52 protein-coding genes, 1 tRNA gene and 1 pseudogene (1 of these 54 cut by a window edge) are annotated in these 55,735 nt (G+C 67.0%); 27 read left to right on the top strand and 27 right to left on the bottom strand.

What is annotated here, in order from left to right; all coding sequences use genetic code 11:
• The 7 genes from AC1RU4_RS25045 to AC1RU4_RS25015 form a co-directional block, all read right to left on the bottom strand.
• Nucleotides 1–847: the 5' portion of a CoA-transferase gene (locus AC1RU4_RS25045; RefSeq protein ID WP_492894382.1), read on the bottom strand. 722 nt of this gene lie to the left of the window's left edge; 847 of the gene's 1,569 nt are visible here — the first part of the coding sequence; it begins with the start codon at nt 845–847; its stop codon lies off the left edge, out of view.
• Nucleotides 848–870: 23 nt separating this feature from the next.
• The gene (locus tag AC1RU4_RS25040; protein ID WP_492894380.1) at nt 871–1,788 is read right to left on the bottom strand and encodes an enoyl-CoA hydratase-related protein; all 918 of its coding nucleotides are present in this window, start codon (nt 1,786–1,788) and stop codon (nt 871–873) included.
• A complete protein-coding gene (locus AC1RU4_RS25035) occupies nt 1,737–3,341 on the bottom strand; it encodes a M20/M25/M40 family metallo-hydrolase (RefSeq protein ID WP_492894378.1) in 1,605 nt (534 codons plus the stop codon). Before AC1RU4_RS25035 ends, AC1RU4_RS25040 begins: the two co-directional genes overlap by 52 nt.
• Before the next feature lie 60 nt (nt 3,342–3,401).
• Nucleotides 3,402–3,737, bottom strand: a complete 336-nt coding sequence (locus AC1RU4_RS25030) for a hypothetical protein (RefSeq protein WP_492894376.1) — start codon at nt 3,735–3,737, stop codon at nt 3,402–3,404.
• A 9-nt stretch (nt 3,738–3,746) separates the two neighbouring features.
• The gene (locus AC1RU4_RS25025; RefSeq protein WP_492894374.1) at nt 3,747–4,700 is read right to left on the bottom strand and encodes a DMT family transporter; all 954 of its coding nucleotides are present in this window, start codon (nt 4,698–4,700) and stop codon (nt 3,747–3,749) included.
• A 114-nt stretch (nt 4,701–4,814) separates the two neighbouring features.
• Nucleotides 4,815–5,966: an ABC transporter substrate-binding protein gene (locus AC1RU4_RS25020; protein WP_492894372.1), complete on the bottom strand. Its 1,152-nt coding sequence runs from the start codon at nt 5,964–5,966 to the stop codon at nt 4,815–4,817.
• Between the two features lie 197 nt (nt 5,967–6,163).
• A complete protein-coding gene (locus AC1RU4_RS25015; protein WP_492894370.1) occupies nt 6,164–6,898 on the bottom strand; it encodes a class II aldolase/adducin family protein in 735 nt (244 codons plus the stop codon).
• Nucleotides 6,899–7,145: 247 nt separating this feature from the next.
• On the opposite strand from AC1RU4_RS25015, the gene AC1RU4_RS25010 reads away from it, so the two are divergent.
• The 6 genes from AC1RU4_RS25010 to AC1RU4_RS24985 all read left to right on the top strand — a co-directional run bounded on the left by AC1RU4_RS25010 (nt 7,146) and on the right by AC1RU4_RS24985 (nt 12,823).
• Complete coding sequence (locus AC1RU4_RS25010; protein WP_492894368.1) at nt 7,146–8,303, top strand: ABC transporter ATP-binding protein; 1,158 nt, start codon at nt 7,146–7,148, stop codon at nt 8,301–8,303.
• Complete coding sequence (locus tag AC1RU4_RS25005; RefSeq protein ID WP_492894366.1) at nt 8,300–9,190, top strand: ABC transporter permease; 891 nt, start codon at nt 8,300–8,302, stop codon at nt 9,188–9,190. Before AC1RU4_RS25010 ends, AC1RU4_RS25005 begins: the two co-directional genes overlap by 4 nt.
• Nucleotides 9,191–9,199: 9 nt before the next feature.
• A complete protein-coding gene (locus AC1RU4_RS25000) occupies nt 9,200–10,024 on the top strand; it encodes an ABC transporter permease (RefSeq protein WP_492894364.1) in 825 nt (274 codons plus the stop codon).
• 27 nt (nt 10,025–10,051) lie between these two features.
• Complete coding sequence (locus AC1RU4_RS24995; protein WP_492894362.1) at nt 10,052–10,981, top strand: 2-hydroxyacid dehydrogenase; 930 nt, start codon at nt 10,052–10,054, stop codon at nt 10,979–10,981.
• A 156-nt stretch (nt 10,982–11,137) separates the two neighbouring features.
• A complete protein-coding gene (locus tag AC1RU4_RS24990) occupies nt 11,138–12,187 on the top strand; it encodes a LacI family DNA-binding transcriptional regulator (RefSeq protein WP_492894360.1) in 1,050 nt (349 codons plus the stop codon).
• A gap of 402 nt (nt 12,188–12,589) precedes the next feature.
• On the top strand, nt 12,590–12,823 hold the full coding sequence (locus AC1RU4_RS24985; RefSeq protein WP_492894358.1) for a hypothetical protein: 234 nt from the start codon (nt 12,590–12,592) through the stop codon (nt 12,821–12,823).
• Between the two features lie 685 nt (nt 12,824–13,508).
• On the opposite strand, the gene pdxR is transcribed toward AC1RU4_RS24985, so the two are convergent.
• Nucleotides 13,509–14,993: a MocR-like pyridoxine biosynthesis transcription factor PdxR gene (gene pdxR, locus AC1RU4_RS24980; protein WP_492894356.1), complete on the bottom strand. Its 1,485-nt coding sequence runs from the start codon at nt 14,991–14,993 to the stop codon at nt 13,509–13,511.
• A gap of 145 nt (nt 14,994–15,138) precedes the next feature.
• Here pdxR and AC1RU4_RS24975 point away from each other — a divergent pair, with 145 nt between their 5' ends.
• A complete protein-coding gene (locus tag AC1RU4_RS24975) occupies nt 15,139–15,651 on the top strand; it encodes an antibiotic biosynthesis monooxygenase family protein (protein ID WP_492894354.1) in 513 nt (170 codons plus the stop codon).
• Nucleotides 15,652–15,753: 102 nt separating this feature from the next.
• Entirely contained in the window at nt 15,754–17,208 is a 1,455-nt protein-coding gene (locus tag AC1RU4_RS24970; RefSeq protein WP_492894352.1) for an amidase, read from the top strand.
• Between the two features lie 93 nt (nt 17,209–17,301).
• Here the strand turns inward: AC1RU4_RS24970 and AC1RU4_RS24965 are convergent.
• Nucleotides 17,302–18,488, bottom strand: a pseudogene (locus AC1RU4_RS24965) (IS3 family transposase).
• A 292-nt stretch (nt 18,489–18,780) separates the two neighbouring features.
• Nucleotides 18,781–18,857: transfer RNA gene (locus tag AC1RU4_RS24960), tRNA-Arg, on the bottom strand.
• A 148-nt stretch (nt 18,858–19,005) separates the two neighbouring features.
• On the opposite strand from AC1RU4_RS24960, the gene AC1RU4_RS24955 reads away from it, so the two are divergent.
• Entirely contained in the window at nt 19,006–19,848 is an 843-nt protein-coding gene (locus AC1RU4_RS24955) for a HesA/MoeB/ThiF family protein (RefSeq protein ID WP_492894351.1), read from the top strand.
• A gap of 39 nt (nt 19,849–19,887) precedes the next feature.
• Here the strand turns inward: AC1RU4_RS24955 and AC1RU4_RS24950 are convergent, their stop codons facing one another.
• Complete coding sequence (locus AC1RU4_RS24950; protein WP_492894349.1) at nt 19,888–20,889, bottom strand: 2-hydroxyacid dehydrogenase; 1,002 nt, start codon at nt 20,887–20,889, stop codon at nt 19,888–19,890.
• A gap of 324 nt (nt 20,890–21,213) precedes the next feature.
• On the opposite strand from AC1RU4_RS24950, the gene AC1RU4_RS24945 reads away from it, so the two are divergent.
• Nucleotides 21,214–21,699, top strand: coding sequence for an SH3 domain-containing protein (locus AC1RU4_RS24945; RefSeq protein ID WP_492894404.1), 486 nt, complete (start codon nt 21,214–21,216; stop codon nt 21,697–21,699).
• A 111-nt stretch (nt 21,700–21,810) separates the two neighbouring features.
• Here AC1RU4_RS24945 and AC1RU4_RS24940 read toward each other — a convergent pair whose 3' ends face one another.
• Complete coding sequence (locus tag AC1RU4_RS24940; protein WP_492894402.1) at nt 21,811–22,224, bottom strand: tautomerase family protein; 414 nt, start codon at nt 22,222–22,224, stop codon at nt 21,811–21,813.
• A 103-nt stretch (nt 22,225–22,327) separates the two neighbouring features.
• Here AC1RU4_RS24940 and AC1RU4_RS24935 point away from each other — a divergent pair, with 103 nt between their 5' ends.
• Nucleotides 22,328–23,170: a LysR family transcriptional regulator gene (locus tag AC1RU4_RS24935; protein WP_492894347.1), complete on the top strand. Its 843-nt coding sequence runs from the start codon at nt 22,328–22,330 to the stop codon at nt 23,168–23,170.
• 127 nt (nt 23,171–23,297) lie between these two features.
• Here the strand turns inward: AC1RU4_RS24935 and irrA are convergent, their stop codons facing one another.
• Complete coding sequence (gene irrA / locus AC1RU4_RS24930) at nt 23,298–23,825, bottom strand: iron response transcriptional regulator IrrA (protein WP_492894345.1); 528 nt, start codon at nt 23,823–23,825, stop codon at nt 23,298–23,300.
• A 477-nt stretch (nt 23,826–24,302) separates the two neighbouring features.
• Here irrA and fabA point away from each other — a divergent pair, with 477 nt between their 5' ends.
• The 3 genes from fabA (at nt 24,303) to fabI (AC1RU4_RS24915) (ending at nt 27,055) form a co-directional block, all read left to right on the top strand.
• Nucleotides 24,303–24,809 carry a 3-hydroxyacyl-[acyl-carrier-protein] dehydratase FabA gene (fabA, locus tag AC1RU4_RS24925; RefSeq protein ID WP_492894343.1) on the top strand — a complete coding sequence of 169 codons (507 nt, stop codon included), beginning with the start codon at nt 24,303–24,305 and terminating at the stop codon, nt 24,807–24,809.
• Between the two features lie 144 nt (nt 24,810–24,953).
• Entirely contained in the window at nt 24,954–26,177 is a 1,224-nt protein-coding gene (gene fabB / locus AC1RU4_RS24920) for a beta-ketoacyl-ACP synthase I (RefSeq protein ID WP_492894341.1), read from the top strand.
• Between the two features lie 41 nt (nt 26,178–26,218).
• Nucleotides 26,219–27,055 carry an enoyl-ACP reductase FabI gene (fabI, locus tag AC1RU4_RS24915; RefSeq protein ID WP_492894400.1) on the top strand — a complete coding sequence of 279 codons (837 nt, stop codon included), beginning with the start codon at nt 26,219–26,221 and terminating at the stop codon, nt 27,053–27,055.
• A gap of 21 nt (nt 27,056–27,076) precedes the next feature.
• Here the strand turns inward: fabI (AC1RU4_RS24915) and AC1RU4_RS24910 are convergent, their stop codons facing one another.
• Nucleotides 27,077–28,603, bottom strand: coding sequence for a metal-dependent hydrolase family protein (locus AC1RU4_RS24910; RefSeq protein ID WP_492894339.1), 1,527 nt, complete (start codon nt 28,601–28,603; stop codon nt 27,077–27,079).
• A gap of 119 nt (nt 28,604–28,722) precedes the next feature.
• Nucleotides 28,723–29,580: a prephenate dehydratase gene (locus AC1RU4_RS24905; protein WP_492894337.1), complete on the bottom strand. Its 858-nt coding sequence runs from the start codon at nt 29,578–29,580 to the stop codon at nt 28,723–28,725.
• 406 nt (nt 29,581–29,986) lie between these two features.
• Here AC1RU4_RS24905 and AC1RU4_RS24900 point away from each other — a divergent pair, with 406 nt between their 5' ends.
• The 10 genes from AC1RU4_RS24900 to AC1RU4_RS24855 all read left to right on the top strand — a co-directional run bounded on the left by AC1RU4_RS24900 (nt 29,987) and on the right by AC1RU4_RS24855 (nt 42,287).
• A complete protein-coding gene (locus AC1RU4_RS24900) occupies nt 29,987–30,526 on the top strand; it encodes a c-type cytochrome (RefSeq protein WP_492894335.1) in 540 nt (179 codons plus the stop codon).
• Nucleotides 30,527–30,763: 237 nt separating this feature from the next.
• Nucleotides 30,764–32,659 (top strand): extracellular solute-binding protein, encoded by a 1,896-nt coding sequence (locus AC1RU4_RS24895; protein WP_492894333.1) that lies wholly within the window; start codon nt 30,764–30,766, stop codon nt 32,657–32,659.
• 33 nt (nt 32,660–32,692) lie between these two features.
• Nucleotides 32,693–34,621, top strand: coding sequence for an extracellular solute-binding protein (locus AC1RU4_RS24890; RefSeq protein ID WP_492894331.1), 1,929 nt, complete (start codon nt 32,693–32,695; stop codon nt 34,619–34,621).
• A gap of 275 nt (nt 34,622–34,896) precedes the next feature.
• The gene (locus AC1RU4_RS24885) at nt 34,897–36,003 is read left to right on the top strand and encodes a microcin C ABC transporter permease YejB (protein WP_492894329.1); all 1,107 of its coding nucleotides are present in this window, start codon (nt 34,897–34,899) and stop codon (nt 36,001–36,003) included.
• Between the two features lies 1 nt (nt 36,004).
• Nucleotides 36,005–37,153, top strand: a complete 1,149-nt coding sequence (locus tag AC1RU4_RS24880) for an ABC transporter permease (protein WP_492894327.1) — start codon at nt 36,005–36,007, stop codon at nt 37,151–37,153.
• 126 nt (nt 37,154–37,279) lie between these two features.
• Nucleotides 37,280–37,573: a hypothetical protein gene (locus AC1RU4_RS24875; protein WP_492894325.1), complete on the top strand. Its 294-nt coding sequence runs from the start codon at nt 37,280–37,282 to the stop codon at nt 37,571–37,573.
• A complete protein-coding gene (locus AC1RU4_RS24870; RefSeq protein WP_492894323.1) occupies nt 37,570–38,028 on the top strand; it encodes a type II toxin-antitoxin system VapC family toxin in 459 nt (152 codons plus the stop codon). The genes AC1RU4_RS24875 and AC1RU4_RS24870 overlap by 4 nt, the downstream gene beginning before the upstream one ends.
• Nucleotides 38,021–39,718 (top strand): ABC transporter ATP-binding protein, encoded by a 1,698-nt coding sequence (locus AC1RU4_RS24865; RefSeq protein ID WP_492894321.1) that lies wholly within the window; start codon nt 38,021–38,023, stop codon nt 39,716–39,718. Before AC1RU4_RS24870 ends, AC1RU4_RS24865 begins: the two co-directional genes overlap by 8 nt.
• Nucleotides 39,715–40,383 (top strand): NUDIX domain-containing protein, encoded by a 669-nt coding sequence (locus AC1RU4_RS24860; protein WP_492894319.1) that lies wholly within the window; start codon nt 39,715–39,717, stop codon nt 40,381–40,383. The genes AC1RU4_RS24865 and AC1RU4_RS24860 overlap by 4 nt, the downstream gene beginning before the upstream one ends.
• 116 nt (nt 40,384–40,499) lie before the next feature.
• Nucleotides 40,500–42,287: an alkaline phosphatase gene (locus AC1RU4_RS24855; RefSeq protein WP_492894317.1), complete on the top strand. Its 1,788-nt coding sequence runs from the start codon at nt 40,500–40,502 to the stop codon at nt 42,285–42,287.
• A gap of 232 nt (nt 42,288–42,519) precedes the next feature.
• Here AC1RU4_RS24855 and AC1RU4_RS24850 read toward each other — a convergent pair whose 3' ends face one another.
• The 8 genes from AC1RU4_RS24850 to AC1RU4_RS24815 all read right to left on the bottom strand — a co-directional run bounded on the left by AC1RU4_RS24850 (nt 42,520) and on the right by AC1RU4_RS24815 (nt 49,299).
• Nucleotides 42,520–43,371 (bottom strand): C40 family peptidase, encoded by an 852-nt coding sequence (locus AC1RU4_RS24850; protein ID WP_492894315.1) that lies wholly within the window; start codon nt 43,369–43,371, stop codon nt 42,520–42,522.
• Nucleotides 43,372–43,471: 100 nt separating this feature from the next.
• On the bottom strand, nt 43,472–43,822 hold the full coding sequence (locus AC1RU4_RS24845; RefSeq protein ID WP_492894313.1) for a MarR family transcriptional regulator: 351 nt from the start codon (nt 43,820–43,822) through the stop codon (nt 43,472–43,474).
• Nucleotides 43,823–43,995: 173 nt separating this feature from the next.
• Entirely contained in the window at nt 43,996–45,387 is a 1,392-nt protein-coding gene (locus AC1RU4_RS24840; protein WP_492894311.1) for a leucyl aminopeptidase family protein, read from the bottom strand.
• 59 nt (nt 45,388–45,446) lie between these two features.
• Entirely contained in the window at nt 45,447–46,037 is a 591-nt protein-coding gene (locus tag AC1RU4_RS24835) for a histidine phosphatase family protein (RefSeq protein WP_492894309.1), read from the bottom strand.
• Nucleotides 46,034–46,654, bottom strand: a complete 621-nt coding sequence (locus tag AC1RU4_RS24830) for a hypothetical protein (RefSeq protein WP_492894307.1) — start codon at nt 46,652–46,654, stop codon at nt 46,034–46,036. Before AC1RU4_RS24830 ends, AC1RU4_RS24835 begins: the two co-directional genes overlap by 4 nt.
• 75 nt (nt 46,655–46,729) lie before the next feature.
• Nucleotides 46,730–47,527: an enoyl-ACP reductase FabI gene (fabI, locus tag AC1RU4_RS24825; protein ID WP_492894398.1), complete on the bottom strand. Its 798-nt coding sequence runs from the start codon at nt 47,525–47,527 to the stop codon at nt 46,730–46,732.
• A gap of 128 nt (nt 47,528–47,655) precedes the next feature.
• On the bottom strand, nt 47,656–48,666 hold the full coding sequence (locus AC1RU4_RS24820) for a DnaJ C-terminal domain-containing protein (RefSeq protein ID WP_492894305.1): 1,011 nt from the start codon (nt 48,664–48,666) through the stop codon (nt 47,656–47,658).
• A gap of 210 nt (nt 48,667–48,876) precedes the next feature.
• Nucleotides 48,877–49,299 carry an RT0821/Lpp0805 family surface protein gene (locus AC1RU4_RS24815; RefSeq protein ID WP_492894303.1) on the bottom strand — a complete coding sequence of 141 codons (423 nt, stop codon included), beginning with the start codon at nt 49,297–49,299 and terminating at the stop codon, nt 48,877–48,879.
• A 132-nt stretch (nt 49,300–49,431) separates the two neighbouring features.
• On the opposite strand from AC1RU4_RS24815, the gene pdxH reads away from it, so the two are divergent.
• On the top strand, nt 49,432–50,055 hold the full coding sequence (gene pdxH, locus AC1RU4_RS24810) for a pyridoxamine 5'-phosphate oxidase (protein WP_492894301.1): 624 nt from the start codon (nt 49,432–49,434) through the stop codon (nt 50,053–50,055).
• Between the two features lie 15 nt (nt 50,056–50,070).
• Nucleotides 50,071–50,865: an SDR family NAD(P)-dependent oxidoreductase gene (locus AC1RU4_RS24805; protein ID WP_492894299.1), complete on the top strand. Its 795-nt coding sequence runs from the start codon at nt 50,071–50,073 to the stop codon at nt 50,863–50,865.
• A gap of 33 nt (nt 50,866–50,898) precedes the next feature.
• Here the strand turns inward: AC1RU4_RS24805 and AC1RU4_RS24800 are convergent, their stop codons facing one another.
• The gene (locus AC1RU4_RS24800; RefSeq protein WP_492894297.1) at nt 50,899–51,870 is read right to left on the bottom strand and encodes a magnesium transporter CorA family protein; all 972 of its coding nucleotides are present in this window, start codon (nt 51,868–51,870) and stop codon (nt 50,899–50,901) included.
• Nucleotides 51,871–52,046: 176 nt separating this feature from the next.
• Nucleotides 52,047–52,286 carry a hypothetical protein gene (locus AC1RU4_RS24795; RefSeq protein WP_492894295.1) on the bottom strand — a complete coding sequence of 80 codons (240 nt, stop codon included), beginning with the start codon at nt 52,284–52,286 and terminating at the stop codon, nt 52,047–52,049.
• 290 nt (nt 52,287–52,576) lie between these two features.
• Between AC1RU4_RS24795 and AC1RU4_RS24790 the strand changes: the two genes are divergently transcribed.
• Complete coding sequence (locus AC1RU4_RS24790; RefSeq protein WP_492894293.1) at nt 52,577–53,179, top strand: L,D-transpeptidase; 603 nt, start codon at nt 52,577–52,579, stop codon at nt 53,177–53,179.
• Nucleotides 53,180–53,299: 120 nt separating this feature from the next.
• Here the strand turns inward: AC1RU4_RS24790 and AC1RU4_RS24785 are convergent, their stop codons facing one another.
• Together AC1RU4_RS24785 and AC1RU4_RS24780 are read right to left on the bottom strand one after the other, a co-directional pair.
• Nucleotides 53,300–54,682: an aspartate aminotransferase family protein gene (locus AC1RU4_RS24785; protein ID WP_492894291.1), complete on the bottom strand. Its 1,383-nt coding sequence runs from the start codon at nt 54,680–54,682 to the stop codon at nt 53,300–53,302.
• 81 nt (nt 54,683–54,763) lie between these two features.
• On the bottom strand, nt 54,764–55,735 hold a 972-nt coding region (locus AC1RU4_RS24780; protein WP_492894289.1), incomplete at its 5' end, for an extensin-like domain-containing protein.

Here is a 55,735-nt window from a genome sequence, read left to right as displayed (position 1 = left end):
TGGAGATGATGATCCGCGCGGAGACGTCCCGAAAATCCGGTTGCGGAACGGGAACCCTGCTTTCGCCAGTGAGGGCTGGATCATAGCAGCCGGTAGCGGAAGGAGGGGCGTCTGGAGCCAGCACCACGCCGTCGACAAGATGGCCGGGCACCACCACGGATTTCGGGTGCAGACTCTTGGCCGCAGCGATCCGTTCGACCTGCGCGAACACCTTGCCGCCATTCGCCTTCGCCGCGATGGCCAACGAGAGCGCACCGAGCGTGAGCGGTTCGCGTTCAAAGCTGAGATTGCCCTTCTCATCGGCCGTCGTCGCCTTGAGAAATACCACGTCAATCGGCTGGGTCCTGTAGAAGAGCAGCTTCTTTCCCGCCAGAGTGATCGGCTCGACGAGATCTTCCGTCGTGCGAGCGTTCATCTTGCCACCCTGCCCGCCGTCGGGATCGACATAGGTCCCTATGCCGACCTCCGTCACAAGGCCGGGCCTCCCCGCTCCCGCCTCGCGCACCAGGCCGTAAAGCACGCCCATCGGGAAGTTGTAGGCTTCCACATCGGCCGCGAGGATCATGCGCGAGAGCGCCGATCCGTCGTGGATCGGAAAGGCCGAGGCGACGTAGCGTTTCAGCAGTCCGGGATGCGCGAAGCGATCGACGCCGGTACCCGGCCCGAGGCCGGCATTGCATGGCAGGAACGCCGTCAGATCCCGTGGAGCGCCCTCGCGCAGGAAGCGTGCTTCCAGCGCGGCGAGCAGATGATCAACGACCATGATGCTCGCATTGCCGGGAATTGAGACGGTCGCGGCGTCGGGGATCGCACGTACCGCCTGGTCCGCCGTCATCAGTTTCTTCATGGCATCCTCTCGACGGTTGGCGGTCAGGCCATGTCCGGCTTGGCCGGCTTCGGCAGGAAGGAAGGACGTTCGGCCTTGTCGACAAAAGCCCGCATGCCGAGCTTCCAGTCCTCCCCTTCGAACACCGTGGCAAGATTGCGCTGCTCGAGGGCGAGACCTTCCTCCATGGACAGGTCCTCGCCATCGATGATGGAACGCTTCGCCATCTGGAGCGCGAGCGGGCTCTTGGATGCGATCGTCGCCGCGACCGCGAGAGCCCGCTCGACGGCATGTTCCGGCGCGACGACCTCGGTGACGAGGCCAAGTTCCCACGCGCGTCGGGCGTTGATCCGCTCGCCGGTGAAGATAAGACGCATCGTGGCGGGCCGGCCGATCCGGCGCGTCAGGCGCTGGGTGGCGCCGTCGCCCGGAAAGACGCCCAGATTGATCTCCGGCGTTCCGAACATGGCGTCTTCGCCGGCAACGGCGAAATCGAGCAGCAGCATGAGTTCGCAACCGCCGCCGAGGGCATAGCCGTTCACCGCGGCGATGGTCGGTTTGGCAACCCGGCCGATGCGCTCCCAGGCGGCGAGCCGCCGCGGCGAGAACACATGGCCCGTGCCTTTCTCGTTCTGGTCGGAGATGTCGGAGCCGGCGCAGAAGGCGAGACGGTCGCCGGTGACGACGATCGCGCCGACAGCCGGATCCGCGTCGGCGGCGGCCAAGGCTTCCGCCAAAGTCTCGACCAATGCGACGGTCAGCGCGTTGCGCTTGCGCGGACGGTTGAGCTGTATCAGCCGAACGCCGGTGTCATAGTCCTTTATGAGAATGAGTGGCTCGTCCTGCACGCAAAGATCCTCCATTCCAACACAGGCTCCCCCGCGCCGGTCCGGCGTGGGGGAGCCAGACATCAGAGCACTTCGCCGCCGCCGGAGCCGACATGCGGGGTCGGAAGGCACCATTCCTCACCGCGGACGGTGGAGACATATTCCGGCCAGCGCAGATCGACCGGTGCGTCGAAATCGGCAGGCAGGAGAGGGGGCACCCATTTCGTGCCGCCGATGCCGCCGCCGGTGCGCTCGCGGAATTCCGCTTGGGCTTCCTCCAGCAGGTCCGGACGTGTCAGCAGATCGATATAAGTCAGGGCGATCGTCTCGGCGGCGACCTGAATGCCGGGATCGTTTGCTGCCGGCAGGCCGCCGAGCGCGTTGTAGACCCAGGCGGGATATTCGTAACCCTCGGTCGGCGGCTGCATTTTCGGGCGCTGGGTAAACAATCGGACCGTGGGCGCGTGCCACGTATATTCCACATAGTCGTCCGAGCCCATATTGAGCTGCCATTCGGGCAGCGAGCTGCGGAACCATGCCTCGTAGTCGTGCGGATCCTGCAGTTCCAGGATCTTCGGCAGGAAGGGCTGCTCCATCACCTCCAGGCCGAGGTTGCGCTGGACGTCCTGTGCGAAGGCCACGGCTTCCGGGCCGAGCACCGGGGCGCCGACTTCCTTGAGGTTGTCATAGGTGATCCGCGCCATGGCATTGTTGGCGAGCCCGATGCGGGTCTTCGTCACCCAGCGTACCGACGCCTGCGTCCCGGTCGCCGCCGCGACATGCTTGGCGTTGTTGGCGAGCACCCGGTAGATGTGTTCCTGGATCTCCAGTCGCGGCGAGCGCCAGGAATACTGGATCTGGCTGAAGCGCGGCGGCAGATTGTCGGAGGTCGCCTCCCCGGCCGTCAGCACGAATTCGTTGCAGGTCCAGCCGCCGGCGTGCGGGAACATCCCGTCGCGGAGGAACTTACTCGTCGTGTACATCAAGCAGAGCGCATCGATGGCGCCGGGACACCGGGCCACGGCCTGCTGCGACGATTTGATCGGAAGCAGGGATTTGTCGATCCAGGTCTCCGGGCTAAGCGTCTCGAAGGTGAAGACGGCGCTCCAGTAGGCACCGGAATGGGTTTCCCAGACCGTCGTATTGGCGGCGAGCGGATGATAGGAGATGAACGCGTCGCATCCGTCGAAATAGCCCTTGGCCGCATGGACGGGCTTCGAGCCGCACATCTTCTCGGCCGGCTCGCCGAAGAACTTGAGTGTCCCCTTGATGTCGTGAGCCTGCATCGCCGCCTTCGCCGCCAGGATGCCGGCCAGCGCGCCGACGCCGAGCGCCGAATGCGGATCAGTGTGGCCGGCCGCCCAAGGATGCAGCCCCTCGCGCGGCGCGCGGTAGGGCACCACCTGCTGCGAGTTGCCCGGCACCGCGTCATACTCGGCATAGCCACCGACGACGGGACCCTCGCCATTGCGCCAGGTCGCGGCGAAGGCCGTCGGCATGCCGCCCGACCCTTCCTCGACCTCGAACCCCTCCTGCCTCAGCAACTGACAGAAGGCCTTCGCGGATTTGTATTCGCGCCAGGACGGCTCGGCATAATTCCAGATCTCGACATGGAAGTCCGACATGCGCTGGTCGTTGTCGTCCATCCACTGCCGGGCGGTACGCTTGGCATCCTCGGTCACGCTCATGATTCACCTATCATCAAGACGAAATAAGTACGTAGGGGACAGCGGTAGGCGGCGGCTGCCTCACCGTTCCCGGGCCCTCCTCCGGTCCGGCAGGTCGACGACCAGTGATCGGGAGGGCATCAGGGCGCCCTGCACGCGGACGAGATTGCGGATATGCGGCGTGAAATCGTCGAAGCCCTTGGTCCGCAGATAAACCTCGGTCTCGTACGCCCAGCTTCCCGCGAGTTCATAAACGGCGATGAACTTCGGCCCGCCATCCGTGGCCACGTAGCGGCGCGCCGACAACCACCCCGGACACGCCAGAATGGCCGGCACGTGGACCTCGTCGTACCAAGTATTGAAGGCGCTCTCGAATTGAGGGTCGATATCCACGCGGATGAGATGCAAAAGCTGCATAGACTTGTCCTAGAACTTGGCGGGAGACGGCGCCGCCGTCGAAACCTGTGCCTGCCCGCGTTCGTATCGCGCGACATAAAGCCCGGTCGCACAGATGATGACGCTGCCGACTATGGTGGCGGTGCCGGGAATGCTGCCGAACGCCAGGACACCGAGCACCGACGCCCAGACGATCTGGCTGTAGGAAAACGGCGCCAGCACCGAGAGCTCGGCTCGCCGATAAGCCTCGACGATGAGCCAGTGACCGCTTGCTCCGGCCATGCCGAGACCGAGCACGGGTGCGATGTCGCCCCAGGAAAGCGGGACCCATACGAAAGGCATGAGGAAGGTCGAGACGATGCAGCCCGTCCAGGCGGTGTAGGCGATCGTGGTCACCGGCCGGTCGCGTCTGATCAGGCGCGTGGCGATCGCGGCGCCGGCCCAGGACAAGGCGGCGAGCATGGGCAGGAGTGATGTCGGCCGGAACGCGTCGGTTCCCGGCTGGACGATGATCAGCACGCCGGCAAAGCCGACGGCCGCGCCGATGCAGCGTTGCCAAACCAAGGGTTCGCGGAGCACCAGGGCCGACAACAGGACGACCAGTATCGGCGACACGAAATAGGTCGCTGTCGCCTCTGCGGTGGACAGGAACTTCAAGGCGAACAGGAAAAAGACGGCAGAGCCGAGGGCGAACAGGGCGCGCAGAACCTGGAGCATCGGCTGCGCCGAACGTATCGAGGCGAGAAACTGGCCGCCCCAGGCGAGACCTGGGATGACCGCGAGCGAGACGGCGAGATAGCGCAGCCATGCCACCTCCAGCGCCGGCAGGCGCTCGCTCAGTATCTTCGCGCACAGATCCGACAGGGAGAACAGGAAGGTGGCCAGGATCAGCATGCCTATGCCGGAGGCCGGGCTGTGCTCAGCCGGCTGTCCGCGCCTTTTCCGTTCATCGGGACGGACGGCGTCGGCTGCATCCATCGTCATTGGAATGAGCATTCTTTCGGCGGGAGGGCGGCAACGCCGCCGAACGGCCGCGGCAGATAGGGCTGCCGCGGTATCGGATCAAAATGCCGGCGAGCCGGTCGCTGCCCGACGAGCTTATTCGAGAACCCAACGGTTCCAGCGCTCCACGACCTTGTCGCGATTGGCGCTCCACCAAGCATAGTCCTGAGGGACGGCCGTCGTCTGGTGTTCCGGTGAGGTGGGCAGCTTCACGAGCATCTCGGCGGGGATATATTGAGCCGCCTTTCGATTGGTGAAGCCGTACGGGATTTGCATGGAGAAGCGCGCCTGCGGGATTGCCATCATGGTGAAGGCGACGAACTTCATCGCATTGGTCAGATTGGGTGCTCCCTTCGGCACAGCGAAGCCATCGCGTTTCTGAAGCGCATTCTTCCAGCCGATGGCGACGGGCACGTTGTTGGCTTGCAGCGAAGCGATGCGCCCGTTCCAGGCGGTGGTCATCACCACCTCGTTGCTGCTGATCAGCTGGACCGGTGCAGCCCCCGTCTCCCACCATTTGGCGATATGCGGCTTGATTTTCGACAGGCTCGCAAACGCCGTGTCGAGATCCAGCGGATAGAGCTTGTCGGCGGGAACACCAGCGGCGATCAGCGCATATTCGAGTTCAGGCAATGCCGAGCCGGCGGCCGAAACCATGGAGCGCGGACCGGGGAATTTCTTCGCATCCCAGAAGTCCACCCAGCCGTCCGGATGCATCCCGGCGAAGGCGTCGGTCCGGTAGGCCATGATCTGCGAGAAAACCATGAACTCGGCGATGTGCGGATTGCGATTGAAGGCCGCAATGTCCGTCGTGTCGATCAGGCTGTAGTCGATCGGCTCCCAATAGGGTTTCTGGAGGTTCATGCCGAGCACCTGCGGCTGTCCGAGCTGCACGCAGTCCCACTCCACGGCCTTGGCATCGACCATGGCGCGGACCTTGTTATGGTCGGCGCCTTCGAGGTCGATCACCTTGATGCCGGACAGGTGCTCGAAGGGCTCGAAGAACGCCTTCCGCTGCGCTGCCTGCGCCGCGCCGCCATAGGCGACGACACGCACTTCGCCCGTGCCTTTGAGCGTCTCCGGAATTGAGGTGATGTCGGGCAGCGCGACGTTCTCGGCGGCGATGCCAAGATCCGCCCAGCTGAGCACGCTGCCGGCGGTAGCGCCTGCAAGCGTAGCGCCGAGCCCGCCGAGCAGGAAGTTGCGTCGTGTCGTTTTCGGCCCGGAAGGACCATGACCTGAAAGCATCCTCGTTCCCCTTTTTGTTGCGCTGTCGCCGGATATCCCCGACACCAGCCGGATCTCGAGCTCCCACCGCATAGGGCGGTGAAAGCCGGCCTTCTAGCGGCGACCGGATGGCCAGTCCGCCTAATTGCAAGGAAGGCGCGCGGCTTCACGAGAGCCGTCATCGGCGCATCAGGATGAGAGCCCGCGGCCGAGCGGCACTAGTTCCTGTAGGAGCTGTCCTGGCTGTCGAGCAGGCGAAGCAGGGCGGGCCAGCCCTTGCTGCCGATGGGCTGCCCGTTACCCTTGGACTGCAAAGCCGTCCGCTGACGCACCGCCTCGGACGGTACGGTGATCGGGACGCCACAGCTCAATGCGGCGATCTGAGCCTGGCAGGCGCGCTCCAGATGGTAGACGCGGTTGAAGGCTTCGGCGACCGTGCGCCCCACCGTCAGCAGGCCGTGATTGCGCAAGATGAGCGCGCTGCTCTGGCCAAGATCCGCGATGATCCGCTCCCGCTCCTCAAGATCGAGGGCGATGCCCTCATAGTCGTGGTAGCCGATATCGCCATAGAACAGCAGAGCATGCTGGGTGATCGGCATCAGCCCGTCCTTGAGGGTCGACACCGCCATGCCCGCGGTCGTGTGGGTATGGATGACGCAGGTGGCATCGTGACGGGCCGAATGGACCGCGCTGTGGATCGTGAACCCGGCCGCGTTCACGTCATGGGTCGTCTCGCCGATGACGCGTCCGTTTATGTCGACCTTGACCAGCGAAGAGGCCGTGATTTCGTGGAACAGCTGGCCATACGGATTGATCAGGAACTGGTCATCCGTCCCCGGTACACGAGCCGAAATATGCGTGTAGATCTGATCGGTCATTCCGTATAGCGCAACAAGACGATAGCAGGCCGCGAGATCGACTCGTGCCAAGTGCTCCTGATCGGAGATATTCATCGTAACGGCCCTGTCATCAACTTGATATGCAAACGTTGCCATAAAAATTTTGGACCTACAAGGGGGCCATTTGGGCCAATTTTTGTGTTATATGGTCGAAAAAATAGACAACATGCATAATATGTATGCATTTTTACGAAAAATTCCCTGCCATCGAAGCGCTTGCGAGGTTGGTTGTTGCAAACGATTGTAAGGCATGTTGCATTGACCCGAACTGGGCTTTGCGCCCGTATAAGGAGGGCCTTCCATGCAGCTGGGTTCGAGCCTGAGGCGCGATGCAGGCGCAATGCATGCCAACGCCGCGGCCCATGCGCCACCTCATCGGAGTGGCGCGGCGATCTCACTCTCTCAGCTCAAGAAGCAATTCGGAGGGCTCGGCGCGGTGAACTCCGTCTCTCTGGAGATCGGGGCCGGCGACTTCGTCTCCTTCGTGGGGCCGAGCGGCTCGGGAAAGACCACCACGCTGATGATGATCGCCGGCTTCATCATGCCGACCGAGGGCGAAATCCTGATCGACGGGCAGCCCATCGTCCGACTGCCGCCTTACAGGCGTAACATCGGCATGGTGTTTCAGTCCTACGCGCTCTTCCCGCACATGACCGTGGCGGAGAACATCGCCTTTCCGCTGCGGCAGCGCCGCCACAGCAAGGCCGACATCGCCCGTGAGGTGGCGGGAGCGCTCGACCTGATCCGGCTGCCGGACTATGGCGACCGCTATCCGCGTCAGCTCTCCGGCGGCCAGCAGCAACGTGTCGCGCTCGCGCGTGCGCTGGTGTTCAAGCCGCCCGTACTGTTGATGGATGAACCTCTCGGAGCTCTCGACAAGCAGCTTCGCGAGGAGATGCAGTTCGAAATCCGCCGACTTCATGCCGATCTCGGCATCACCTGCGTCTACGTTACCCATGACCAGGAAGAAGCGCTGACCATGTCGACCCATGTTGCGGTCATGCGGCAGGGACGCGTGGAGCAGATCGGCACGCCGGAGGAGCTTTATGAGCGTCCCTCCAACGCCTTCGTGGCCTCCTTCCTAGGAGAATCCAGCTTCTTCTCCGGCACGGTGACGCGCACCATCGGCGAGCTTGTCGAAGTTCGGGTCGGGGATTTCGTAATGCGTGCCGTCTCGCAGGCGCCGGTCGCCACGGGCGCTGCCGTCACCCTCGCGACCCGGCCGCAAAAGATGCGGATCGTCCACACCGCCGTCGTGCGGCCGGTGGACCGGATGAACCTGGTGCGCGGCACCGTCCAGGAAGCCGTCTTCACCGGTGAAAGCTGGCGGTTCGTCATCGATACCGGCCTGAGCTCGCCTCTGATTCTCCGACAACTGCAACGCCATGACCTGCGTCCGCCGCTGCCCGGCGAAACCGTCATGATCGAATGGCATCTGGAAGACACGATCCTGCTATGAGCATCGTTCGACTCGCCCCCATCACGCGGCCCGCCCGGGTTTTCTCACGCATGGACCGTCAGCAGCTTTTCGTTCTGTCGACCATCGGGCCGCTCTCTCTCTTCATGCTCGCCTTCTATGCCGTGCCGCTTGCCCTCATGCTGAGCCGCGGCGTGAGCGAGCCGACCTGGACGCTCGCCAATTTCGAGCGGCTGTTCAGCAACCCGATCTATGTGCACTCATTCTGGATCACGACGAAGATCAGTTTCTCCGTGACGCTGATCTGCCTCGTCCTGTCGGTTCCTGTTGCTTATGCGTTTCGCCAGCTTTCGCGCGGGACGGTCAACATCCTTATGATCCTGGTGCTGCTGCCGCTGTGGACCAGCGTGCTCGTCCGATCCTTCGCCTGGGTGGTGATCCTCGGTCGGAACGGACTGATAAACCAAAGCCTGCTTGCGCTCGGCGTGATCGATGCGCCCCTGCGCATGCTCAACACCACCTTCGCAGTCTACCTAGCCATGGCTCACATCATGCTCCCGTACATGATCCTGCCGGTCTACAGCGTGGTGAAGGGGATCGACGAGACCCTGATACGGGCCGCCCTCGGCATGGGGGCTCGGCCTTTCGCGGTTTTTACCCAGGTGGTGCTGCCACTCGCCATGCCCGGCATCATGGCTGGCTGCCTGTTGGTCTTCATCCTCTGCCTCGGGATGTTCATTACGCCCGCGCTTGTCGGAAGCCCCGCCGATCTGGTCGTTTCGATGCTGATCCAGCAGCAGGTCGACTTGTCGAACTGGCCTTTCGCCTCCGCTCTGGCAGGTGCCCTTCTCATCCTGACGCTGCTGATGGTGTTCGTCGGGGCAAGGCTCCTCGGCGCCAACCGCATCGTCGCCGGCTTCACCCGTTGAGGACCCATCATGACCCACCACCCGAAGTCCGGATGCCTCAGCCTCGGTTCCATCCTGCTCTATGGCAGTACGGCCCTGGTGCTGCTGTTCCTCATCGCGCCGATCCTGATTGTGATTCCGGTATCGTTTTCCTCGGCGCCCTATCTGACCTTCCCCCCGCCGGGATATAGCCTCCAATGGTACGCGCAGCTGCTGCATCGCTATGACTGGCTGTCTGCAGCGGGGCTCAGTCTCTATGTGGGCGCGGCCGTGGTGGTGCTCGCGACCACGCTCGGCACGCTCGCCTCGTTCGGACTGGTGCGGGCAAGCTTTCCGGGCAAGTCGCTGGTCATGGCACTGGTGATTTCGCCATTGGTGGTGCCGACCATCATCATCGCCATCGGCATGTACTCGGCCTATGTGCGGATCGGTCTCGGCAGCAGCGTCTTCGGACTGATCATCGCGCAGACATGCCTCGCCATACCGTTCGTGGTCACCAGCGTCAGCGCGACGCTCGTCGGCTATGACCGGCGGCTGGAATGGGCGGCGATGAATCTCGGCGCCAGCGAATGGGCGACATTCTGGCAGGTCACCTTTCCCATCGTGCGTCCGGGTATCCTGTCGGGCGCGCTGTTCGCCTTCATCACCTCGTTCGATGAGCTGATCATAGCCCTGTTCATCTCCAGTTCGACGGCGCTCACCTTGCCGCGCAAGATGTGGGACAGCATCCGTTTCGAGGTTGATCCAACCATCGCCGCGGTGTCCACGACGCTGATCGTGCTCACTTCGCTCCTGCTGCTGGTCTCCGAGCTCCTGCGCGCCCGAACCGAGCGCCTGCGGTCCAGGATCGGCTGAAACCGAACCGACATGTCAGGAAACGGAATGGCCGTGCTCATCAAGACGACGTCCGAACAGACGGCTGCGGAATGGAAGCGGCTTCTGCTTCGGGATCTGGGCGCATGGGATGTGCATATCTGGCCGGACATACCGGCGCCTGCGGACATCCGCTATGCGCTGGTCTGGCGTCCCATGCCCGGATTCTTCGCTTCCTACCCCAACCTCAAGGCAATCGTATCGCTCGCCGCAGGGATCGACCACCTGCGGAACGATCCGTCCCTGCCGCCCGACATACCGGTCATCCGCTCGACCGGCCGCCCGCTTGCCCGGCAGTTGACCGAGTACGTGCTCTATCACGCTCTCCGGTTCCACCGCGGCTTCGACGTGTATCAGCGCCAGCAGCGCGAGCGCGTCTGGAAAGCCCATGCCTGTCCGCTTGCTCCGGAGCGGCGCGTCGGGGTCATGGGCCTCGGGGCGATCGGCGCCGAGATCGCCTCGACCTTCCATGGGATGGGATTCGACGTTGCCGGCTGGTCCCGGTCCGGGAAGACCCTGCCTTTCCCAACCTATGTGGGTTCAGCCCAACTGCACGGCTTCCTGCAGCGCTCCGACGTCGTGATCTGTGTTCTGCCGCTGACGCTGGAAACGACGCGATTGCTCGACGCTGCGGCCTTCGCGGCCATGCCCGTGGGCGGGCTCTTCATCAATATCGGACGTGGTCCGCTTGTCGACGAAGCCGCGCTTCTACACGCGCTCGATACGGAACATCTTGCCGAGGCCGTGCTCGACGTCTTCGAAACCGAGCCCTTGCCGCGCAATTCGCTGTTCTGGACCCATCCGCGCATCACGCTCACCCCGCATATAGCTGGCGATGTACAGCCGAGTTGGGGGGCACCCGCCGCCGCCCAGGCCATTCGTCGAATCGAAGCGGGGGAACCAGTTGCAAATGTCACCAACAGCGACGCCGGCTATTAGAGACTTGTCGGGATAGTTGGGAAATGGAGCCATCAAGGACACCCATGTACTTTGGACCAGTTGAGTTTCGTCTCCCGTTAAATGATACGCCGGTCCACGGATCGTTCCGGCATGGAGTGCGCCAGTGACAGCTGGTGCGAGAGGTGAGTATTTTCGATGGATGAGGGAATCTCCGACGGGACGGCGATCCGAACCGGGACATTGCGCGACGTGGCGCAATTGGCCAAGGTGTCGATAACGACGGCCTCGCGTGCGCTGTCCGGCCGCGGCCCTGTGAACGAGCAAACCGAACAACGCGTCCGTGAAGCGGCTGAGGCGCTCAACTACCGGCCGAACACCCTGGCGCGAGGGCTCAAGACGCAGAGCTCGCGACTTGTCGGCCTTATCGTCCATAATCTGGTCGCCACCTCCTATCGCTTGTTGGCGGAGACGGCGCAGCGCCGTCTCGGAGCGGCGGGATATCAGCTCATTCTGTGCATCACCGAAGACAATGCCGAGCAGGAGGCCCGCTTCCTGGCGACCATCGAGGATTACCGGGCGGAGGGGTTGATCATCGTTCCCACCGGTCAGAACGGACCGCTCCTCGCCCGCATTGAACGCTCGGGTGTGCCGATTGTCGCGGTGATCCGCGCCGCGGGCGAGGCGGAGCTTGAAACCATCCTCCAAGCCGATGTCGACGGCGCCCATGCGGGTACCAAATATCTGCTGGAGCTCGGGCACAAGCGGATCGGCTTCATCGTTGGCAGGAGCAACAGCAATTCCGGTAGAGAGCGTCTCGCCGGCCATCTCAATGCGCTGCGAGAGCACGGAATTAAGCCCGACGAATCCTTGATCGTCGCCGGTTCCTATGTGCCCGAGACCGGCGTCAAAGCTTGTGAGCAGTTGCTAGCGCTCGGCGATCCGCCCACCGCGCTCTTCGTTGCCAATCACGAAGCCTCATTGGGGGTGTTGGGCTATCTGTCCGAGCACGATGTGAAGGTACCTGAGCAGCTGTCGCTGCTGTGCTACGAGGATGTGCCCTGGTTCCGGTGGCAGAAGCCCGCGATCAGCGTCATCGACAACGGAGCCCAGGCTATCGCCGACCTGGCCGTCGACGGACTGATGAAGCGTCTGAACCAGCCGTTGCCGGGCGGAGACGCGGGGCGCGAGCTCCGCGTGGGGGCCCGTCTGCTTATGCGCGATTCTTGCTCTCCTCCGTCACGCTGAATGCGTTCAGTGCCGGTCTGCGCGCAACGCGCTGCATAGATCGGCCCGAGTTCCTGGCATGCCTCTTTTTCCTCGGGACCCAGAAGATCGTCGCAATCTTGCAGCCAATGACCGTACCTGGATTGTTCGGCCTCGGTGGCAGGGTGAGCTTTCTCTTATTGCGGCCTTGTTGGAAGTTCTTCTCGGGGGCGTAGTGGTACGTCGGATTACGCGCGCCCGGTCGACTTGATGATGGCGTTCGAGCGTAGGCGTATCGGCACTGCCTATCGTGGCGGGATAGTTTGCTAGGATTCCGGAGGATGCGGCCGCCTTTGGCGAACGGTTCGGTGCTTTGCCGTTCGATCCGACGAAGCGCGGTCACGGCCGCCATTGGTTGCACTATTATCCGGATGGGAGGAAACGATGAGCGGCCTCAACGTCCATGTGGGCGCCCTTTCGGCATGGCTGTGCGTGGAATGTCGCTGTGGCCGCCGCCGGATGGGCGACCGTAAGATACTGATTGAGATCGGTGCGGATCCCGCCGAGCGCGTTGCAGAATTCGTAGCACGGCTGCGCTGCACGCATCGCGGACGGACGGAGCCAGAAGCATTCCTTGCCTCCGACAAGGATGCCAAGGACTGGAGCAAGCGGCCATGAACCGTGCAGCTAGCTCGCCATTTGCCGACGAAACTCGGGCAATGACCGCAGGGCGAAGTCGATCAAGTCGTCCTTATTGCCGAGGTCGGATTCCGCTCCTTCCATAATTGCTGCGGCAAGTCGCTGCCTCAGGTCCTCGCTCGGCAGGCTCCCTGTCACACGGCAGGCCGCTTCAGTGGCTGTGAATAAGCGTCCAAGCGGGACCCCACCACAGATGGCTTTCAACGCATTGAATTTTCTTCGAGAATCTTATGTCGCCTGGGGTCCCGATCGGCGCCGATCGAGACCCCAGCCATCTCCGGAATTTATGTGCTGAATGAAGGAGTTAGGCCATTTATGGCCGGGGTCCAATCTCCGCGCTTATTCACAAGTTGGGTCCTTCGTTTGGGAGAAGGACCATGCGGCGCAGCCGTTTCAGCGAGGAGCAGATCATCTCGGTGCTGAGGGAGCACGAGGTCAGGTCGAACACAAGCCGGTTCTGCGCGGAGCCGACGATCTTCTGTTCATGATGTCGAACATCCGGCACGACCGGCGGCCTATTCGCTCAAGCGGCGCTGGAGCATCGATCGAAGACATGATCACGTTCATCGATAATCCTCTTGTGCGTACCTCGAGGAGGGAAGCAGCAGGTCCATCTCACTAGGAGGGCATCAGCATTGCCAGTCGCATAATATAGGAACAGGGATCAATGCCGACATAGCTGAGTAGCCAGGCGGCTCATGGCCTCGTCGATCTCCGCGCCCGACAAGGCGGTGTAGCCGACGACGAGGGATCGCTCGGTGAAACGTTTGCGATTACCCTGCTCATAGGCGGCTGCGGCGGAGAGAGGGTAGAGGCCGACGTCACATAGCGCCGCGAACTGCCGGACATCGGCTGGCGGCGGCATTCCGGGCGGCAGGGTCCACATCATATGCATTCCGCCTTCGCCTCCGGACAGAACGCTCTTCGGAAAATGGCGCCCGACCGCTTTGGTCAAGGCGTCCCTGCTCGACATGTAGGAGCGCCGGATACGGCGAAGATGCCGGATAAAAGCACCCTCGTTCAGGAAGTCGGTGATTACCGCCTGCTCAAGCCAGGGCGCGCCGTTATCAAGCAGGGACTTCACGATGCGGGCCTGATCGAGGAGATGGCGCGGAAGAACGGCATAGCCGATCCGGATGCTCGCTCCGATCGATTTGGAGAAGGTCCCGAGGTAGATGACGGCCCCCCTTCGATCCAGACCCGCGAGCGCGGTGAGCGGCGGGCCGTCATAACGGAAGTCGCTGTCGTAATCGTCCTCGATGATATAGGCGCCGGTCCGATAGGCCCAGTCAAGCAAATGCAGCCTACGGTCGAGGCTCATCGTGTAACCAGTTGGAAATTGATGGGACGGCGTCACATAGACCAGGCTGCCGCCGAAATCCTCGAGTTGCGATACTATGAGCCCGAACTCGTCGACCTCAATGGGGCGCAGACGGGCTCCGTAGCTGTTGAAAAGAAAGGCAGCCCCCTGATAGGCGGGGTTCTCGATCGCGACGCTCGAATGTGCGCGGCCACTCAGGAAGACGCGGGCAAGGAGATTGAGCGCTCCCTGGATACCGGAGGTGACAATGATCTGGTCCGCCTGCGCCTTGATCCCGCGTGTCGCCCTGAGATGGTTTGCGATGGCCTCGCGCAGCGCGGGAAGCCCAAGTGGGTCGCCGTATTCCGTCTGCGTGCCGCGTGCATAAGAGAGATGCCTCGCGACGGAACGTTTCCAGAAGCTGGTCGGAAAGCTGTCCGGATGCGGGCGGCCCACGAAGAAATCGAATTTCGGGCGCAGCGCCCGGTCCGTCCATAGCATCGGCGCTCGCCCCGTGAACGAAGGATTGGCGCCGAGCCGGAGGCGCTGCCCCTTTCCGATCGAGGCCGTCTGGCGAGTTCGGACCAGCACAGTCGCATCGGGGAGCCGATCGTTGACGAAGATTCCGGATTTGGGTCGCGCCGCGATGTAGTCCTCGGCTGCCAGCCGGTCGTACGCGAGCGTGACGGTATTGCGTGCGATGTCGAGTTGTTCGGCGAGGTTGCGGCTGGATGGCAGTCTGTCACCCGCCTTGAGCGATCCGGAAAGGATCAGCCGCCGGAGAGTTTCATAGAGCTGCTGCTGTAATGACCTACCATCGGAACGATCCACATCGATTAGCAGTTCCATTCCGTCCCCCGGATGATGTGTGAACAGGTGTCCAGTCTGGCACCATTAGATTCGCAAGTTCTGGCACTATCCAGACGCCAGATGAAGCCTAATCTGGCCATGCTTGTCGATTGGATTGCGCCGGGAAGCGCGAGGGGAGCAAGAAATGTCCATTTATCTCAGCATGCAACGGGTAAGGTTTTCGAGCCCGGACGGTTACGAAAAGTTCAAGGTTATCTTCGCCGACACCCGCAATCACCTCATGAAGATGCCAGGTTTTCTGCACCTCACCTGGTGGGTGCATCCGGAAGATCCGGGTTGGTTCAATGAAGTCAGCTTCTGGATCAGCCGCCAGTCGCTGCGGGATTGGCATATGAACATCTACCACAAATACGCCAAGGAATGGGCCGCGCGCGGCGCCATCATGGAAGACATCATCACTAACTTCGAATTGACCAGTACGCGGCTGTTGCGCGTGTGTCCCTGCTGCGGCCTCGTCGAGGACAAGCCTTATGAGTTGCAGGAGGAGCAGAAGACGCTCGCCGAACCCTGTCCGAAGTGTCAGTTCAACTTCCCCATGATGCCGGCGACGCCGAGCAGCTTCGCCGTCTTCAAGGACATTCCGAAGTGCGAGGCCATTCCCGAGATCCTGCAAGCCGAACACCTGTCCGGAGAATAGGCGGGTCTCCAACATCCTCTCGAAGGAATCCTGACGAGACGGTCGGCGCAGCCGCGCCGACCTTGCGGATGTCTGCACAAGAAACGGAATGAGGGGACACGAATGACTACCCTTGAAGATGACGTCACATATCTGACGGCCAAAGAAGCCATCGCCCTGTTCAAGGCGAAAATGCTTTCGCCGGTCGAGCTTCTGAAGGCACAGATCGACCGGATCGAAGCCTGTGAGCCGGTGCTGAATGCCCTGACCTTTACCTATTTCGACGAAGCACTGGAGCAGGCGCGAGCCGCCGAGCGAAAATATGTGCGCGGAGAGGAGGTGCGCCCCCTGGAGGGCATAACCTGCACGATCAAGGACTGGCATTCCGTTGCCGGCAAGATCACCACATACGGATCGCGGGTATTCAGTGACTTCGTGCCGGATCAGACCGCGCCGACGGTCGAACGCCTTCTCGCCGCCGGCGCCATCATGCACTGCCGGACGACGACGCCGGAATTCGCCCATGCCGGCGTCACCAACTCACCCTTATGGGGGGCGACGCGCAATCCTTGGAATCCGGCCTATTCCTGCGGCGGCTCATCGGGAGGCAACGGTGCGGCGCTGGCGGCAGGCTATACGACGGTGGCGGATGGAACGGATGGCGGCGGCTCGATCCGGCTGCCCGCATCAATGAACGGCCTGTTCGGTTACAAGCCTCCGTGGGGGCGCAACCCAGTCGACCGGGAGCATCCGAACGAATGGCTGCTTCACTACGGTCCGATCACCCGCAGCGTAGGCGACGCAGGGCTGATGCAGAATGTCATGTCCGGCCAGCATCCCGCCGACATGTCGTCCTTACGGGAAAAGGTGGTCATTCCCGAAACCTTTGACGGCATCGAGGGCATGAAGATCGCCCTGTCGGCAAACCTCGGCTATTTCGCCGTAGACGGCGAGGTCCGAAAGAACCTCGAAAATGCCGCTGTCGTGCTGCGTTCGCTGGGCGCCGTCGTCGAAGAGGTGGACATCGGATGGACGCATGAGGTCGAGGAAGCCTGGAACATCCGTTGGCAGGGCGTTTTCAATGCGCTTGCGGGCGACCTGCTTCCGCAGCACCGCGAAGAACTCGATCCTTTTGTGGTCAAGATCCTCGAGGAGGGAAAGAGCCGAGATCTCGTGACATTCTATCGGCTCAATCTCGTCCGACAGAAGATGTACGCCACGCTGGCGGAATTGTTCGAGCGCCATGATGCGTTGATCTGCCCCACCACCGCAACAACGAAGATCGCGGCCGACCGCAGCAGCGAGGAGCCGCTCTTTATCGAGGGAAAGCCGGTCACGCCGTTTCACGGCTGGTTCCTGACCTATCCCTTTAACATGGTCGGCACATGCCCAGCTATGTCGGTGCCGACAGGCTGGGACGGGGAAACCGGCGTGCCGACCGGAATGCAGATCGTCGGTCCGGCCTATGATGACCTGACGGTATTCCGCGTGGCGTCGGCTTTCGAAGCGGCGACCGGGCCATGGAGAGTTCGTCCATCGCTTGCCGATCTTGGCAATGGTGCACAATGGACCACTTAGCCTCGGCCCATGGCCTCAACTGCCGGTTCCTCAGGCTTGTGCGAAGCGATTATCCACCAGCGGAGTTACTCGCCCTGAATCGCCCCGAGTTTTCTAGACGCCTTCGGCTTTCGCTTTGTGCTGCCGTTCGAACTCGATGGGCGACAGCATCCCGTTCCGTGCGTGCTTCCGGGTGGGGTTGTAGAACATCTCGATGTAATCGAACACGTCCCGGCGTGCCTCGTCGCGCGTGCGGTAGACCTTGCGGCGGATACGTTCGCGCTTGAGCAGGTTGAAGAAGCTCTCGGCCACGGCGTGTCATGGCAGTTGCCGCGACGGCTCATCGAGGGCTGCAGATCGTGGTGTTTCAGGAATGAAGCCCACTCCATGCTGGTGAATTGGCTCCCCTGATCCGAATGCACCAGCACACGGCCCTTCGGTTTGCGTCGCCAGACGGCGGCCAGCAACGCCTGAAGCACGACGTTGGTCGTCTGTCGGGCCTGCATGGACCAGCCGACGACGCGGCGGGAGAAGAGGTCGATCACGACCGCCAGATAGGCGAAGCCCTCGTGGGTGCGGATGTAGGTGATGTCGGTCACCCAGGCCTTGTCAGGCGCCTCCGCGTCAAACCGGCGATCGAGCGTGTTGTCGACCGCCAGGGATGGCTTGCCTCCATAGTGGCCGGGGCGGCGCTTGTAGCCTATCTGCGCCCGGATGCCGGCGAGCCGCGTCAGCCGCGCCCCCCGGTTTGGACAGCAGCTCTCGCCCATGTCCGCCAGATCGTCGCGGAGCTTGCGCCTTACGGTGATTGCAAGCGATCACCTGTCGGCCAATGGATAGCCATAGATCTTGCCGCTCTCGCTCCCTGCCGCGCGGATCAGTTCGGTCTGTCGGTGGTCTTCCAGCGCGCGCTTGCTCAGCGGGTCCTTCAGCCAGGCGTAGAAGCCGCTGGGCTGGACACGGAGGCACCGACACATGGCGCGGATCGAAAACAGCAGGCGATGCTCGGCGATGAACGCGTACTTCACTTTGCATCCTTGGCGAAGTACGCGGCCGCTTTTTTTTAGGATGTCGCGCTCCTCCGTCACGCGCTGCAGCTCGCGCTTCAGCCGGCGGACCTCAGCGGCCTGTTCGTCATCGCGGGCCACGGAGGCAGGCTTGCCGTACCGCTTCCTCCACTCGTAGAGCGAGTACTTGCTGATCCCCAGCCGCGCAGCCACCTCCGCAACCGGATAGCCCCGCTCGGTGACTTGAAGGACGGCGTCGCGCTTGAAGTCCTCGGTGAAGTTCGCTTTGCCCATCGGGGCCTCCTTGCCTCAAATTTAGGGAAGAAGGCGTCCAGGAATCTAGGGGCGATTCAGTCAAGCTGTCACGCCCGATATGCTCGACGCATTCGCCGGCGCTGCCCGCGATAGGCTGAGGCTCGAAGGGGGGCGGCTATAGGCGGGATCACTTGCGCGCTTTTGCTCAGCGCATCGAGGTGCGGATGACGAAGTTCGCATTATGGGATCGAAGTCAGAACTGCTGCGAACGCTCGTTGCCGCTTCCAGCGGGAAATCGGCGGTCTTCGGCGTTCATAGTTCTGTACTGAAATGGCGCACCCGGCACGATTCGAACGTGCGACCTCTGCCTTCGGAGGGCAGCGCTCTATCCAGCTGAGCTACGGGTGCCAGCGGCATGGTTCATGCCGGACGTCGCCTTCTTAGTCGAATGCTCGCGCACGGGCAACATGTGCCGGTACCCTATACGCGAAATGCCCGCGACTTCGGCTGCCGACCATATGGCACCGAGCCGTACGGTTGCTATATAGCGGCAGTCATGAGCACCGATGCGCCGATCGCCGCCCCGCGCAAGCCGTTCTTCTCCCCGGAGGAGATCGAACGCTATGCCCGTCATCTCGTGCTCGGCGAAATCGGCGGTCCGGGACAGCAGAAGCTCAAGAAGGCCAGCGTGCTGGTGATCGGCGCCGGGGGGCTTGGCGCGCCGGCCTTGCTCTATCTCGCTGCCGCCGGCATTGGTCGCCTAGTCGTGGTCGATGACGATGTCGTTTCGCTCTCCAATCTGCAGCGGCAGGTCATCCACACCACCGAGGCGGTGGGCCGGCTGAAGACCGACAGCGCCGAAGCCTTCGTCGCGGCGCTGAACCCGCATGTCGTCTTTCGCGGCGAGCCGGTGCGGCTCACCGCCGACAATGCGCTCGGCCTGATCGCCGAGGCCGACGTGGTGATCGACGGCTCCGACAATTTCTCCACCCGCTATCTGGTGTCGGATGCCTGCGTGCTCGCCGGCAAGCCGCTGGTGACGGCGGCGCTCGGGCGCTTCGACGCCACGGTGACGACGCTGCGCGCGCATGAGCGCGGGCCGGACGGCACGCCCTATCCGACCTATCGCTGCCTGTTCCCCGAACCGCCGCCGGCCGGCACGGTGCCGAGCTGCGCCGAGGCGGGAATCCTCGGCGCAGTGGCGGGAATCGCCGGCTCGCTGGTGGCGCTGGAGGCGGTCCGCGCCATTGCCGGTTTCGGCGAGGGCCTGGTGGGGCGCCTGCTGATGATCGACACGATGTCCATGCGCTTCGAGACGCTCAGCTATGGCTGGGACCCGGACAACCCCTTGACCGGCAACGCACCGACCATCACCGACCTGTCGTGCCACCGCCGCTGACCGGCCGCGGCGCGAGCCGGCGGCGGCGATCCGGCCGGCTCACAGCATTGCCGGCAGCACCCGGTCGGGCGGGCGGTGGCCGTCCATGAAGGCGCGGATATTGACGATGACCTTCTCGCCGGTGTCGATGCGGGCCTCGACGGTGGCCGAGCCCATATGCGGCAGCAGCACCACCTTGCCCTGCCGGGCGAGCTTGAGCAGCTTGGGGCTGACCGCCGGCTCGCGCTCGAACACGTCGAGGCCGGCACCGGCGAGTTCGCCGGTCTCGATCATGCGGATGAGCGCATGCTCGTCGATCACCTCGCCGCGGGCGGTGTTGACGATATAGGCGTCGCGCCGCACCAGCTTCAGCCGACGGGCGGAGAGCAGGTGGTAGGTCGCCGGGGTGTGCGGGCAGTTCACCGACAGGATGTCCATGCGCGCCAGCATCTGGTCGAGGCTGTCCCAATAGGTGGCCTCGAGCTCGTCCTCGATGTGGGAGGGCAGGGGATTGCGGTTGTGGTAGTGGATCTGCAGGCCGAAGGCCTTGGCGCGGCGCGCCACCGCCTGGCCGATGCGCCCCATGCCGATGATTCCGAGCCGCTTGCCCCAGATCCGGTGGCCGAGCATCCAGGTCGGCGACCAGCCGGGCCAGACGCCCTCGTCGCGGATGATGAGCGACGCACCCTCGGTAAGTCGCCGTGGCACCGCGAGAATCAGCGCCATGGTCATGTCGGCGGTATCCTCGGTGAGGACGCCCGGAGTATTGGTGATGGTGATGCCGCGCTCGACCGCCGCAATGACGTCGATATGGTCGACGCCATTGCCGAAATTGGCGATCAGCTTGAGATTCGGGCCCGCCTGGGCGATCACCGCGGCATCGATGCGGTCGCCGATGGCGGGAACCAGCACATCGGCCGTGGCGACGGCCTCGGCGAGCTGCGCCTGCGTCATCGGCACGTCCTCGACATTCAGCCGGGCGTCGAACAGCTCGCGCATGCGGGTTTCGATCTTGTCGGGCAGCTTGCGGGTCACTACGACCAGCGGCTTCTTGCGGGCCATTCCAATCCCCGTCGCGATCAAGGTCCCGTTAACGTCAAAGGCGGAAAATGGTGCCCGACCGGAACCGTGTGCCTCATTAGCAGACGGGTCGGCGAAACACAAAAAGCACCCATTCGCGGTGCAGGCGTGCGCGCGCCGTCGGCCGGATTTCCTTCGGCAGGCAACAGGTCGGGCGATCAACAGGTGATAGGAACGATGCGGATTTGCAGGCTTCGAGACGGTGCGAAGCTTCGAGGCGCCAAGGCCCGCTATAAGGCCGGTTATCTGGTCCTCGGACTGGCAGCGGTGGCGCTGCTTGCCGCAGAACCTTTCATTTACAAGACGTTGTCGCATGCGCAGGCGCAGTCGGCTCCCCCGGCGCCGACCGGCCAGGTCGGGCGCGAGAGCGGGTTGCCGGTGCCGCGATTCCTTTCCATCAAGGCCGACAAGGTGAATGTGCGCGCCGGCCCCTCGCGCGACCACTCGGTCGCCTGGGTGTTCACCCGCGCCGGCTTGCCCGTTGAAGTCACGGCGGAATTCGAGACCTGGCGGCGCATCCGCGATTCCGATGGCGCCGAGGGCTGGGTCTACCATTCCATGCTGTCGAGCCGGCGCACCGCGCTGGTCGGGCCGTGGCTGAAGGATGGGGCGACGGCGCTCTACAGCGGCCGCGACGCGCAGGGGCGGGTGGCGGCGCGGGTCGAGCCCGGCGTGCTCGGCCAGGTCGGCGATTGCGACGGCACCTGGTGCCATTTCTACGGCGATGGATTCGACGGCTTCATCGAGCAGGTGAAGCTGTGGGGCGTCTATCCCGGCGAGAAGATCGACTGAGATCGGCGCTATCGGGATACCGCAAGAGCCGGCCCCTCGGGCCGGCTTTTTCGCGCCGGCCCGAGTATGGTGCGGTGTACGATGAGCCCGATTTCGGGCCGGTGAGGCCGATCAGGCCGACAGGGGGCGTGATTCGATGTAGCGGCGCTCCTGGGTGCGCCCGCCATACCCATAGGCATCGCCCCGCGCCTCCACGACATGGACGTAGCTTTCCCGGTGCAGCGGTCCGAGCAGGTCCTCCATCTCGGCGAAGGTCGCGGCGATGAAGGCGGCCTTCTCGTCCCTGCTGTTGGTGCCTTCCGTCACCCGTATGTCGAGCCAGAAGCCGGCGAGCTGCTGCTCGGCCAACGAGAGGCCGCCGCAGAACCAATGCGCGGGGTCGACCGCCTGAATCGCGACGGTGGTCACCGTGGGGTCCTTGCCGAGTTCCAGCTCGGCGAGCCGCGCAACGGTGGCGGCGAGGCGGGCCGCGATATCCGGCGCCGTCGTCGGGCCGGGGGCGAAGGTCATCTGGATCATCGGCATGAAGGTCTCCTCGCGAAAGATCGGGTTCGCGAAGCAGGCTATTGCGGTCGCCATCATAATGAAATCATATTAAAGATGATATCAGTGATATTGGAATGAAATAATGAGCCGCCCGCTCGATCTCGACCTCGTCGAGGCCTTCGTGCATGTCGCCGAGTTCGCCAGCTTCACCCGCGCGGCGGAGCTGATGGGCACTACCCAGTCGGCGGTCAGCCTGAAGCTTCGCAAGCTGGAGGAGCGTCTCGGGCGGGTGCTGCTGGAGCGCTCGCCGCGTCTCGTCCGGTTGACCGGCGACGGCGAAGCCTTCCTGCCGCGCGCCCGCGCCGTGCTCGCCGCCGAAAGCCGGGCGCGGCTATGGGAGGAGCCGGCGCCGCTCCGGCTGCGGCTCGGCGTCAGCGATCATGTGGTCGGCAATGGTTTGCCGGCTCTTATCGAACGGCTGCATGCGGCGGCGCCGGGCACGGTGTTCGAGGTGCGGCTGGGGTTTTCGCGGGCGCTGCTCGATGCCTATGATTCGGGCGGCTTCGACGCCGTGCTGGTGCGCCGCGACGGCGACCGCCGCGACGGCGAGCGGGTGCGGGTGGATGCCTATGGCTGGTTCGCCCGCCCGGACCTGCGGCTGGCCGCGGGGGAACCGGTGCCGCTCGCCCTGCTCGACGCGCCCTGCGGGGTGCGCGCCCATGCGCTGCGGGCGCTGGATGCGGCGGGCATCGGCTGGCGCGAGGCCTTTGTCGGCGGTGGGGTCGCCTCGGTTGCGGCGGCGGTGGCGGCCGGCCTCGCGGTGGCGCCGCTCGCGGTACGGCTGGCGCCGGCCGGCAGCGTGGAGGTCGGCCGCGTCTTCGGCCTGCCGCCGCTGCCCGAGGCGCCGGTCATGCTGATCGCCCGCGCCTTTGAGCCCGCGCAGAAGCGGGCGCTGGCGGCGCTGGCGGCTTTCGCGAGGGGGTGAGGCGAGGGTTCCGGCTGCGCCGCGGCCGGGAGGACGGTGGAAGATGTTCGCCCCCAAAAGAAAAGGCCGGTCGCGGGACCGGCCTCTCACAATCCTTGTCGGCGAGCCCTCCCGCCCGGCGCGCGCCTCAGCCGCGCCGCTTGGGGCGTAGCCGCACCACGACGTCGACGCGGGCGACCTCGTAGCCTTCCGGCGGCTCGGGAATGCGCTCCACCTCGACGGCGGCGCTGGGAATGTCGAGAAGGTGATTCTCGCCTTCCATGAAGAAGTGATGGTGGTCGGACGGGTTGGTGTCGAAATAGGTCTTCGACCCGTCGATGGCGAGCTCGCGCAGCAGGCCCACCTCGGTGAACTGGTGCAGCGTGTTGTAGACGGTGGCCAGCGAGACGGGGAACCGCGCCTTGATGGCTTCCTCGTGCAGGATTTCCGCCGAGACGTGGCGATCGCCCTTGGCGAAGAGCAGCCAGCCGAGCGCCAGGCGCTGGCGGGTCGGGCGAAGGCCGACGTCGCGCAGCATGTGGCGCACGTCATGGAACGGGCAGCCGGTGCGGCTCGAACCGGCGCCGTCGCGCAGCCGGGCCACCGGAAGAACCGGTTCGTCGTCCATCACCATGCGCGATATGGCAATAGGGGCGGGGCGAAGCGTTTCGCTCATCTCAGCTTCCGAACAGACGATCCTACGGCGCCCGGCCCTGCAGCCGACGCCGAAACCATTGCAATGACGATGCCATCCGGCGCCAGAGGTCGGAGGCAGCGCGTTTTTCAGCATGCATTATATTCGCAGCCGCCCTCCAAGGGCAACAACGCGACACATTATCGTAATCATTCCAAACTGTAAGCCAAGTCCCGGCGACGCGCGCGCCCCGAGCGCCGCCCGGCACCTCCCCTGCACCGCCGGCGCGCCGTCCGCCGCATGCCCTGCCGTCATCCCCATGACACACTGAGCGGTAGCGCCGCACGGCGGATGGCTTTGAGCCGGGAGGGTGCTGTGATAGGAAGCCCCAGAAATCGGGTGGCGGACTCCGGGCCGGGCTCTCCGGCGGGGTATTCCCGGCAGGGCATTCTCGGCACGTCACTCCGGGCAGGGTCTCCTCGCCCACAATTGTAGATAGAGCGTGGTGATACGGCGGCGATGGTCGAACGGCAGAACAGCTTCACTTACGAGGAACTGCTCGCATGCGGGCGCGGCGAGCTTTTCGGGCCGGGCAACGCCCAGCTTCCGCTGCCGCCCATGCTGATGTTCGACCGCATCACGGACATTTCCGAGGATGGCGGTCCGCACGGCAAGGGCATGGTGCGCGCGGAGTTCGACGTGAACCCGGACCTGTGGTTCTTCGCCTGCCACTTCCAGGGCGACCCGGTGATGCCGGGCTGCCTCGGCCTCGACGCGATGTGGCAGCTGGTGGGCTTCCATCTCGGCTGGCTCGGCGCGCAGGGGCGCGGGCGGGCGCTCGGCCTCGGCGAACTCAAGTTCTCCGGCCAGGTGCTGCCGACGGTCAGGAAGGTGGTCTACGGCATCGATTTCAAGCGGGTGATGCGCTCCAAGCTGGTGCTCGGCATCGCCGACGGCTGGCTGGAGGCCGACGGCGAGGTGATCTACCGCGCGAGCGACCTGAAGGTCGGCCTGTTCAAAGCCTGAATCTTACCGCCGAGCATCGCCCGACCCACGAGGGGAGGGCATGCGACGGGACGGTTCGCGACGGGACGGCATGCGGCGGGAGGGCTTGCGGCCGGCGCGCCGCGGGGCCATCTCGCCGGTTCCGCACTTGAAGGAAGGGAAGCCATGCGCCGCGTCGTCGTCACCGGGATGGGCATCGTCTCGTCGATCGGCAATTCCACCCAGGAAGTGCTGGCCTCGCTGCGCGAAAGCAAAAGCGGCATCACCCGCGCCGACCGCTATGCCGAACTCGGCTTCCGCAGCCAGGTGCACGGGGCACCGCTTCTCGACGCCAGCGAGATCGTCGACCGCCGCGCCATGCGCTTCCATGGCGGCGGCACCGCCTGGAACCATGTCGCCATGGACCAGGCGATCCGCGATTCCGGCCTCGAGCCGCATGAGATCTCCAACGAGCGCACCGGCCTCGTCATGGGCTCGGGCGGCTCCTCCACCCGCACCATCGTCGAGGCCGCCGACATCACCCGCAAGAACGCCAGCCCCAAGCGCGTCGGCCCGTTCGCGGTGCCCAAGGCGATGAGCTCGACCGCCTCGGCGACGCTGTCCACCTGGTTCAAGATCAAGGGCGCCAGCTATTCGATCTCGGCCGCCTGCGCCACCACCAATATCTGCATCGGCAATGCCGCCGAGATGATCCAGTACGGCAAGCAGGACGTGATGTTCGCCGGCGGCTGCGAGGATCTCGACTGGACGCTGTCCTGCCTGTTCGACGCCATGGGGGCGATGTCCTCCGACTACAACGACCGCCCTTCGGTGGCCTCGCGCCCCTATGACGCCAATCGCGACGGCTTCGTGATCTCCGGCGGCGCCGGCGTGCTGGTGCTGGAGGAGCTGGAGCACGCGAAGGCGCGCGGCGCCCGCATCTATGCCGAGATCGTCGGCTACGGCACCTCCTCCGACGGGGCCGACATGGTCGCCCCCTCCGGCGAGGGCGCCGCCCGCGCCATGAAGCTGGCGCTGGCCGGCGTGAAGGGCCCGATCGACTATATCAACCCGCACGCCACCTCGACGCCGATCGGCGATCTCAAGGAGATCGAGGCGATCCGCGAGGTGTTCGGCGCCTCCTGCCCGCCGATCTCCGCCACCAAGGCACTGACCGGCCATTCGCAGGGCGCCACCGGCGTGCATGAGGCGATCTATTCCATTTTGATGATGCAGAACGGCTTCATCGCCGCCAGCGCGCATATCGATGAGATCGACCCCGCCTTCGCCGACATGCCGATCGCCCGCGAGCGGGTCGACAATGTCCGGCTGGCGCGGGTGCTGTCCAACGGCTTCGGCTTCGGCGGCGCCAATGCGGTGCTGGTGCTGCAGCACCCGGAAGCCGCCTGAACGAACGCCGCGCTGGCCGCGAGGAGACCGAAATGAGCCTGATGCAGGGCAAGCTGATGGACGGCAAGCGCGGCCTTATCATGGGCGTCGCCAACGACCATTCCATCGCGTGGGGCATCGCCAGGACCCTGGCCGGGCAGGGGGCGGAGCTCGCCTTCTCCTATCAGGGCGAGGCGCTGGGCCGCCGGGTGAAGCCGCTCGCCGAGAGCCTCGGCAGCGACACCATGCTCGCCTGCGATGTCGAGGACATCGAATCGGTGGACCGGCTGTTCGCCCAGCTGAAGGAGAAGTGGGGGACGATCGACTTCCTCGTCCACGCCATCGGCTTCTCCGACAAGAACGAGCTCAAGGGCCGCTATGCCGACACCACGCGGGCCAATTTCACCCGCACCATGGTGATTTCCTGCTTCTCCTTCACCGAGCTCGCGAAAAGGGCGGCGGCGCTGATGCCGGAAGGCGGCTCGCTGGTGACGCTCACCTATGGCGGCTCGACGCGGGTGATGCCGAACTACAACGTGATGGGCGTCGCCAAGGCGGCGCTGGAGGCGAGCGTGCGCTATCTCGCCGCCGATTACGGGCCGCAGGGGGTGCGGGTGAACGCCATCTCCGCCGGGCCGATCCGCACGCTGGCCGGCGCCGGCATCGCCGATGCGCGGCTGATGTTCAACTACCAGAAGCGCCACGCGCCGCTGCGCCGCACGGTGACCATCGACGAGGTGGGCGGGGCCGCCCTGTACCTGCTGTCCGAGCTCTCCTCCGGGGTGACCGGCGAGGTGCATTTCGTCGATTCCGGCTACAACATCATCTCCATGCCGCATCCCGAGGCGCTGAAGACCATCGAGGATGCTGTGGAGGCCGGCGAGGCGGCGGCGGAGTAGGCGCGCGGGGATGCCCGGCCGCTAGCGGCCGAGCGTGTCCTTGTGGATCCTGCCGTCCTTCATGATGACGAGGAACTTGCTCTCCGGCTGGGCGATCAGCGACAGGTCCTCCAGGGGATTGCCGTCGACCAGGATCATGTCGGCGAACGCGCCCTCCTGCAGCACGCCGAGCTTGCCGGGATAGGGGTTGCGCGGGCCCGACAGGGCGAGCAGCTCGCCATTGGTGGCGGTCGCCATGCCGAGCGCTTCGGCGCCGGAATACCAGCGGGCGAGGTGGGTCAGCATCACCCCCTGGCGCCGCGCCAGCGCCGGCGAGAACAATAGGTCCGAGCCGAAGGCGGTCTTGATGCCGTGCTTCTTCGCCAGCGCGTAGACGCTGTCGGTGCCGGCGAACACCTGCAGCATCCGCTCGCGGCTGGGGCCGGTCAGCGGCACCGAATCCTCGGCGCTGAGGAAGGGCTGGGTGCTGAGCCAGGTGCCCTTCTCCGCCATCAGCGCCGCGATCTCCTCGTCCATCAGGTGGCCGTGCTCGATGCAGGCGACGCCGGCGTCGAGCGAGCGCCGGATGGTCTGCGGCGCATAGGCGTGGCTGGCGACATAGGTGTTCCAGTCATTCGCGACCTGCACCGCCGCGCGCATCTCGCCTTCCGTGAAGGTGGAGGCGTCGAGCGGGCTGCGCGGCGAGGAGACGCCCCCGCCGCCGACCATCTTCAGCTGCGAGGCGCCCTGCAGCAGCTGCTCGCGCGCGCGCATCAGCACCTCGGGCTCGCCATCGGCGATGATGTTGCCGCCGACCTGCTCGGTCTGGCCCGGCACGCCGGCGGCGCGCGGCAGCTCGGTGAGCGGGCGCAGGTCGCCATGGCCGCCGGAGGCGGTGATCATGGCGCCGCAGGGATAGATGCGCGGGCCGGCGACGAGCCCCTCGTCGATCGCCTGCTTCAGCGCGAAGGCGGGGCCGCCGAGGTCGCGGATGGTGGTGAAGCCGCGCATCAGCGTGCGCTCGGCCTCCGCCGCCGCGGCGAGGAAGATGTAGCCGATCTCGGCCGACAGCATCACCGGGATCGGCAGCGCGGCCAGCATGGCGTGCCAGTGCATGTCGATCAGGCCCGGCATCAGCACCCGGCCGCCGGCGTCGATCACCCGCGCGCCTTCCGGCGGCGCGGGAGTGCCGGGCACGATGGACCCGATCAGGTTGCCGTCGACGAGCAGGGCGACGCCCTCGCGCAGCCGGCTGGAGGTGCCGTCGAACAGCCGGGCATTGATGAACAGCACCCGGCCCGGCCGTTCGACGGCACCTCCGGCGGGCGCCGCCGTCTGTGCCCGCGCCGGCCCGGACCGGCCGAGGACGGCGAGCGAGGCCGCCATGCCGGCGACGAAGCCGCGCCGGGACAGGCCCGCATCGAGCCGCCGCGTCAGCGCGCCCAGCTCGGGCCGGTGGCAGAGGCAGCCGGCATGGCCGGCGGGCCGGTCCGTTTCCGTCTCGCCCGACGTGCAGGAAAAGTCGGGGCGGGAGAAGTCGGGGCGGGAGAACATGGTGCGGGAGAACATGGGGTGCCTCCGAGCCTCGCCGCCGTCCGATTCGCGGCGCGACAACCCTACGAGGACGCGGCGCGCGCGCAACTCATGAGCGCGCGATCACTCCCGGTCCCGCAACCCGTCCCGGCCGCTCACTCCTGCGCGTGCAGCGCGACGCGGAAGGGGTGCGCCGGATAGACGCCGAGGATGCGCAGCTCCTTGGAGAAGAAGGCCAGCTCCTCAAGCGCCAGCCGCAGCGGGCGGTCGTCGGGGTGGCCGTCGACATCGGCATAGAACTGCGTCGCCGAGAACTGGCCGTCGAGCTGGTAGGATTCCAGCTTGGTCATGTTGACGCCGTTGGTGGCGAAGCCGCCCAGCGCCTTGTAGAGCGCGGCCGGCACGTTGCGCACCCGGAACACGAAGGTGGTCATGGTCGGGCCGTTGCCGGCCGGCGCCCATTTCGCCTCGCGCGACAGGATGACGAAGCGGGTGGTGTTGCGGGCGTCGTCCTCGATATTCTCGGCGACGATGTCGAGCCCGTAGATCTCGGCGGCGAGGCGCGGGGCGATGGCGGCGCGGGTCGGGTCGCCGGCCTCGGCGATCTGCCGGGCCGAGCCGGCGGTGTCGGCGCCGACCACCGCCTTCAGCCCGAGCTTGCGAATCATGTTGCGGCACTGGCCGAGCGCCATGACATGGCTCTGCACGCTGGTGACGGTGGCGAGGCTGCCGCCTTTCACCACCATGAGCTGGTGCGACAGCGGCAGGAAATACTCGCCGACGATGTTCAGCCCCGAGGTCGGCATCAGGTGATGGATGTCGGCGACGCGGCCGGCGACCGAGTTCTCGATCGGGATCATGCCGAGATCGGCCTCGCCGGACTGGATGGCGATGAAGGCGTCCTCGAAGGTGGCGCAGGGCATCGCCTGAAGGTCCGGGAACGCCTCGCGGCAGGCGATGTGCGAATTGGCGCCCGGCTCGCCCTGGAAGGCCACGGTGCGGAGGGTCTTCATCGGTTCGGTCCTTCACCTGTGCGCGCACGGCGCACCGTGGCGTGTCGAGACGGCGGCGGTGCGTGCGCCAAAAGCGCGACGGAACGCCGCGCCGGCCGCCCCGGCCTGCCCGTCCGCCCGCGCGGGCGGCGCCGGGCGCGCGCGGCCCGCCTGTGCCGCAGCGGCAGGGCGGGGCACGAAACGCCAGGCTTTCCAAGCCCTTGCGCGCGATGAGCGGCGACCCGGACGGCAGCGGGCGGTGGCGAAACGTAGCACCGACGGCGCGCTTATACGGGTTGCACGGCAACCGTCAAAATGATTAGTTCCGCCCGCCGTTGGCGGCCGTGCAAAGCGGCTGTTACATTACGCGCGGGCATTGATGATCCAGCCGGATGGGTCGCGTTGCCGTCGAGGGAGCAGAACTTAGATGGACAGCTTCGAGCTGAACAAGATCGCCGGCGCCATACTCGGCGTGCTGACCTTCACGCTGGGCCTGAACGTGTTCGCGGGGATCCTGTTCACCAGCCACGCACCGGAAAAGCCGGGCTTCGAGATCGCCGTGCCCGAGGGCGGCGGCGGAGCGGCGGTGGCGGCGGTGCAGCCCGACCTGCCGATCGCCCAGTTGCTGGCCAAGGCCAGCGTCGAGAAGGGCGCCACCGTCGCCAAGAAGTGCGGCGCCTGCCACAATTTCGTCGAGGGCGCCGGCGCCAAGGTCGGCCCGGACCTCTATGCCGTGGTCGGCCGCCCGGTGGCCAGCACCGAGGGCTTCGCCTATTCCGCCGCGCTCAAGGCGCATGGTGGCACCTGGACCTTCGAGGAGCTCAACGCCTTCCTGAAGAATCCGAAGGGCGACATTCCCGGCACCGCCATGGGCTTTGCCGGCCTGCCGAAGGAGACCGACCGCGCCGACCTGCTGGTCTATCTCAACTCGCTGTCGCACAGCCCGCAGCCGCTGCCGGCGCCCTGAGCGCCCGCAGCCGCCGTCCGCGGCGCCCCGAGCGAGAGCCGGCGCCGGTTTCGGCGCCGTCCGGTTCACGATCACGTCAGGCCGGAGGCGCGGTGCGCTTCCGGCCTTATTGTTTTCGGAACGTCGTCCTTCACATACGCATCCCGCACGTTAGTGTTCGCCGGGTGGTAGTCGGTGCCGGAACGCCGGTGCGCCGGCTCGCCCGTCGTGCCCAGCTTGGATAAGGAAGTGCGCCGCATGGTCGATCGCCACGCCGCCCGCGTCACGGCCCGCCGCCGGACGCTCGGGTCCCACCTCGCCGCCGCGCTCGCCGGCGCCGCGCTGGTGCTGGGCACGCTCGGTGCCCCCGGCATCGCCCGCGCCGAACCGGAATGGCACCACGGCCTGTCGCTGATGGGCCAGCCGAAATATCCCGCCGACTTCAAGCGCTTCGACTATGTGAACCCGGACGCGCCCAAGGGCGGGCTGCTGCGGCTCTCCGCCGACGGCACCTTCGACACGCTCAACGACATCGTCCCGCGCGGCAACCCCGCCGCCGGCATGCAGCTGATCTACGATACGCTGATGACCCCGGCCGCCGACGAGGTGGCGAGCGAATACGGCCTGCTCGCCGAATCGGTGCGCTTTCCCGAGGACTTCTCCTCGGTCACCTACCGGCTGCGGCCGGAGGCCAGGTGGCACGACGGCCAGCCGGTGACGCCGGACGACGTGGTGTGGTCCTTCGAGCAGCTGACCAAGAACAATCCGCGCCAGGCCTTCTACTACAGCCACGTCAAATCGGTGGCGAAGACCGGCGAGCGCGAGGTGACCTTCACCTTCGACCAGGCGGGGAACCGCGAACTGCCGCAGATCGTCGGCCAGCTGCGCGTCATGCCCAAGCACTGGTGGACCGCCAGCGATTCCGGGGGAAAGCCGCGCGACATCGGCCAGGGCACGCTGGAAGTGCCGCTCGGCTCCGGCCCCTACAAGGTGAAGCAGGTGGTCCCCGGCCGCTCGATCGCCTTCGAGCGGGTGAAGGACTATTGGGGCCGCGACCTGCCGGTGAATATCGGCACCAACAATTTCGACGAGCAGCGCTACGAATATTTCCGCGACGACACGGTGGAGCTGGAGGCCTTCAAGGGCGACCAGTACGATTTCCGCATCGAGAGCTCGGCCAAGGACTGGGCGACCGCCTATGACTTCCCGGCGGTGAAGGCCGGCAAGGTGGTGCGGGAGGAATTCGCCAACCGCGCCTCCGGCCAGATGCAGGCCTTCATCCCCAACCTGCGCCGGGCCAAGTTCCAGGACCAGCGGGTGCGGCGGGCGCTGAACTACGCGCTCGATTTCGAGGGCATGAACCGCACGCTGTTCTTCGGCCAGTACAAGCGCACGTCGAGCTATTTCCAGAATACCGAGCTCGCCTCCTCCGGCCTGCCGCAGGGCCGCGAGCTGGAGATCCTCGACGGCGTGCGCGACAAGGTGCCGGCGAGCGTGTTCACCACGCCCTACCAGAGCCCGCCGCAGGGCGGCGAGGAGGACCGCCGCGCCAACCTGCGCGAGGCGGCGCGACTGCTGCGCGAGGCCGGCTACACGGTGAAGGACCGCAAGCTGGTCAACGACAGGGGCGAGCCCTTCGTGCTGGAGATCCTGATCGCCAACCCGGCCTTCGAGCGCATCGCGCTGTTCTACAAGCCGGCGCTGGAGCGGCTCGGCATCACCGTGAACGTGCGGCAGGTCGACACCTCGCAATATATCAACCGGCTGCGGGCGCGCGACTACGACATGATCCTCTCCGGCTGGGGCCAGTCGCTGTCGCCGGGCAACGAGCAGCGCGACTTCTGGGGCTCGGCGGCGGCCGACCGCGAGGGCTCCGCCAATTATGCCGGCATCAGGGATCCCGGCATCGATGCGCTGATCGAGAAGGTGATCTACGCCAAGGACCGCGAGGACCTGGTGGCGGCCACCCATGCGCTCGACCGGGTGCTGATGTCCTACGACTTCGTGATCCCGACCTGGAACTACCCGAACACCCGCACCGCCCGCTGGAACCGCTTCGGCCGGCCGGCGGCGCTGCCGGAATATTCCTTCGCTTTCCCGGATATCTGGTGGTGGGATGCGCAGAAGGCGGCCGCCACCGGCGGCACCCAATAGGGCGGGGCGAGACGGGCGATGGGCGAGGCGGGAATGCGCGGCGGGAATCGGATCGCACGGACCGGATGCAACCGGCGAGGGGTGCTGGCGCTCGGCCTCGGGGCCGGCGCGTCGCTGGTACTCGGCGGGTCGGCGCGGGCGACCGAGCCGGCCGCCGGCGCGCCCCCGCCCGGCGCCTCCACCGTGCCGGCGGCCGGCGAGCGGCATGGGCTCTCGGCCTTCGGCGACCTGAAATACAAGGTCGATTTCAAGCATTTCGACTATGTCGACCCCAATATCGCCAAGGGCGGCGCCTTCTCGCAGATCGGCCCGCAGGCGCGGTTCAACCAGTCGCTGCAGACCTTCAACTCCTTCAACGGCTTCATCCTGCGCGGCGACGCGGCGCAGGGCATCGAGCTGACCTTCGACACGCTGATGTCGCGCGCGCTCGACGAGCCGGACGCCGTCTACGGCCTGGTCGCCCGCTCGGTGGCGGTGAACGAGGACGGCACCATCTACCGCTTCCGCCTGCGGCCGCAGGCGCGCTTCCATGACGGCTCGACGCTCGGCGCCGAGGATGTCGCCTTCTCGCTGAACCTCCTGAAGGCCAAGGGCCACCCGATCATCGTCGAGAACCTGCGCGACATGGAAGGCGCCGAGGCCGAGGGCGCCGACGTGGTGGTGGTGCGCTTCGCCAGGCAGCGGGCGCGCGACGTGCCGCTGTTCGCCGCCACGCTGCCGATCTTCTCGCGCGCCTATTACGGGTCAAAGAATTTCGAGGAATCGACGCTGGAGCCGCCGCTCGGCTCCGGCCCCTACAAGGTCGGGCGCTTCGAGCCGGGGCGCTATGTCGAATATGCCCGCGTCGCCGATTATTGGGGCGCCGGCCTGCCGGTGAATGTCGGGACCAACAATTTCGACACCGTGCGCTACGAATTCTTCCGCGACCGGGATGTCGGCTTCGAGGGGTTCAAGGCCAAGGCCTACCTGTTCCGCGAGGAGTTCACCGCCCGCACCTGGGCGACCGGCTACGACTTCCCCGCCTTCAGGGACGGGCGGGTGAAGCGCGAGGAGCTGCAGAACGACACCCCGTCCGGCGCGCAGGGCTGGTTCCTCAACCTGCGCCGGCCGCAATTCGCCGACCCCAGGGTGCGCGAGGCACTGAACTACGCCTTCGACTTCGAATGGACCAACAAGAACCTGATGTTCGACGCCTATCGGCGCACCCACTCCTTCTTCGAGAATTGCAACCTCAAGGCGGAAGGAACGGCGGACCTCGCCGAGGTGAAGCTGATCGACCAGCTCGCCGACATCATCCCGCCGGAGGAGGCCGCCGCGCTGCGCGCCGACCCGTGGTCGCCGCCCGCCTCCAACGCCTCCGGCCAGGACCGCTTCCTGCTGAAGCAGGCCGCCGAGCTGCTGCGCGCCGCCGGCTGGACCATCCGGGACGGCCGGCTCACCGACGGCTCCGGCCGGCACATGACCATCGAGTTCCTCGACGACGAGAGCGGGCTGGAGCGCCACACCGCGCCGTTCATCAAGAACCTCAAGCTACTCGGCATCGAGGCGAATTTCCGCCTGGTCGATCCGCCGCAATATCAGCGCCGGCTCAACGATTTCGACTTCGACGCCACGGTGCGGCGCTATTCCATGACCACCGTGCCGGGGGAATCGCTGCGCAGCTTCTTCGGCTCCAGGGCGGCGGAGATTCCGGGCTCGTCCAACCTGTCGGGCATCGCCGATCCGGCGGTCGACCGGCTGATCGACATGGTGATCGCCGCCAATTCGCGCGTCGACCTCACCACCGCCTGCCAGGTGCTGGACCGGCGGCTGCGCTGGAAGCGCTTCTGGGTGCCGCAATGGTATTCCGGCCTCTATCGCGTCGCCTATTGGGACGAGTTCGGCTGGCCGGCCGCGCCGCGCCCGGCCTATGACCGCGCCATTCCCGCCATCTGGGCGGCCAAGCTGCGCAAGGCGGGGTGAACGCCAGTAGGGAAGTTGCGTCGATGTCCTTGCTTCAAGAGCGCCGTCATCCTGAGGCGCGAGCGCAGCGAGCCTCGAAGGAGGGGCGTTGAATGCACCCGGAGGACCATCCTTCGAGGCCCGGCCGATGGCCGGGCACCTCAGGATGACGTCGCTCGGGATGCGGCTGAAAGCTGAACGCAAGTGGGTCCGTGCATTAACATGACACGACGTTAAGTTGACCGGCGGGTCCCGGCCCGCCACCTTGTGCGCAACGCCGGAGGACATCTCCCCGCATGCTCGCCTACATCATCCGCCGCGTCGCCCTGATGGTGCCGACCCTCATCGGCATCATGCTGATCTCATTCCTAGTGGTGCAGTTCGCGCCCGGCGGGCCGGTGGAGCGGGTGATCGCCGAACTGACCGGCGAGGGGTCCTCCGCCACCCAGCGCATTTCCGGCGGCGGCGGCGATTTCGGCGGCGCCGCGCAGGGGGCGCCGCGCAGCGACCCGTCGAGCTCGAAATATCGCGGCGCGCAGGGGCTGGACCCGGCCTTCATCAAGCAGCTGGAGCAGCAGTTCGGCTTCGACAGGCCGGCGCATGAGCGCTTCGCCAAGATGCTGTGGGACTATGCCCGCTTCGATTTCGGCCGCTCCTATTTCCGCGACATCACCGTGATCGACCTGATCAAGGAGAAGATGCCGGTCTCGATCTCGCTCGGCCTGTGGATGATGCTGATCACCTACGCGATCTCCATCCCGCTCGGCATCGCCAAGGCGGTGCGCGACGGCTCGCGCTTCGACGTGTGGACCTCGGCGGTGATCATCGTCGGCTACGCCATCCCGAGCTTCCTGTTCGCCATCCTCCTGATCATCCTGTTCGCCGGCGGCTCGTTCTTCTCGTGGTTCCCGCTGCGCGGGCTCACCTCGGACAATTGGGAGCAGATGGGCTGGGGCGCGCGCATCCTCGATTATTTCTGGCACCTGGTGCTGCCGATCACCTCCATGGTGCTCGGGGCCTTCGCCACCATGGCGCTGCTCACCAAGAACTCGTTCCTCGACGAGATCCGCAAGCAATACGTGGTCACCGCGCGGATGAAGGGGCTGTCGGAGCGCTCGGTGCTGTACCGCCACGTGTTCCGCAACGCCATGCTGATCATCATCGCCGGCTTCCCGAGCGCCTTTGTCGGGGCGTTCTTCTCCGGTTCGCTGCTGATCGAGACCATCTTCTCGCTGGACGGGCTGGGGCTGCTCGGCTTCGAGAGCGTGCTCAACCGCGACTATCCCGTGGTGTTCGCCAATCTCTACATCTTCTCGCTGGTCGGGCTGGTGGTGAACCTCATCTCCGACCTCACCTATAGCTGGGTCGATCCGCGCATCGACTTCGAGACGCGGGAGGTGTGAGATGGACGCCGCCACGCTCGACACCGCCGCGCCGGCGCCCGCCCGCTCCCGGCTGACGCCGATCAACCAGCGCCGGCTCGCCAATTTCCGCCGCAACAAGCGCGGGTTCTGGAGCTTCGTCATCTTCATGGTGCTGTTCGTCGCCAGCCTCGGCGCCGAGTTCATCGCCAACGACAAGCCGTTCCTGGTGAAATATGACGGCGGCTATTATTTCCCGGCGGTGCACGCCTATCCCGAGACCAGCTTCGGCGGCGATTTCGAGACCGAGGCGGATTACCGCGACCCGTATCTGAAGAAGCTGATCGCCGATTCCGGCGGCTACATGCTGTGGCCGCCGATCCGCTACAGCTTCGACACCCATAATCTCGACCTGCCGACGCCGGCGCCCTCGCCGCCGACCTGGATGCTGACCGAGGCGCAATGCGCGCCGGTGGCCGAGAAGCTCGGCCGCGCCGGCGGCGGCTGCGACGCGCTGGAATGGAACTGGCTCGGCACCGACGACCAGGGCCGCGACGTGCTGGCGCGCCTCATCTACGGCTTCCGGCTCTCGGTGCTGTTCGGGCTGATCCTCACCATCATCTCCTCGGTGATCGGGGTGGCCGCCGGCGCGGTGCAGGGCTATTTCGGCGGCTGGACCGACCTGTTGTTCCAGCGCTTCATCGAGATCTGGACGGCGATCCCGGCGCTGTACCTGCTGCTGATCATCTCCTCGATCCTCGCTCCCGGCTTCTGGGTGCTGCTCGGCATATTGCTGCTGTTCTCCTGGGTGGCGCTGGTCGGGCTGGTGCGGGCGGAATTCCTCCGGGCGCGCAATTTCGAATATGTGCAGGCCGCCCGCGCGCTCGGCGTCTCCAACGGCGTCATCATGTGGCGGCACATGCTGCCCAACGCCATGGTGGCGACGCTGACCATGATGCCGTTCATCGTCTCGTCCTCGGTGATGACGCTGACGGCGCTGGACTTCCTCGGCTTCGGCCTGCCGCCCGGCTCGCCCTCGCTCGGCGAATTGCTGGCGCAGGGCAAGTCGAACGTGCAGGCGCCGTGGCTGGGCCTGACCGGCTTCTTCACCGTCGCCTTCATGCTGAGCCTGTTGATCTTCACCGGCGAGGCGGTGCGCGACGCCTTCGACCCCAGGAAGACGTTTTCGTGAGGGATGGGTCTGATCCATCCGTGATTTGTCGACGGATCATGCAGAACGTATATAACGACTATGCGGAACGTTGCTGAAATTTTCGAGCTGTGGCCGACTGACGCCGATTTGGGGCGGGATATCGGCGTGTCCTATCCGACGGTGTCGGCCTGGAAGCAGCGGGGTTCGATTCCCGTCGGCTACTGGCGCGATCTGGTGCGGGCGGCGCGCCGGCGTGGCATTCATATGACGGCCGATCTATTGGCGGATATCCATGCCCGGCAGACGGTCGAGCTGCCCGGTCCCATGCTCGCGGAGCCCGAGCTTGCGGCGGGTGGCCATTTCAGCCGTTTCGGGCATCTGCGCCGCTCGCGCTTCGCCAATGCCGAAGAGATCGTCGACCATGTCCGCGCCCTGCGCGACGAATGGGACCGTCGATGAACGACATGGTCAGGGTCTATCTCGATTCCAACGTCTTCATCACCGCCTTCGAGAATGCGGGCGCGCGATCCGACCATGCATGGTGGCTGCTTCGCGCCATAGAGGGCGGCGAGATGATGGCGGTGACCAGCGAGATCACGCTAGCGGAAATCCTCGTGAAGCCGATGGAGATCGGCGACGACGAACTGGCCGCCAGCTATCAGGCCATGCTGACGCCGAGCCCGGCAATGGAGGTTCGCCCCGTCGCCCGCGACATCCTTGTCGAGGCGGCGGGTATTCGGGCGCGCCGCCCCTCCGTACGACTCCCCGACGCCGTGCATGTCGCTACCGCGCGCAGAGACGGCTGCGCCTTCTTCATCAGCAACGACGAACGGCTCGCCATGCCGGACGGCATGAAGCGCCTGTCCCTTACCCCCTTCACCCTCGACGACATAAGGGCTGCCCGGCTTGACTGACTCCCCCCTCCTCTCCGTCAACGACCTCTCCGTCGCCTTCGCGCGCGAGGGCGGGGCGCCGGCGCTGGCGGTCGACCGGGTGTCGTTCGCGCTCAAGCGCGGCGAGACGCTGGCGCTGGTTGGCGAGTCCGGCTCCGGCAAGTCGGTGACCGCGCTGTCCATCCTCAAGCTGCTGCAATATCCCGCCGCCTCGCATCCTTCCGGCCAGGTGATGTTCGAGGGGCAGGACCTGCTGGCGATGAGCGAGCGGCAGATCCGCAAGGTGCGCGGCAACGACATCACCATGGTGTTCCAGGAGCCGATGACCTCGCTCAATCCGCTGCACACGGTGGAGCAGCAGATCGCAGAGATCCTGAGCCTGCATCGCGGCATCGCCGGCAGCGCAGCGCGGAAAAGGGTGATCGAACTGCTCACCGAGGTCGGCATTCCCGAGCCGGAGACGCGGCTCGGCTCCTATCCGCACCAGCTCTCCGGCGGGCAGCGCCAGCGGGTGATGATCGCCATGGCGCTCGCCAACGAGCCCAAGCTGCTGATCGCCGACGAGCCGACCACCGCGCTCGACGTCACCGTGCAGGCGCAGATCCTGACGCTGCTCAAGGAATTGCAGGGCCGGCTCGGCATGACCATGCTGTTCATCACCCATGATCTCGGCATCGTGCGGCGCATCGCAACCCGTGTCTGCGTGATGAACAAGGGCCGCATCGTCGAGGAGGGCACGGTGGCAGACGTCTTCGCCGCGCCCAAGCATGCCTATACGCGCCAGCTGATCGCCGCCCAGCCCTCCGGCGCGCCGGCGCCGCCGCATCCCGAGGCCGAGCTGGTGATGGAGGCGAAGGACCTCAAGGTGTGGTTCCCGATCAAGGCCGGGCTGCTGCGCAAGACCGTCGGCCATATCAAGGCGGTGGACGGCGTCTCCATCGCCATCCGCAAGGGCGAGACGCTGGGCGTGGTGGGCGAGAGCGGCTCCGGCAAGACCACGCTCGGGCTGGCGCTGCTGCGGCTGATCTCCTCGCAGGGGCCGATCGTGTTCATGGGCTCGCCTCTCGACACGCTCGGCTTCAAGGCGATGCGGGCGCACCGGCAGGACATGCAGATCGTGTTCCAGGACCCGTTCGGCTCGCTCTCCCCGCGCATGTCGATCGCCGACATCATCGGCGAGGGGCTGCGGGTGCACCGGCCCGAGCTCTCGGCCGAGGCGCGCGACGCGCGGGTGGTGGAGGCGCTCGCCGATGTCAGGCTCGATCCCGAGAGCCGGCACCGCTACCCCCACGAATTCTCCGGCGGCCAGCGCCAGCGCGTCGCCATCGCCCGCGCCATCGTGCTGGAGCCGACCTTCGTGGTGCTGGACGAGCCGACCAGCGCGCTCGACATGATCGTGCAGGCGCAGATCGTCGACCTGCTGCGCGACCTGCAGCAGCGGCGCGGCCTCACCTACCTGTTCATCAGCCACGACCTGAAGGTGGTGGCGGCGCTGGCCTCGCGGCTCGTGGTGATGAAGCAGGGCGTGGTGGTGGAGGAAGGCGCGGCGGCCGAGATGTTCGCCAACCCCAAGAGCGCCTATACGCGGGCGCTGTTCGCCGCCGCCTTCCACCTGGAGGAGGTGCCGCCGGCGGACGAGGCGGCTTTGGGAGTGACTTTGGGGGCGGCCTCGGGGACGACCTCGGGGGCGGCGCCCGAGGCGACGGCGTGAGCGGGGCCGGGCGCGCGGGACCGGGCGGGGGACTGGGCGACCACGCGGTGCCGGTGACGCTCGAAGGCCCGGTGTCGATCGGCGACGGCTTCCGCCCCTATGACCGCTTCACCGTGACGCTGCCGGGCGCGGGCGGGCAACCGCTGACCCAGACGCGCGACATATTGCGTGTCGGGCCGGTGGTGGCGGCGCTGGCCTGGGACCCGGCGGCGGATGTGTTCGTGCTGATCCGCCAGTTCCGCCTCGCCGCGCATCTGGCGACCGGGCGCGGCGAGCTCACCGAGATCGCCGCCGGGCGGATCGAGGAAGGCGAGACGGCCCAATTCGCCGCGCGGCGCGAATGCCGCGAGGAGCTCGGGGTGGAGCCTTCCGCGCTGCTGCCGATGCTGGCCTTCATGCCGACGCCGGGCGTCACCGACGAGCATGCCGAGCTGTTCCTGGCGCTGGTCGATAGCACGCGGGTGCCGGAAGAGGCCGGCGAGCCGGGCGAGAGCGAGCACACGCGCCCGTTCCTGCTGCCGGTCGGCGAGGCGCTGGCGGCGCTCACCGAGCCCTCGCCGGGGCGGATCGGCAATGTGTTCGTGCTGGCGGCGCTGCAATGGTTCGCGCTGAACCGCGCACGGACGGAGGCGTTCGCCGCCGGAGCGGGGCGCTCGGCGCGATAGAAGAGCCGGCTAAATGATCGCGACGCCGGCGATTGTCACCCGCGCGACATGGAAGGTGCCTAGAGGGTTTTTCCGATCCGCGGCCCCCGCCGCCTGTCCGAAGCGGAGATCCCTCGATGCGCACATCCTTGCCGACAGCCCGCCTGCTGGCCGCGGCCAGCCTTGCCCTGCTCTCCGGCACCGTGCTCTCGGGCACGGCTGCTGCCGACGCCGTCTACCCGATCGATCGCGCCACCATCCTCCAGGGCGCGCCGTTCGACTTCAAGGTGGAGTTCGACGGCGTGGTGAAGCCGGACGAGGTGAAGGTCACCATCAACGGCGAGGATTACGCCAAGCTGCTCGGCAAGGACGCGACCTTCGTCGAGAAGGAGCCGGGCGTCGAGGCCTCGGCGCTGGTGCTGCGCGCCGTCTCCATCGCGACGCCGGGGACCTACAAGGTCGAGGCCAGCGCCGCCGGCAAGACCAAGTCGGTGACCTGGGAGGTGTTCGGCACCCCGGCGACGCCGAAGGTGAAGAACGTGATCTTCGTGCTCGGCGACGGCCTGTCGGTCGCCCACCGCACCGCCGCCCGCATCATGTCCAAGGGCGTGACCGAGGGTAAGGCCAATGGCCGCCTGAACATGGACGGCCTCGACCGCATGGCGTTCATCGGCACCTCGTCGACCGATTCGATCGCGGTGGACAGCGCCAATTCGATGTCGGCCTACATGACCGGCCACAAGAGCGCGATCAACGCCATCGGCGTCTATGCCGACCGCACCAAGGACAGCCTCGACGACCCGAAGGTGGAGACGCTGGGCGAGGCGGTGCGCCGCACCGGCTCCAAGTCGCTCGGCATCATCTCCACCGCCGAACTGCAGGACGCCACCCCGGCGGCGGTGGTCGCCCATACCCGCCGGCGCTCCGACAAGGCCGAGATCGCCGAGATGCTCTACAATGTCCGCCCGGACGTGGTGCTCGGCGGCGGCGGCGCCTACTTCATCCCGAAGAGCACCGCCGGCTCCAAGCGCAAGGACGAGAAGAACTTCGTCGAGCTGTTCAAGCAGGACGGCTACCAGATCGCCACCACCAAGGCCGAGCTGGACGCCGCCTCGATGTCGAACTCCGGCAAGATCTTCGGCGTGTTCCACCCCGGCAACATGGACACCGCGCTCGACCGCATGCAGCTCAAGAAGGGCACGGTGTCGAAGTTCCCCGACCAGCCCGGCCTCGTCGACATGACCAAGGTGGCGCTGAACTCGCTGTCGAAGAACCCCGAGGGCTTCGTGCTGATGGTCGAGGGCGCCTCGATCGACAAGATGTCCCACCCGCTCGACTGGGACCGCGCGGTGATCGAGACCATCGAGATGGACCAGGTGGTCGGCGTCGTGCGCGCGTTCGCCAAGGCCCATCCCGACACGCTGATCGTCGTCACCGGCGACCACACCCATGGCGTCTCGCTGATCGGCACCATCGACGACGACAAGCCGGGCACCGACATGCGCGAGAAGGTCGGCACCTATGCCGATGCCGGCTTCCCGAACTATGAGGACAAGGACGGCGACGGCTATCCCGACCGCATCGACGTGAGCCGCCGCCTCGCCATCTTCGCCAACAACTACCCGGATTACTACGAGACCTTCCGCCCGAAGCTCGACGGCCCGTTCGTGCCGGCGGTGCAGAATGCCGACAAGAAATACATCGCCAACGAAGCCTATAAGGACGTGCCCGGCGCGGTGCTGCGCATCGGCAACATCCCGCGCGACGGCGACAGCGGCGTGCACGCGGTCGACGACGTGGTGCTGCAGGCGACCGGCCCGGGCTCGGAAGAGTTCAAGGGCTACATGGAGGAGAGCGACGTCTACCGCGTGCTGGCCGACGCGCTGGCGCTGGGCGCGCCGACCCGGAAGGCCGCCGCGCAGTGACTCAGGCGGGCGCGGCAAGCGGGCGCGGCAAGTCGCCGCGCCGCACCGCGATGAGACTGACGACGCCCGCCCCGCTTCGCGCAGGCCGGGCGTCTTCGTGTGTGGGGGCGCGCTTCTTCCCTCTCCCCGGCGGGGTGAGGGGCGGTCTGGGTGGGTGGGGCTCAGGCCCCTCACCCCAACCCTCTCCCCGACGGGGAGAGGGAGCCCGCGCGGTGATTTCGGGAAGCGCCGCTCAGAGCCGACGCACCGTGCGCACCGGCGCGCTGGCGCGTTCGATGCGCGCCAGCGCCGGGCCGAGCGGTTCGCGCACCACCGCCATGAAATGCGCGGTCGCGTGCAGCAGCGTCCGCTCATCCTCGACCATGCCGACATGGCCGGGCCAGAACACGAGGTCGCCGCGCCGGAGCGTGGCGAGGTCGCCGGAAAAGCCGATATCGGTGCCCAGCGCCCGTTCCTGCATGTCGCTGTCGCGCGGGCAGGGGATGCCGCACGCGGCGAGCGCTGCCTGCACTAGCGCCGAGCAGTCGAGCCCGAGGCTGGAGCGCCCGCCCCAGAGATAGGCGGCGCCGAGGAAACGCGCGGCCACCTCGACCGGGTCGGCCTCCAGGAAATCCAGCGCCGCGAGATGGCCGGCGAAGATGTAGCCGCCCTCCTCGGTGACCAGGAAGCGCTCGCGCGCCTCCGCCACCGCCACCCGGCTGCCCAGCGACAGCAGGGCGGAGGGCGGCAGCTTGATGCTGGGGCCGGGGAAGACCGGAGTGCGCAGCGCGCTCACCTTGTGGGTCGCGGGCGGGCCGAGCGGCGCCAGCGCCTCCAGCGCCATCCAGCCGACATAGGAATCGGCGTCGAGCTGCACCCAGGCCCAGCCTTCCTCGGTCGCCTCGTAGACGGTGACGGTCTCGCCGAACAGCGCCTCGGTCACCAGCGGCGCCATCGGGTCGGGATCGCGGGTGACGCCGGCGCGCTCGCGCGCGACGCGCCGCGGCGTGCCCTCGACGAACAGGTCGGCCTCGACCAGCCCCTCCAGATGCGCGGCGGCAAGGTCGGGGCGGGCCGGGGAGAGGCGGGGATCGAGCTCGGTCATCGGGTCAGGTCGGGCCGGGTTGGAGACGAAGCAGGGGCCGGTCGCCGGCGGCCTTCACCGGCGGCGCCAATGTCGGGTATCGGCGGCGGCACCGCAAGCTTCAGCGCGGCAGGCCGCGGGCGGTGGCGACGACGAGGTCGCCGAGCTTTTCGAGATAGAGCGCGCCTTCCACCGTGCGCTGGACGATGACGTTGCGCCGGTCGGCCTCGTCGCGCCGGCGCGAGACCAGGCCCAGCGCGCCCATGGTGTCGAGGGCGCGGGTGATCACCGGCTTGGTGACGCCGAGCCGGGCGGCGAGGCCGCGCACCGTATGCGGCGGCGCCTCCAGATAGACGCCGAGCAGGATGGCGAGCTGGCGCTGCGAGAGGTCGGGCGCGTCATCGCGCACCTGCGCGAGCGCCAGCTCGTGCAGCAGGCGCAGCGCCTGCGAGGCCCGCATCTCGACCGCCATGGTCCACAGCCTCCGAGGCCTCACGCCTCCGCCCGTCCGCCCGCAATCGTTACGGCTACGGATTGTTCGCCAGACTACAGGGAGGCGACCCGGCAAGAAAAGCTCGACGCGCGAAAATGGTTACAAATTCGCGCTATGGCCCTGGCCGGGCCGGCTTCAGCGGTCGCGCCGCGTCAGCCGTAGCGCTCGGCCAGCAGGGCGTCGAGGGCGCGGATGACCTGCGCCTCGCCGCCTTCCGGCCGTCCGGGGCGCGAGGAGGGGTTCCAGGCGAAGATGTCGAGATGCAGCCAGGCGCCGGCGCGCTCGACGAAGCGCTGCAGGAACAGGGCGGCGGTGATGGAGCCGGCAAAGCCGCTGCCCGGCGCGTTGTTCATGTCGGCGATCGGACTGTCGAGCATGCCGGCATAGGGCTTCCACAGCGGCATGCGCCAGAGCGGATCGGCCTCGGCGGCGGCATGGCGGGCGAGCTCGGCGGCGAGCGCCTCGTCGTCGGTATAGGCCGGCGGCAATTGCGGGCCGAGCGCGACGCGGGCGGCGCCGGTCAGGGTGGCGAAGTCGATCATCAGCTCCGGCGCCTCGTCGTCGGCGAGGCTGAGCGCATCGGCCAGCACCAGCCGGCCCTCGGCGTCGGTATTGCCGATCTCGACCGACAGGCCCTTGCGCGAGCGCAGGATGTCGCCGGGGCGGAAGGCGGAGCCGTCGATGGAATTCTCCACCGCCGGGATCAGCACCCGCAGCCGCACCGGCAGCTTGCGCGCCATGATCATGTGGGCGAGGCCGAGCGCATGGGCGGCGCCGCCCATGTCCTTCTTCATCAGCAGCATGCCGCTCGGCGGCTTGATGTCGAGGCCGCCGGTGTCGAAGCACACGCCCTTGCCGACCAGCGTCACCTTGGGCGCGTCGGCCTCGCCCCAGCTCATGTCGATGAGACGGGGCGCGCGCGGGCTGGCGCGGCCGACCGCGTGGATCATCGGCAGGTTGGCGGCGAGCAGCGCGTCGCCGGTGGTGACGGCGATGGCGGCATCATGGTCGGCGGCCAGCGACCGGGCGGCGTGCTCCAGCTCGACCGGGCCGAGATCGTTGGCCGGGGTGTTGACGAGGTCGCGGACCAGCGTCACCGCCTCCACCGTGCGGGCGAGGCCGGCCTCGTCGACGCCGTCCGGCAGCACCAGGCGCGGGCGGGCGCCGTTGCGGGCGCGGTAGCGCTCGAAGCGATAGGCGCCGAGCGCGAAGCCGAGCGCGGCAAGGCGCGGATCGGCCGGGCGAAGTTCCGCGGGATCCTGGGCGATGCGGTAGTCGCCGGCCGGCAGCGAGGTGGCGAGCTTGCCGAAGGCCAGCGGATCGCGCGGGGCCGCCTCGACGCCGAACAGCACGCCGGCAATGGCGCCACCCTCGTCCGGCACCACCAGCAGCGTGCCGGGATCGGCGCGGAAGCCCGACGCCTCGGCGAAGGCGAGCGCGATGGGCGGCAGCTCGGCGGCGAGCCGGCGCCAGTTCTGCGGCGTGACGCACCAGATCGGGCGCGGCTGGTCGGCGGCGTCGGGGCGGATCAGCACGGTCTGCATGTCTTGAACCTGCATCTCTTCAACGGACTGCCGCCTTCAACAGCCGGCGGCGGGACCCTTCACGCGACGGCGAGCTCGAAGGCGCCGTCCTCGATCAGATAGACCGCCCCCTGGCGCACCGGCAGGAAGGCGGCCTGCTGCGGCGGCATGCCGGTGAGCGCGTGCAGCATCGCCCGCACCACCCCGCCATGGGTGACCACCACGGCGTCGCGGGTGATCTCGGCCATGGCGGCCATCACCCGGACCGACAGCTCGGAATAGCTCTCGCCGCCCGGCGGGCGGTAATGCCAGGGATTGGCCCGGTGCTGCGACACCGAATCGGGGTCGCGCCGACGCAGTTCCGGCCAGGTGAAGCCTTCCCAGCGGCCGAAGGAGATTTCCTGCAGCCGCGGCTCACGGCGGAAATCATCCGGCGGCAGGCCGAGCTCGGCGCGCAGGATCGCCATGGTCTGCGCCGCGCGCGACAGCGGGCTCGCCACGTAGTCGGGCGGCAGCACCTTGCCGGCGAGCCGCTCGATGACGCGGGCGAGGCTGGCGGCCTGCTCGCAGCCGAGATCGTTGAGGGGAATGTCGTGGCCGCCCTGAAGGCGGCCGGCGAGGTTCCAGTCGGTTTCGCCGTGGCGGACGAGGAAGATGCGGCGCTTGGTCATTTCGCGGGAATGGCCACGACATGCGTGTAGCTGCGGCCGGAGCGCCCGACCTGCGGATAGGCGACGCGCAGGGTGGCGGTGGCGCCGCCGCGCGGCAGCCGGCCGCTGACGAACACGCGGGTGCCGCCGATGACGCGGCCGAGGCAGAAGGTGGAGCCGGCATCGTTGCGGCGGGCGGTGAAGCGGCCGATATCGGTGGAGAGGTTCACCCCGGCGGGGGCCTGCAGTACGGTGACGCGCGGCACCTGGCCGTCCTGGCAGCGGCTGTCGGCGGTGCCGGCGGCGAAGACCATGCGCCCCTCGCCGCCGCCGGTGAGCAGCGCGATGCGGGTGTCGCGGCGGTCGTCGATCGGCGAGACATAGCCGGGGAAGATGGCGCCGCCCGGCCCGAAGATGCGGTCCCACAGCGAATATTCCTGGAAGGTCGGCGGCACGCCGCGGTCCTGCACCGCCGGCGCGGCGGGCCGCACCGTGACCGAGGCGCCCGAGCCCGACTGCGCGAGCGCCGAGCCGCCGGCGAGCGCCAGCGCCAGCATCGCCGCGGCAAGGCGGCCGCCGATGCCGATGCCGATGCGGGGCAGGCCAACCCGAGGCTTGCCGACAGAAATCCTGGTCATCGCCTGTCTCCTGCCATCGCCTGCTCCTGCTATCGCCTGTGCGCCGTCCTCGTCCGCCCGCCGGCGGGTTTCCGGTCAATCGCGGTCGAGGGTGAGGTCCGGGGCCTCGGGATTCTTCATGCCGACCACATGGTAGCCGGCATCGACATGGTGGATCTCGCCGGTGACGGCGCGACCGAGATCGGAGAGCATGTAGACGCCGGTATCGCCGACCTCGTCGATGGTGACGGTGCGGCGCAGCGGGGCGTTGAGCTCGTTCCACTTCAGGATATAGCGGAAATCGCCGATGCCGGAGGCGGCCAGGGTCTTGATCGGACCGGCGGAAATGGCGTTGACGCGGATGTTCTTCGGGCCGAGATCGGCGGCGAGATAGCGCACGCTCGCCTCCAGCGCCGCCTTGGCGACGCCCATGACGTTGTAGTGCGGCATCCATTTCTCGGCGCCGTAATAGGTCAGCGTCAGCATCGAGCCGCCATTGGTCATCAGCTTCTCGGCGCGCTGGGCGACCGCGGTGAAGCTGTAGCAGGAGATCAGCATGGTCTTGCTGAAATTCTCCGCCGAGGTGTCGACATAGCGGCCGTCGAGCTCGTTCTTGTCGGAGAAGGCGATGGCGTGGACGAGGAAGTCCAGCCCGCCCATCACTTCGGCGGTCCTGGCGAACACCGCGTCGATGGTCGCGGGATCGGTGACGTCGCAATGGCCGACCAGCGCGGCGTCGAGCTCGGCGGCGAGCGGCTCGACGCGCTTCCTCAGCGCCTCGCCCTGATAGGTGAAGGCGAGCTTCGCCCCCTGCGCATGCGCGGCCCTCGCGATGCCCCATGCGATGGAACGGTTATTGGCGACCCCCATTACGAGGCCGCGCTTGCCGCGCATCAATCCCGCCGAAACCGTGCCCTGCTCCGTCACACCTTGCTCCGTCCACCCGCTTCAACGCCCGTCGGCGAGAGGTTCCTATCGCACAGCGGCGATGAGCGCTCAAGCGAGCCGGTGGCCGGCTCGCCTCAGGCCGCCTCGCCGGCGCGCTTGCGCATCAGCGCCTCGAGCTCGGGATCGGGCGTGTCGGGCAGGGCGATGCGCAGCGTGGCGAGGATGTCGCCGTCGGCGGTTTCGCCGGCCGGCAGGCCCTTGCCGCGCAGGCGGAAGGTGCGTCCCGAGCTGGTCCAGGCCGGGACGCTGATCTCGACCGAGCCGGTCAGGGTCGGCACGCGCACCTTGCCGCCGAGCACCGCCTCGGCCAGCGGCAGCGACACGTCGATGCGCAGGTCGTTGCCGTCGACGCGGAACTGCCGGTGCGGAGCGTAGGCGACCACCACATAGGCGTCGCCGGGCTGGCCGCCAAAGGCGCTGGGCTCGCCCTGGCCCTTGAGGCGCAGTCGGTAGCCCTCAGTGCTGCGCGGCGGGATCTTCACCTCCACCGGGCGGCCGTCGGGCAGCGTCACCTTGACCGGGCCGCCGCCGACGGCGGTCTCCAGCGGCACCGCGACCCGGATGTCGACATCGCTGCCGCGCGGCCCCTCGCCGGCGCCGAAGCTGCCGGAGGCCCCGCGTCGGCCGCCACGGCCGCCGCGTCCGAGCCCGCCGAGAATGTCGGAGATGACGTCGTCGAAGCCGCCGGCATCCTGGGCGCCGTGATGGCCGGCGCGCCCGCCGCCCTGGCCGAAGGAGAAGCTCTCGAAGATGCTGTCGTCGTCGGCGGCGCCACGGCGGAAGCCGCCGCGCCGGAAGCCGGCATTGCCGAAGCCGTTGCCGAAACCGGCGCCGCCGCCGGGAAAGCCCTCGAAGCCGCGCGGCTTGCCCTCGGCGTCGATCTCGCCGCGGTCGAACTTGCCGCGCTTCTCGGTGTCGGAGAGAATCTCATAGGCGCCGTTGATCTCGGCGAACTTCTCCTGAGCCTTCGGGTCGGAGGTGTTGGCGTCGGGATGCAGCTTCTTGGCGAGGCGCCGGAAAGCCCGCTTGACATCGCTCTGGTCGGCGGTGCGGGAAACGCCGAGTATCTCGTAAGGGTCGCGCATGGGTGCAGATCTCGTCCGGCGGTTCCGGGCTGTGCTCCCCATATGGAGCCGGTGTTGCCCGGATGCAACGGTCGAGCGCCCTGTCGAAACGGAAATCCGCCGGAATTCGTACGGCGTCCCCGACTTCCCCAGCTTAGCCGGAATTCGCCGCGCCGCGCGGAAATTCGCCCTGCGGCGCGCGAATTCGCCCCCTGCGCGGAAGCCGCCGGCTCAGCTGCGCTCCAGCAGCCGCGCCTGGTCGACCTGCCAGCCGCGGGAGGCGGTGCGGCACGCCTCGCCCTGCAGCCAGCTTTCGTCTTCGGCGCGCACGAAGCTGACCAGGAAGGCGCGGCACTTGCCGTCGCCGGAGCCGGCCAGCGGGGTGACGGTGCCGCGCGTGGCGGTGGAGGCGTTCTCCCACGGCACGCTCGGGGCGGCGCCGCGCTCGGCCAGCGCCTCGGCCAGCGCCAGGCGGGCGGCGACCCAGTCGTCCGGCGTCACGCCTTCCGGCACCGGCTCGCTCGACGAGGCGGCGACGGTGGCGGGGGCGATGGAGCCGGTCGCGGTGGTGTCGAGCCCCGGCGACAGGCCGGCGCAGCCGGCCAGCGCCAGACAGACGCCGATCCCGGCCAGCCCGCAGAAGAGCGGGCGCAAAAACGCTGTGCGCGATGCCGGCCGCCGACTATATGAGGGTCGAGGGTCGCCGGCGCCATCTGCCGTCGATGCCGCCCGCCTGATCGCTGTCACCATTGGGCCGCCCCCGGTCCCGCTGCCACTGAAGATGCGATGGATAAACAAGAACAGTTAACAGCCGGTGATTTCACCGCGGCCGACGAACCTTTCGCGCTGTTCGAGCAATGGTTCACTGACGCACAGGCCAGCGAGCCGAACGACCCGCACGCCATGGCGCTCGCCACCGTCGACGCGGACGGGCTGCCGGACGTGCGCATGGTGCTGCTGAACGCCCGCGACGCGCGCGGCTTCGTGTTCTTCACCAATACCGGCAGCGCCAAGGGAGGCGAGCTCGCCGGCACGCCGAAGGCGGCGGCGGTGTTCCACTGGAAGTCGCTGCGCCGGCAGGTTCGCGTGCGCGGTCCCGTCGAGCGGGTAAGCGACGCCGAGGCCGACGCCTATTTCGCCAGCCGCCCGCGCCTGTCGCAGATCGGCGCCTGGGCCAGCCAGCAGTCGCGCCCGCTGGAGGGGCGCTTCGCGCTGGAGACGGCGATCGCCAAGGTGACGGCGCAATATGCCCTGGGCAGCGTGCCGCGCCCGCCGCACTGGACCGGCTTCCGCATCAGGCCGGTGCAGATCGAGTTCTGGCACGACCGCCCGTTCCGCCTGCACGACCGCATTTTGTTCCGCCGCGAGGCGGACGGTGCGTCCTGGATCAAGACACGCCTTTATCCGTGAGCTAGACAGAGGCCCATGACACAGGCTTATCCCCCGCAGGGGTCGACATTCCCGGCTTCCAGATCGCAGGGCTCCAACCAGCCGCGGCGCACGCTGCTGCTGACCGGCGCCTCGCGCGGCATCGGCCACGCCACCGTCAAGCGGTTCTCCGCCGCCGGCTGGCGGGTCATCACCTGCTCGCGCCATGCCTTCCCGGAAAACTGCCCGTGGGAGATGGGGCCGGAGGATCATATCCAGGTCGACCTCTCCGACCCCGCCGATACGCTGAAGGCGGTCGACGAGATCAAGCAGCGCCTGCCCGACGGGCAGCTGCACGCGCTGGTGAACAATGCCGGCATCTCGCCCAAGGGAGGCGAAGGGGTGCGGCTCGGCACGCTGAACACGCCGGAGGAGGACTGGCGGCGGGTGTTCCAGGTGAATTTCTTCGCGCCGATCCTGCTGGCGCGCGGGCTGCTGGAGGAGCTGAAGCGCACCCATGGCGCGGTGGTGAACGTCACCTCCATCGCCGGCTCGCGGGTGCATCCCTTCGCCGGGGCGGCCTATGCCACCTCCAAGGCGGCGCTGGCCGGGCTGACCCGCGAGATGGCGGCCGATTTCGGGCCGCTGGGGGTGCGGGTGAATGCGATCGCGCCGGGCGAGATCGACACCTCGATCCTGTCGCCGGGCACCGAGAAGATCGTCGAGCAGATCCCGATGCAGCGGCTCGGCACGCCGGACGAGGTGGCGAAGATCATCTACGTGCTGTGCACCGAGACCTCGTCCTATCTGAACGGCGCCGAGATCCACATCAATGGCGGCCAGCACGTGTGAGGCGCCGGCGGCGGGCCCGCGCGGCCGGCCCGCCTACAGCCAGCGCTTCCACTTGAAGAACCAGTAGGGCCCGATGGCGGCGCCGAGCATGGCGAGGAGCGCCACCGGATAGCCCCAGCGGTCGCCGAGCTCCGGCATGTACTGGAAATTCATGCCGTAGATCGAGGCGATCAGCGTCGGCGGCATGAACACCACCGAGAGCACCGCGAAGATCTTGATGATGTTGTTCTGCTCGATGCCGACCATGCCGAGCGTGGCGTCGAGCAGGAAGGTGATCTTGTCGCCGAGATAGGACACGTGGTTGTTCAGCGAGGAGATGTCGCGCTGCATGCTCTTCAGCGTGGCGCGCTGGTCCTTGCCGATGCGGCGGGCCTCGCTCTCGGCGGCGAGGAAGGTGACCAGGCGGGCGATGGAGACCAGGCTCTCGCGCGCCTTGGAGGCGAGGTCGCCCTTGCGGCCGATCTGCCGCAGGATCGCCTGGTAGCGCTGGGCGCCCGGTTCGGATTCGCGCTCGAAGATCCGCTTGGAGATGACGTCGATATCCGCCGCCACCCGCTCGATGATGTCGGCGGTGCGGTCGATGATGGCGTCGAGCAGTTCCAGCACGAGCTGGTCGCCGCGCAGCCCGGCCGGGCAGGCGCGCTCCAGCTTGGCGATGACCAGGCTGAAGGCCTTCGAATCGTGGTAGCGCACGGTGATCAGCCGGCCCCTGAACAGGATGAAGGTGACCTCCGACAGCTCGGGGCGTTCGTTTTCGCTGTCGAACACCAGCGAGCCGGTCATGTAATGCGCGTCGTCCTCGACCCGGAGGCGGCTCGACGGCTCGATCTCGGCCATTTCCTCGTGGGTGGGGATGGCGATGTCCAGCGCCGCCTCGACGAAACGGTCCTCCGCCGGGCTCGGCTTGAACAGCTCGATCCAGGTCGCGTCGGTCGGCATGACATCACCGATCAGCACGTCGACGCGCCGCAGCGCGCCCTCGCGCAGGCAATAGGCGTGAATCATGGCGTCTCCCCGGCCCTCTAAGTCTGCGCGTGGCGATGGACCGGCCGCAGAACTGCCAGGCGTGCAGGCGGCCGTCGGGCACGCATAGCAGTTCTGCGGCCGCGTGTCGGGCCGGCTCGGTCGGCGCAGCGATGGGAAAGGGAGGGGCGGATGGCGGTCCGGCGGGAAGCCGGAAGTCAGGCCGCGAAGAACTCGATGTCCCGAAGGGTGACGATCTTGGGCTCGGCTGCCTCGGATTTCGGCACGGCAGCATCGGGAGCGCCGCGGGTGGCACCGGCCGCCGGGTCCGGGGCGGCGGCGTAGCGTGCCGCAGCGGCAACGGCGGAAATTCCTATGTCGCGCCAATGGGCGCTCTGTTGCGAACGCTCCCAGCGTCCGCGGCCGGGCTCGATTTCCCGGCTGTCCTCGGCTGACATGATATCCTCCTATACGTCGCCTGTCGGTCGACTGCTAATGAATTGGGCGACGACTGCGTCAAAAATAAGCAATTCGCGCCGAGTCGATAGGGGCGGGAGGAGATTGCCGGCAACTTGGTTAACTATTTGAAACGTTGCAACCTGAGTGATGTTTTTCGGCAACATTTTCGCGCGACAAACATGCGGCCGACGAATGGCCTCTTCAAGGCGAACCCGAGTTCGGCTAATTCGAGTACAGGAACTCGGCGGGTAATGCTTGCCGCTGCGGAAAGTGATTCGGAGAATCGAAAATGAATTTGCGTGGGGTGAGTGCGGTGGTGATCGCGCTCTGCTTGGGCGCCTGCAGTAATTCGGTGAAGGCTCCGGCGCCGGAAGCTTCCCTGACGCCCCGCGACAAGCAGTTGCTGGCGAAGGCGCCGTACGTGAAGGTGCTGCCGCCCGATATGTACCAGCGGCATATCGTCGATTACGCCGGGGCGGAAAAGCCGGGCACGATCGTCGTCGATACCAACAACAAGTTCCTTTATTTCGTCGAGGATGGCGGCAAGGCTATCCGCTACGGCGTGACCGTCGGCGAAGAAGGCCTGGCCTTCAAGGGCGAGGCCAAGGTGGGCCGCAAGGCCGAATGGCCGACCTGGACCCCCACCGCCGAGATCAAGGAGCGCATTGCCGGGGTGCCGAACTTCGTCGGTTCCGGCCCGCACAACCCGATGGGTGCGCGCGCGCTCTACCTCTACCAGGGCAACAAGGACACGCTGTTCCGCATCCACGGCACCAACCAGCCGGAATATATCGGCCAGGCGATCTCCTCGGGCTGCATCCGCATGCTGAACGAGGACGTGATCGACCTCTATACCCGCGTGCCGGCGGGCACCGAGGTCGTGGTGCTCTGAGCACCGCAGCCGACGGACGGATTTCGGACGAGGGCGCTGCCGCGGCAGCGCCCTTTTTCGTTGCGCGGGCGGGATGGCGAGGCGGGGAGGCCGGCGATCCTGCCGCCCGCCCCGCAGCCCTCACGCCGCCAGGTGCTGCTCGCGCACCGCCCAGTCGAGCGTGCTGTCCAGTGCGCGGGTGAGGCGGTCGAACAGTTCGTCGATCTCCGCCGGCGAGATCACCAGCGGCGGGCAGATGGTGACGGCGTCGCCGAACACGTTGCGCACGATGAGGCCCTCCGCCTGAGCGAACGCCACGCACTTGGCCGCCAGGCCGAGCTTGGGGTCGAACTGGCGCTTGGTCTTCTTGTCGGCGACCAGCTCGATGCCGGCCACCAGGCCCATGCCGCGCGCCTCGCCGACCAGCGGGTGATCCTCCAGCGCGGCGCGGCGGGCGTCGAATTGCGGGATCTTCGCCCGCACCCGCTCGAACACGCTCTCGCGCTCGTAGATCTCCAGAGTCTTCAGCGCCACCGCGGCGGCCACCGGGTGGCCGGAATAGGTGTAGCCATGGCCGAAATTGCCGAGCTTGCGGCTCTCCTCCACCATCGCCTGGTACATGTCCTCGGGGATCATCACCGCGCCGATCGGCTGGTAGGCCGAGGACAGCGCCTTGGCGATGGAGATCGAGTTCGGCTTCATGTCCAGCGCCTCGCAGCCGAAGGCGGTGCCGAGCCGGCCGAAGCCGGTGATCACCTCGTCGCCGATGAAGAACACGTCATACCTGTCCAGCACCGCCTGGATCTTCGGGTAATAGGTCTTCGGCGGCACGATGACGCCGCCGGCGCCCATTACCGGCTCGGCGATGAAGGCGGCGACGGTGTCCGGCCCCTCGGCGAGGATCAGCGCCTCCAGGTCGGCGGCGAGGCGGGTGGCGAAATCCTCCTCGCTCTCGCCCGGCAGGGCGAGGCGGTAATGGTGCGGGCAGGTGGTGTGCCGCACGCCGGCGATCGGCAGGTCGAAATCATTGTGGTTGCCGGCCAGCCCGGTGAGCGAGGCGGAGGCGATGGTGACGCCGTGATAGGCGCGGATGCGCGAGATGATCTTCTTCTTGTTCGGCCGGCCGAGCGCGTTGTTCATGTACCAGACGAGCTTCATCTGGGTGTCGTTGGCCTCGGAGCCGGAATTGGTGAAGAACACCTTGGAGATCGGCACCGGCGCCATCTCCTTCAGCTTCTCGGCGAGCTCGATCACCGGGTCGTGGCTCTTGCCGCCGAAGATGTGGGTGAAGGGCAGCTTGCGCATCTGCGCCGCCGCCGCCTCCACGAGTTCGTCATTGCCGTAGCCGAGCGCGGTGCACCACAGGCCGGCCATGCCTTCGAGATAGGGCTTGCCGTCGACGTCGTGCACCCATACGCCCTGGCCGCGCTCGAGGATAAGCGGGCCGGTCGAGCGGATGGTGTCGAGATTGGTATAGGGGTGCACCAGCGTCTCGACGTCGCGAGTCTGAAGGTTGGTCAACATGGGTGGGCTCCGAACCAGAGTTTCGGCGCTAGCCTAGTGCGCCGCGCCCGCGCCCGGAAGCGCGCCCTTGGTCGGGGCCACCTACTTTCGCGTGCCGCCGTTCGACCGGCCGGCCGGGGTGCCCGCCGGAGAACTGGCCGGAGCCTGGGCCTGGGCGTCGGCGGCGCCGGATTCCTCCGGTTCGGCCTCCTCCGGCTCCGCGTCGGCGGGCTCGGATGCGGCATCGTTCGCCGTCGCCGGGGTGGAGCCTGAAGCGGGCTTGCCGCCGCCACTCTTGCCGTCGCTTCCGGCCTTGGGCTTCTCGCCCCCGGCGCCGGGCGGCGGCGTGCCGGTCGCCCAGCGGCAGAGCACGAGGTTGTTGCGCCGCTGCGCTCGGTCCACATGCAGGTGCAGTTCGTGATAGCCGTCGGAACCCGGGCCGAGAATGGTGCCGAAATCGGCGCAGGCGCTGGCCTTGAGCTGCTCCTGGAAGGCGATCGGCATGGCCTGCGCGCCGGTGCCGCCGACCAGGACCGAGCGCCCGTCCGCCAGCGTGTAGCCGCGGGTGTCCATGGCGTTGCCCTGGCCGTGCTCGCTGATCTTGGCGCCCTTGATGCGGTTGCGCGGGCGGCACTGGTAGGCGGCGGCGACCTGCACCTTGGCCAGCGGGCTGCCGAGCGTCTCCACCGCCGGGGCGACGCCCTCGCGCAGCCAGCGCGCCACGGCGGCGGCCATGTCGCAGCGAAGCAGGGCGGCGGGCTCCAGCGGCACCAGGCGGCCGTCCTTCAGCTTCACCGCCGACAGCGTGACCGGCCGCTCGATGCGGCAGCCGGCGGCGGCGGTGGGGGCCGGCGCCGGCGCGAACACGCCGAGATCGCCGATGGCAAGCTCCGGGCACGGCATCGCCGACAGGCCGGGCGGGATCGGGGCGGCGATGTCCGGTGCGGCCGGCGGCGGGGTGAGCATGGCGAGCTGCGCGGCATCGGGCCGCGACGGAGGTAGGGGCACCGAGGCGGCGCCGGCCGGACCGGCGCGCGTGGGCGGGACGATCGCGCCGGCCACCTGGGTCGCGGG

This window comes from Ancylobacter sp. GW821-FHT10E12, from assembly GCF_058809335.1.
Note: the sequence above shows the minus strand (reverse complement) of the source record. Positions and strands in the feature narration are given on the sequence as shown.

Excerpts from the sequence above, each read along its gene's own strand:
- AC1RU4_RS25040 (WP_492894380.1), bottom strand. The coding sequence starts at position 1,788 with ATGGTGCCTTCCGACCCCGCATGTCGGCTCCGGCGGCGGCGAAGTGCT.
- AC1RU4_RS25035 (WP_492894378.1), bottom strand. The coding sequence starts at position 3,341 with ATGAGCGTGACCGAGGATGCCAAGCGTACCGCCCGGCAGTGGATGGAC.
- AC1RU4_RS25030 (WP_492894376.1), bottom strand. The coding sequence starts at position 3,737 with ATGCAGCTTTTGCATCTCATCCGCGTGGATATCGACCCTCAATTCGAG.
- AC1RU4_RS25025 (WP_492894374.1), bottom strand. The coding sequence starts at position 4,700 with ATGACGATGGATGCAGCCGACGCCGTCCGTCCCGATGAACGGAAAAGG.
- AC1RU4_RS25020 (WP_492894372.1), bottom strand. The coding sequence starts at position 5,966 with ATGCTTTCAGGTCATGGTCCTTCCGGGCCGAAAACGACACGACGCAAC.
- AC1RU4_RS25015 (WP_492894370.1), bottom strand. The coding sequence starts at position 6,898 with ATGAATATCTCCGATCAGGAGCACTTGGCACGAGTCGATCTCGCGGCC.
- AC1RU4_RS25010 (WP_492894368.1), top strand. The coding sequence starts at position 7,146 with ATGCAGCTGGGTTCGAGCCTGAGGCGCGATGCAGGCGCAATGCATGCC.
- AC1RU4_RS25005 (WP_492894366.1), top strand. The coding sequence starts at position 8,300 with ATGAGCATCGTTCGACTCGCCCCCATCACGCGGCCCGCCCGGGTTTTC.
- AC1RU4_RS25000 (WP_492894364.1), top strand. The coding sequence starts at position 9,200 with ATGACCCACCACCCGAAGTCCGGATGCCTCAGCCTCGGTTCCATCCTG.
- AC1RU4_RS24995 (WP_492894362.1), top strand. The coding sequence starts at position 10,052 with ATGGCCGTGCTCATCAAGACGACGTCCGAACAGACGGCTGCGGAATGG.
- AC1RU4_RS24990 (WP_492894360.1), top strand. The coding sequence starts at position 11,138 with ATGGATGAGGGAATCTCCGACGGGACGGCGATCCGAACCGGGACATTG.
- AC1RU4_RS24985 (WP_492894358.1), top strand. The coding sequence starts at position 12,590 with ATGAGCGGCCTCAACGTCCATGTGGGCGCCCTTTCGGCATGGCTGTGC.
- pdxR (WP_492894356.1), bottom strand. The coding sequence starts at position 14,993 with ATGGAACTGCTAATCGATGTGGATCGTTCCGATGGTAGGTCATTACAG.
- AC1RU4_RS24975 (WP_492894354.1), top strand. The coding sequence starts at position 15,139 with ATGTCCATTTATCTCAGCATGCAACGGGTAAGGTTTTCGAGCCCGGAC.
- AC1RU4_RS24970 (WP_492894352.1), top strand. The coding sequence starts at position 15,754 with ATGACTACCCTTGAAGATGACGTCACATATCTGACGGCCAAAGAAGCC.
- AC1RU4_RS24955 (WP_492894351.1), top strand. The coding sequence starts at position 19,006 with ATGAGCACCGATGCGCCGATCGCCGCCCCGCGCAAGCCGTTCTTCTCC.
- AC1RU4_RS24950 (WP_492894349.1), bottom strand. The coding sequence starts at position 20,889 with ATGGCCCGCAAGAAGCCGCTGGTCGTAGTGACCCGCAAGCTGCCCGAC.
- AC1RU4_RS24940 (WP_492894402.1), bottom strand. The coding sequence starts at position 22,224 with ATGCCGATGATCCAGATGACCTTCGCCCCCGGCCCGACGACGGCGCCG.
- AC1RU4_RS24935 (WP_492894347.1), top strand. The coding sequence starts at position 22,328 with ATGAGCCGCCCGCTCGATCTCGACCTCGTCGAGGCCTTCGTGCATGTC.
- irrA (WP_492894345.1), bottom strand. The coding sequence starts at position 23,825 with ATGAGCGAAACGCTTCGCCCCGCCCCTATTGCCATATCGCGCATGGTG.
- fabA (WP_492894343.1), top strand. The coding sequence starts at position 24,303 with ATGGTCGAACGGCAGAACAGCTTCACTTACGAGGAACTGCTCGCATGC.
- fabB (WP_492894341.1), top strand. The coding sequence starts at position 24,954 with ATGCGCCGCGTCGTCGTCACCGGGATGGGCATCGTCTCGTCGATCGGC.
- fabI (WP_492894400.1), top strand. The coding sequence starts at position 26,219 with ATGCAGGGCAAGCTGATGGACGGCAAGCGCGGCCTTATCATGGGCGTC.
- AC1RU4_RS24910 (WP_492894339.1), bottom strand. The coding sequence starts at position 28,603 with ATGTTCTCCCGCACCATGTTCTCCCGCCCCGACTTCTCCCGCCCCGAC.
- AC1RU4_RS24905 (WP_492894337.1), bottom strand. The coding sequence starts at position 29,580 with ATGAAGACCCTCCGCACCGTGGCCTTCCAGGGCGAGCCGGGCGCCAAT.
- AC1RU4_RS24900 (WP_492894335.1), top strand. The coding sequence starts at position 29,987 with ATGGACAGCTTCGAGCTGAACAAGATCGCCGGCGCCATACTCGGCGTG.
- AC1RU4_RS24895 (WP_492894333.1), top strand. The coding sequence starts at position 30,764 with ATGGTCGATCGCCACGCCGCCCGCGTCACGGCCCGCCGCCGGACGCTC.
- AC1RU4_RS24890 (WP_492894331.1), top strand. The coding sequence starts at position 32,693 with ATGCGCGGCGGGAATCGGATCGCACGGACCGGATGCAACCGGCGAGGG.
- AC1RU4_RS24885 (WP_492894329.1), top strand. The coding sequence starts at position 34,897 with ATGCTCGCCTACATCATCCGCCGCGTCGCCCTGATGGTGCCGACCCTC.
- AC1RU4_RS24880 (WP_492894327.1), top strand. The coding sequence starts at position 36,005 with ATGGACGCCGCCACGCTCGACACCGCCGCGCCGGCGCCCGCCCGCTCC.
- AC1RU4_RS24870 (WP_492894323.1), top strand. The coding sequence starts at position 37,570 with ATGAACGACATGGTCAGGGTCTATCTCGATTCCAACGTCTTCATCACC.
- AC1RU4_RS24855 (WP_492894317.1), top strand. The coding sequence starts at position 40,500 with ATGCGCACATCCTTGCCGACAGCCCGCCTGCTGGCCGCGGCCAGCCTT.
- AC1RU4_RS24850 (WP_492894315.1), bottom strand. The coding sequence starts at position 43,371 with ATGACCGAGCTCGATCCCCGCCTCTCCCCGGCCCGCCCCGACCTTGCC.
- AC1RU4_RS24845 (WP_492894313.1), bottom strand. The coding sequence starts at position 43,822 with ATGGCGGTCGAGATGCGGGCCTCGCAGGCGCTGCGCCTGCTGCACGAG.
- AC1RU4_RS24840 (WP_492894311.1), bottom strand. The coding sequence starts at position 45,387 with ATGCAGACCGTGCTGATCCGCCCCGACGCCGCCGACCAGCCGCGCCCG.
- AC1RU4_RS24835 (WP_492894309.1), bottom strand. The coding sequence starts at position 46,037 with ATGACCAAGCGCCGCATCTTCCTCGTCCGCCACGGCGAAACCGACTGG.
- AC1RU4_RS24830 (WP_492894307.1), bottom strand. The coding sequence starts at position 46,654 with ATGACCAGGATTTCTGTCGGCAAGCCTCGGGTTGGCCTGCCCCGCATC.
- fabI (WP_492894398.1), bottom strand. The coding sequence starts at position 47,527 with ATGCGCGGCAAGCGCGGCCTCGTAATGGGGGTCGCCAATAACCGTTCC.
- AC1RU4_RS24820 (WP_492894305.1), bottom strand. The coding sequence starts at position 48,666 with ATGCGCGACCCTTACGAGATACTCGGCGTTTCCCGCACCGCCGACCAG.
- pdxH (WP_492894301.1), top strand. The coding sequence starts at position 49,432 with ATGGATAAACAAGAACAGTTAACAGCCGGTGATTTCACCGCGGCCGAC.
- AC1RU4_RS24805 (WP_492894299.1), top strand. The coding sequence starts at position 50,071 with ATGACACAGGCTTATCCCCCGCAGGGGTCGACATTCCCGGCTTCCAGA.
- AC1RU4_RS24800 (WP_492894297.1), bottom strand. The coding sequence starts at position 51,870 with ATGATTCACGCCTATTGCCTGCGCGAGGGCGCGCTGCGGCGCGTCGAC.
- AC1RU4_RS24795 (WP_492894295.1), bottom strand. The coding sequence starts at position 52,286 with ATGTCAGCCGAGGACAGCCGGGAAATCGAGCCCGGCCGCGGACGCTGG.
- AC1RU4_RS24790 (WP_492894293.1), top strand. The coding sequence starts at position 52,577 with ATGAATTTGCGTGGGGTGAGTGCGGTGGTGATCGCGCTCTGCTTGGGC.
- AC1RU4_RS24785 (WP_492894291.1), bottom strand. The coding sequence starts at position 54,682 with ATGTTGACCAACCTTCAGACTCGCGACGTCGAGACGCTGGTGCACCCC.